Genomic DNA, 57,671 nt, shown 5'->3' with positions numbered 1-57,671 from the left:
ATGAGGGCGGGCACGCGGTACATACCTTCCTTACTGCCGACCTCGAGCTGAATGATTTTAAACATTGCCCATCTGAAGTTGCCGAACTGGCTTCTATGTCGATGGAGCTGATCTCGATGGATAACTGGAACGTATTTTTTGATAACGAAGAAGACCTGAAACGCGCCAAACGTGATCAATTGTTCGATGTATTGAAAACCCTGCCGTGGGTGGCCGTGGTAGATCAGTTTCAGCACTGGATTTATACCAACCCCGACCATACCGATGCCGATCGACGTGCCGCCTGGATGGAAATTTACGAACCATTTGGCGCCGGTTTTGTTGACTGGAGCGACCACCCGGATGCCGAAGCAAACCTGTGGCAAAAGCAACTGCACATTTTTGAAGTGCCATTTTACTATATTGAGTATGGCATGGCCCAGTTAGGCGCTATCGCGGTATGGAAAAACTATAAAGAAAACCCCGAAAAAGGCTTACAGCAATACCTGGATGCCCTGAAACTCGGCTATACCAAAACCATCAAAGAAATTTACGAAACCGCGGGAATTAAGTTTGATTTCAGCGCCGAATATGTAAAAGAACTGGCCGAGTTTGTAAAGGGCGAGATGGACAAGATTGGGTAAAAGAGCTCTTATTAAAACCGTCATTGAGTATCCATCAGGCAAAACCTGAAAAAAATATCATGACGCGCAACTAAATATAGTTAAATCAATGCCCTAAAGTACCGTCATTGCGAGGTACGAAGCAATCCCGAACTATGTGGAATTTAGCATGTAGGGGATTGCTTCGTCCCTCGCAATGACGGACATTTTATACTCACAGTCAATAACTTACAAACGCGTCATTGTAAGACATTGATTATCAAATTCATCTCCCCCAAGATAGAAATCGCATAATTGCGTCTCCTTCATACAAATCATACAACGCCTGAAGTGCAACAGCATCTAAATAACTGTTTATATGCCGGCAGCTTGCTTAATGCTCTAAACATATCTTATTTTTATGCCAATCAATTACTAAACACTTGAAATCAGCTAAATCAATTTGGGGCCGGTTAACGTTCATATGCCTGTTTATTGGCGCTTGCCAAAATATCTCCCCGCTGTACGCACAATCGTTGCCCGTTTGGAATACCGCCACAGGGCAAAATGAACCGGCAGATTGGCTGGTTAAACCTGCACTTGAAAAAGCTGCCATATACCAAAGTACCGACGGTAAGAACATTATTTTATACAATGGCTTACTAAAGCGAAGCTTCCGCATTACGCCCAATGTTGCCTGCTACGATTTTATTAACCTGCAAAACCATCAGCAGTTATTACGTTCGGTAAAACCCGAAGCACGCATCCAGGTAAATGGCAAAAGCTATAACGTTGGCGGCCTGTATGGTCAAAAGGAAAATGCCTACCTGGTTCCCGGTCAGTTGGATGAGCTTAAAGCTGATGACGCTGATTTCAAATTCAGCCATTACCTGGTAAGCCCCATCAAAACTGTCATCAACTGGAAAAGTGATGGTTGGTGGGCCACTAATAAAAAACAGGCTACAGGCAAAACAATCACTTTTGTTTACCAATCGGCACTTCATGATTTAAAAGGCATTGTTGTAAACGTACATTACAGCATTTATGATGGCCTGCCCCTTATCAGTAAATGGGTTAGCATTCAAAACCAATCAACAGGCAGTATTACAGTTGGCCAGGTGGCTAACGAAATACTGGGCATGGTAGAAGAAGAAACCGCCGTAGTTGGCAGTACAACCCAAATGCAGCCGCTGCGTGGTATTTATTTTGAAAGCAATTACGCGTTTAACAACGCCATGCGCTATATTCTTAGCGACCAAACCACGCACTGGAAGGCCGACCCAGCCTATACATCGCAGGTTAACTATGATTATCAAACACCTTGCCTGCTTGAGGTATATCCCGAAAGGGTATTTGGTGTACAGCTAAAGCCTGGCGAAGATTTTACATCAATACAAACCTATGAATTGCTGATGGATAGCTATGACCGCGAGCGGCGCGGCCTGGCCATACGCAAAATGTACCGTACCATTGCACCCTGGGTAACCGCCAACCCCATTTTTATGCACCTGGTAAGCAAAAATGACGATGAGGTACGCGCCGCTATTGATCAATGCGCAGCAACTGGCTACGAGGCCCTGATTATGAGCTTTGGCAGCCAGGTAAACCAGGAAGATACCACCATGCAAAATTTAAACCGGTGGAAAGCGCTCGCCAATTACGCGCATAGTAAAAACATTAAAATTGGCGGCTATTCGTTGTTCAGCTCCCGGCGAATCAGCGACTCGGATGATGTTATCGATCCCAAAACCAACAAACCGGGCGGCGCGCTTTTCGGTAACGCGCCTTGTTATGGCAGTAAATGGGGATTGGGCTATCGCGATAAAATTAAAAAGTTTTATGCCGCAACCGGTTTTGATATTTGGGAAAACGATGGCCCCTACCCTGGCGATGTTTGTGCATCCACCACTCATCCAGGCCATAAAGGTTTAGAAGACAGCCAATGGCAGCAAATGGCTATTCAAAAAGAACTGTACCACTGGCTAAATAACCTTGGTGTTTACATTAATGCCCCTGACTGGTATTTTTTAGATGGTACGAACAAAATTGCCATTGGCTACCGCGAAGTGAATTTTTCGCTTTCGCGCGAGCAGCAGGTGATACTGAACAGGCAAAACATTTTTGATGGCCTTTGGAACGAAATTCCATCAATGGTGTGGGGATTTGTGCCGCTTACCAAATACCAGGGCGGCGGCCCCGAGGCCGTGCTTGAACCACTAAAAGATCATTTAAAGGATTATAAAGCCTTAATGATGCAATATTATGGCGCCGGGGTGCAAGCCTGCTATCGCGGCCCGCGTTTGTATGATAGCCCCGCAACAAAGCAAACCGTAACCGGGGTAATTAATTGGTATAAAAAGTACCGCGACATTCTTAACTCAGATATCATTCATTTAAGGCGTGCCGATGGGCGCGACTGGGATGGCATTATGCATGTAAACCCGCAGCTACCGGTTAAGGGGCTTATTATGTTGTATAATCCGCTTAAACAAAAAATAACGCGGACCATCAAGATACCGCTTTATTACACGGGGCTTACGCAATCGGCAACGTTTTTGGAGCAGGGAAAATCGAAAATCAACGTAAAACTTAACCGCGATTATACCGCCAACTTAACTTTTACAATAGATGCCGAAAGCTATACATGGTATTTGATAGAGTGATAATACCATCGACACAACTGATTATAAAAATCAATTCATAAACTAAACGGAGTTAAGCACAGATTGCATTAACAACAATTATTGTTTCTCGCTTTTGAATTACTCATTAATCACCATTGGCCAACCAATTAAAGAACAAGCAATTACCATTTCATCATTATCGTCAAAAAGCGTGATTACTGATTATTTTTAAAACTGTTTGCTCTTTTTATAGTTAAACAATCTATGAAAAAGACAATTTTAAGTTTAAGCCTCGTCCTGTTTGCGACTTTAGGTTTTAGTCAGATACTTAAACCCGTAAAGATTGATAGTTTGGTTACGGTCTCTTTACCAGCAAACTTTACCAAGAAAGATACATTAGGTCAACAAATTTTCCAGGGTACTGCCGCCCTCGGATTTATAAGCGTAATACGCGTTCAAAACGCTGCCAACAATAAGCCGCTGAATAAAGAGCGGGACCTGAAAAAGGTATTTAATACTTTTGCTGATGGCATCAGGAAACAATCGCGCAACGGCAGTATCATGAACCCGCGCGACACAACCATTGGCAACCTTGAAGCACGGGTATTTACCCTAAGGATTGACAATAGCGGATCGACCGGCGAAGCGCCCCAGTTAAGAAAGTTTATTTTGTTATATACACAGGATGTAACATATACTTTTGAATATTATTACCCCGAAGCCAGAACCGAGCTTGCCAAAGCCGAGCTGAGAGAATTTTCGAACTCGATTAAAGTTGCGCCCGACTTGAAACGTAACGATCAGTATATTTCCAACGCAAAGGGTTTATCAACCCCGGTTAAAATTGGCCTATATGGCGGGCTGCCGCTCATTGTCATTATTGTACTGGTAACCATTCGCCGCAAAAAAAGGCTTGCCGCCGAAGGGTAATTATTTAAAAACTGTTTTAATTAACCCGGTACGCCATTTTTCGGAATGGATAAATTGCTTATTTTCCAGCCAGGTAAGCCACAAAACAGTAACTATTACCCCAATAGCCGAACCACCTATAACATCTTCAAAAAAGTGTTCGGTAAGATACATTCTTGAATAGCCAATTAATATGGCCATGAGTAAGGCTGGGATACCCCAGCCTTTTTTTGTTGCCAGGTAAGCCAGCACCACCGCTGCCGAAAAAGCACTGGTAGTGTGCCCCGAAGGGAAACTATTATACGTTAGTATCTCTACTCCTTTAACTGTATGTACAGGCGCCCATTGGTCTTTAAAATATAAACTGGGCCTTGGGGCATCGGCAAAATATTTAATTACCTGGGCCACAAACCCGGTTAAAAGATAGCTTGATGCCAGCAGCAGGAATTTACGATAGCTAAATAACAAAAAAACCAACGAGAGTGTAACCGCGGTAAGGCCGTCGCCAAGGTCGGTCATGTAGGGTTCAATGTAATCGGCCCAGGGGCTATTCCACCCGTTTACCGCAAAAAAAATCTGTTCGCGGGTATATAGTAGTTTGATAACCAAACAGGCGCACAAAACAATCAGGTAAAGTAAAAAAAATGGCCTTATCCTGTATAAAACATCTTGTACCCCTATCTTCATGATGCAAAGTAAGCATATACTTATCTAATGCAAAAAAATGATTATGTTTGGGAATAGGTTGCACTTATTATTTAAATTAAATGTCGAAAAGCATATTTCGTAAAAAATCGGTCTCGAAAATATTACATGATGTTGAATGCGGTTTCAGCGATAGCGAACATCCCGGCACAGTAAACTCCCAGCTAAAAAAAGAATTAAACGTAAAAGATTTAACCCTGATGGGGATAGCCGCCGTAGTTGGGGCCGGCATTTTTAGCACCATCGGCGAAGCCTCTTTTCACGGAGGGCCGGCTGTTTCCCTGTTATTTATTGTTACCGCCGTTACCTGCGGATTTTCAGCACTATGTTATGCCGAATTTGCATCGCGCATACCGGTAGCGGGCAGCGCCTATACTTACGCCTATGCTTCTTTTGGCGAGCTGATAGCCTGGATAATTGGTTGGGATTTATTAATGGAATATGCCATTGGCAACATTGCTGTAGCTATATCATGGAGCGAATATTTTGTAAACCTGCTTGAAGGCTTTAATATTCATTTACCTAAATATCTTACTATGGATTATGTTTCGGCCCTAAGAGGACACGAAGCTGTAACCAAACAGGGGGCGGTACTTGCAGATATTGCCGATAGGCTGAAAGCCGGGGCAATTGCCTGGGATAATGCGCCCGGCTTAGGTAATTTTAAGCTGATAGCTAATTTGCCGGCCCTGGCTATTGTTTTTATTATTACGTACCTGGTTTATATTGGTATCCGCGAAACAAAAAAGGCAACCAATGCCATGGTTATCTTAAAGATACTGATTGTTATTGCCGTTATTGTAGTGGGCTTTTTTTACGTTACCCCGGCCAACTGGCATCCTTTTATGCCTAATGGCTTTGGCGGCGTTATGAAAGGCGTTTCGGGCGTATTTTTTGCTTACATCGGCTTTGATGCTATTTCGACCACGGCCGAAGAATGCGAAAAACCGCAGCGCGACCTACCCCGCGGTATGATATATTCCCTTATTATTTGTACCGTTTTGTATATCCTGATAGCGCTGGTACTTACAGGTATGGTAAGTTATAAAGACTTACAAGTGGGCGATCCGCTGGCTTTTGTATTTGCTAAAGTTGGCTTGCATAAAGTAAGTTATGTAATATCCATAAGCGCGGTAATTGCAACGGCAAGCGTACTATTAATATTCCAGTTAGGGCAACCCCGTATCTGGATGAGCATGAGCCGCGATGGTTTATTACCAAAAGCGTTTTCCCGTATTCACCCTAAATATCATACTCCTGCTTTTGCTACTGTAATTACAGGTTTTGTGGTGGCAATACCGGCGTTATTCATGAACCTTACCGAGGTTACCGATTTAACCAGTATAGGCACTTTATTTGCCTTTGTACTGGTTTGTGGCGGTGTTTTATTACTACCGCGCGAAGAGGCGGTTAAAGGCAAATTTCATTTACCATACGCCAATGGCAAATACATAGTGCCATTGATAACTATCATTATCCTGGGCTCGATAGTTTACTTTAAACCCGCCCCCCAGGTTGAAATGATGCAGTTTAAGAAACTGAGAGAAAAACCCGCCATTATTGACGCCCTTAATGCAGGTGAAATAAAAGCTGTATACGCCTCTGTTGTTAAACTAAATACCGGCACCCCTACCCTGGCTGACTCCGCCTCGCAAAAAAAGTATTTTAAAGATTTGGAAGAAGATAGATTTAACAGCGCCTTACGGGCAGCACCTATCAGTGAGCTAAAAAAATACCATATTGGTTTTGATGGCTTCCTGTACAACTTCCCTAATTACCTGTTCTTTATTCTCATTATTATTATCGCTGTGTATAGCTTCCTCAAAAACTTCTCGCTGATACCCGTTTTAGGGCTCATGAGCTGCTTTTACCTCATGACCGAACTTGGCTATACCAACTGGCTACGGTTCCTGATATGGCTGGTAATAGGTTTGGTTATTTACTTTACCTACAGCTACAAAAACAGTGTATTAGGTAGGGAGGCTAAAACCGCCTAACCAATAACCTTATGTGGATATGCCCCATTTGTAGCCGCGAATTTGCAAACACCAACCAGGTACACTCCTGTCGCGAACGTAACCTGGGTGATTTTTTGCAGGGTAAATCCGCCCATACGGTTGAATTGTTTGATTACCTGGTAGAAGAACTTTTAGCCATGGCGCCCATCAAAGTTTATCCTACTAAAAGTATGATAGCATTTGGCCTGCACACCAATTTTGCCTACGTTACCCAATTAGGTAAAAACTTTATTGATGTGGTTTTTCCGTTTAATGAAATATATGCCGATAACCTCTGCTTCAGCAAAATAAAAACAGTACCCGGCACTAACCAGCACAATCATTATTTCAGGATGTATTTGAAGGAGGATATTAATGAGGAGGTGAGAAAGTATATGAGAAAAAGCCTCACCCAAACCCTCTCCAAAGGAGAGGGCTTTTGATTTGCAAGGCTGGTTTTGGCAGTCCCGTTCAAATAATAGATTCTGATTTTATGATATAAAATATAATCGGTTCAATTAGTTTCATGAGTAAAAATGATGTAAATATTACCGGCATTAAAAGCAAGTGGCAAGGATTCGAAACTGCCGACCTTATTTTATGGGAGATTCTTAAAGAGAATTCAAAGGCAAACAGGCGGCACCCCACCGAAGCAGAAAACATGATGTGGCAAATTTTAAGGAATAATAAAACCGGCTATAAAATAAGAAGGCAGCACGCCATTGATGGTTATATTGCTGATTTTGTTTGTTTGGGAAAAGGATTGGTCATTGAGGTAGACGGCGGGTATCATCTGTTTACCAAAGAACAGGATGATTTAAGAACTTCTGTTTTAAATGAATTAGGTTTTCACGTTATCCGGTTTACTAACGACCAAGTTTTAAAATATCCTCAAAATGTGTTTCTGAATATCAAAGAAATATTAGATAAACAACCCAACAGAAAAATTTAGCCAGACCTTTTCCTTGGTATTGATTTGGGTTTAAAAGCTTGAATTTTAGAAAAATACGTAGTGCTATTAGAGATATATTACGCGTTTAGTAAGAACCCTCTCCTTTGGAGAGGGCAGGGTGAGGCCTCTTCCCCACAATCCATTTCTGTAACTTCCAGGTAAGATATGCTGAGCCGGCGCCAACTATTGCCCCGCCCAGAACATCGCTTGGGTAGTGCACACCCAGGTACATTCGTGAATAGCCTACAGCGCTGGCAAATGCAAACGATGGTGCTATCACGTACCATTTAGGAATAGCCAAACTTAAGGATGTAGCGGTCGAAAATGCGAAAGCAGTATGTCCCGACGGGAATGACGGGTCTGTTGGGTATTCTTTGGCATAAATCACATCCGGGTGGGTAACAAAAGGCCGCTCGCGGTTAAATATTTTTTTAGCAGCAAAGGTTGCGCTACCTGCAACAATAAACGACGCGGCTGTTTGCAACCCGCTTATTTTAAGGTTATCATCGTGGTTAATATAGCCGGCAACAATTAAACTTATAGGGGCGGCTACGTTTACAATAACAGCTTTATCGCTTATAAATTTCCACTTACTATCGGCACCACTTGGCGGCCCGTTAATAGCTTTAAGCAGGTTAAGATCGGCGCCCTGGGCAAATAAACCAGTTGCAAAAAACAGGGCTAATAAGGTTAATTGTATCTTTTTGTTCACAGGATATTACTTCAGCTTTGTAAATATGTGAAAACAATCTGTAGTAATACTGAATTTATTTACCTCACCCTACCCTACTAAAAGGAGAAAGTTCAAAAAAACAGGCGTTAACTATGCTCCCGACAACGATACTTCGAAAAATCAGCACAAAAAGGTAGTAAACAAAAAAGTCCTCCCGAACAGGGAAGACTTTATTTAACTTTTTCTACTTCAGCAAAAAAAACAGCTTCAAATCGACCCCTCCATTTTGGAAAGGGTGTGACGAGGCCTAATTTACCCTATGAATTTCAATAGCATCAGGTATCGATAGCATTAACGGCACTTTTTCAACCGTAACAAAGCTTAAATCCAAACCAAAGCCACGTTCTTCTGAAAGGCTTAAATGCTTCAGGTAAACATAAAAATCCATGATAAAGCGCTCATAAAATGATAAGCTGTGCGAGCGGGAGAAAATTTTCTCAATCACCACAAACCTAAAATCACCAACAATTTTATGCTTATTTAATGATTTGTAATGGCTGGTGATATCAACTTCACCTTTCTTAACCAGGTCTTCAACCACTTTACGGAACAACAGGTTAATCTGCTGCTCAACCCGGAAGCCCAGTTTAAAATCGATACGGATCAGTTTATTAGGAATCAAAAAGTCAACCTCGTATTCGCGTTTGTAAGGCTCATCCACTACATCAACGTGAACCAGCCAATATACATCGGCCCGTTTTGGTTGCTTCTGTAAAATGGAGTAAACAATTTTCGATTCAATTTCCGAGTTAAAATTAGCGCTGGTTAAGTACACCAGTTGCGATGCATATTTAGGCACGCTTTCGTCGGCGCTCAGCTCGTTAATGATGTTGTAATAATCATCAATTCCAACAAATTTAACATAACGATTCCTGATCTTACGGGCAGTATGCCATGTCCACATCACCGTGAACAAAACAAAACCTATCGAAAGTGTAAACCAGCCTCCATGCAAAAACTTAACCAGGTTACCTGTCAGGAAGGTACCTTCAATAACCAGGTAAATTGCCAAAAATGTATTGATGATGTAGTTTGGTACCTTTTTCCTTTTCAGGAATTTTGATACCAGTATAGTGGTCATCAACATGGCTACGGTGATACTTAAACCATAAGCCGCCTCCATTTTATCCGAATGGCGAAATATTAGCACAACACCCAAACAGCCGGCCCAAAGCAGCCAGTTAACACTTGGCACATATAATTGCCCTTTTTGCTCAGATGGATAATTAATTTTCACTTTTGGCCAAAGGTTAAGCCTTACAGCCTCGGCAATCAGCGTGAACGATCCCGATATCAGCGCCTGGCTGGCAATAATTGCAGCTACGGTAGCGATACCGATACCAAATATCAAAAACCACTCCGGCATTATTTTATAAAAGGGGTTGTTCACGTTAAGGTCCATCACCGATCCGTTACTTTGCAGCAACCAAACCGCCTGGCCAAGGTAGTTTAAAATTAAACACGCTTTAACATAAATCCAGCTGATGCGGATGTTTTGCTTACCGCAGTGCCCCAGGTCAGAGTATAATGCTTCGGCCCCGGTAGTACACAAAAACACAGCACCCAATATAATAAACGCGTTGTGGCTATTTGTTGAACTTAACAATTCGTAAGCATAGTAAGGGTTAAGCGCCCTGACGATGCCTGGCGAATGTACGATGTAGGAGATACCGAGTACGCCCATCATCGTAAACCAGATAAACATAATTGGCCCGAATGCTTTACCTACCAGCGATGTACCAAATTGCTGTATAATAAACAGCCCGGTAATAATGGCTATCACTATTTTAACAGTTGGTAAATTGGGGTAATAGGTTTGCAAACCCTCAATAGCCGACGATATGGTAATGGGCGGCGTAATAATACCATCGGCAAGTAACGCGCAACCACCTACAACGGCAGGTACTATAAGCCATTTGGCTTTACGGCGCACCAACGAGAAAAGCGAAAAAATGCCACCTTCGCCCTTGTTATCGGCGCGCAGCGTTATTACCACATACTTTAGGGTAGTTTGCAGGGTTAACGTCCAAAATATAAGCGAAACTCCGCCTAATATTAATGTTTCTGAAATGTGGTTGGTGCCAACAATGGCTTTGAATACGTATAATGGCGAGGTACCAATATCACCGTAAATTATTCCTAAACTGATGAGCAGACCAGCTGCCGACAGTTTTTGCAGATCTTTATGATTTGACACTATGTGTTAGTTTGAGACGGCAAAAATATTAATTTTTTACATTTCAAAGTCAAATTATCAAGAATTCATGAAGAATTAAGAAGTTTTTTATAAATAATGTAAATTTTATGGCTATTTAATAAACAATAATGAAGTAATTGAAACCCAATGATGTATATTAATATAAATGTTAAAAAATCAAACAAAAAAAAGCGCCAAAAGCTATCTTTTTGAATTCCTTTAATAAATGTATAAAAAACACTATTTCATTCAAACTTAAATTAGGATTAAACGTATAAGGGTTTAGTCAGTCTATACTATAAAACAGTCCTCATTGTTAAATTTTGTTAAAAACATTAACAAAAACGTCAATTTCTTAGGCCGTGAGGGCATTATTTATACTTTTGTACTGAAACTTAATAATGAGGCGAAAAATTACTTACCCTTTTACTTACACATATGCATGGTCCGTATTAATTGCGATAGCAATTTTTATGAATTTTGCATTTGCCAAAGGGATTGCGTCTCCTCAAAAAGCCGATGCCAACAAATTTAAAAGCGATACCGTTTATCACGTAACCAAAACCAAAGGCGGTAAACCTTCTTATTTAAAAAACGGCCTTCACCTGGCATTGCCACCGTTAAAACCTGCGGTAACATCAACGGCGAAAGTAAATGTATCACGGCCTGATGATAAATTGTTAAACGATGTGCAGCTATACCCCAACCCCGTAACCGATCAGCTTAACCTTAAATACACCATAAGCCGCAACACCAATGTTACTGTTAAAATAATGGATGTTTTGGGCAACGATATTACTACCGTATTTAACCAGCGTGTTGAAGGCGGCGACCATAACATAAACTACCAAATTAATAACAAGCTTACCCGGGGCTTTTATTTTGTACGCGTAGTAGCCGGTACCGAATCGGTTATCAAACGGATCTCTGTTTTATAGTCATTAGTCATTGATTCATCGGCGCTTTTATTGTTTTGATTATCGAAACTATTTTTTCACCAACCCGAGAGGCACCAATGACAGCGAAGTGAAATGACCAATAACGCGAAGCACTGAACTCAACCTTTTTTTTTAGCTTTGGCATTTAAGCATATCGTATATATGAAGATTATTGCCATAGGCCGCAACTATGCCGAACATGCCAAAGAGTTAAATAACCCGGTGCCAACTGTCCCGGTTATTTTCATGAAGCCCGACACCGCACTTTTAAAAGATAACAAGCCTTTTTACCATCCCGATTTTTCGGAAGATATCCATCACGAGATTGAACTGGTGTTAAAGGTGAGTAAAGAAGGCAAACACATTGGCGAGAAATTTGCCGCCGGTTATTATGACGAGATAGGCCTGGGAGTTGATTTTACCGCCCGCGATATCCAAGCCCGCCATAAAGAAAAAGGCTTACCATGGGAACTGGCCAAGGCTTTTGATGGCTCGGCGCCAATCAGCAACTTTGTGCCCAAGGCTACTTTTCCTGATATCTATAATATCAATTTCAGGTTGGATATCAACGGCGAAACCCGCCAGCAGGGCAATACCAACATGCTGCTTTTCAGCTTCGAGAGTATCATCGCCTTTGTATCCCGCTATATCACCCTAAAAAAGGGCGACCTGATATTTACCGGCACACCTGCAGGCGTAGGCCGGGTAAAGGTTGGTGACAGGCTGGAAGGATATATCGGGGATGAAAAAATGCTGGATTTTTGGGTGAAGTAGAAAATGCACCTGTTGTTGTGTAGAGACGCATAATTGCGTCTCCGCATGCAAATCACACATGCAAATTAACCAAGCCTGCCATGGAAATCCGCCCCGTCTGGCGGGAAACGCAATTATGCGTCTCTGCGTTAGGAAATAACAACATTATTGAATTAAAACTATTCCGCTATCAAGCATGGTTAAAAAAACAATTATCCTCCTCTCCATAGTATTTTCAGGCATCTACACACACCTGCTGGCGCAAACAGCCACCATACAAAGCACACCATACCCGCAAAATTATTTTCGCTACCCGCTTGATTTACTACCGCATACTACGGCCGGTTCCTTTGGCGAATTACGGCCGGCGCACTTCCATTCCGGGCTCGATTTTAAAACCAACCAGCGTACCGGCTACCCGGTTTACGCGGTAAATGATGGCTATATATCAAGGGTGCGGGTTCAGTTTGGCGGCTTCGGCAGGGCTATTTATATTACGCACCCTAATGGCTATACTACGGTTTACGGTCACCTGCAAGCGTTTACGCCTGCTGTGGCGGCGCTGGTAAAAGCCTACCAGTATGAGCATCAAACCTACGAGGCCGATTTTAAATTAGGCCCAACTCAGGCTGCCGTTTGTAAAAACGATGTGGTTGCCATCTCCGGAAATGCAGGCGCATCTGCCGGCCCGCATGTACACTTCGAGATCAGGGATACACAAACTGAGGAAACCATCAACCCGCAATTGTTCGGGTTAACCATTCCAGACCAGGTGCCCCCTACTATCACCTCTATCGGCATCTATCACCTTAATGGCAACCCCTTTAGCGAAAAAACACCGCGAGAGTTTATGGGTGTTACCGGGGCAGCGGGTAATTATCATTTGACCAAACCACAGGTATTGCATTTAAGCGGTAACGTAGGCTTTGGCATCAATACTACGGATATGAACAGCACATCGGCCAACCACAACGGCATCTACTCGCTGGAGTTGAAGCTGGATGGCCAAACCGTGTACACCTTCGCGGTAGAACGTTTCGCATTCGATCAAACCCATGCCATCAATGCTTATATCGATTATCCATCATACACGCTGGAGCGACGCTGGATGCAAAAATGCTTTATTATGCCGGGCAGTCATATCTCGCTGTACCCGCAATCTGTTAACCGGGGTATTATCACCTTTAATGATAATGCACTGCATGATGTTGAGTACGTTGTTAAAGATGTAGCCGGCAATACATCAACCTTAAAATTAAAAGTGCAGGCAAGCCCGTTTAATGCAACGGCCAACAAAATAGCCGGCACTTTATTTCACTACGATAAAAAGAGCGAGTTTAGTATGGATAAGGTAAAGGTTACCGTGATGCCCGGTAATTTGTATGACGATCTTGATTTTATCTATTCCGTTTCGCCAAAGCCACAGGGTGCCTACTCGTCGTTACACCATATCCATAACCGCCTTACCCCAATACACGAAAATTATGAACTTTGGATAAAGCCCGAAGTTGATTTGGGAAAGTATGCAGATAAGGCCGTTATTGTAAGCACCACCGTGGGCTGCGTTGGCGGCTACTACCAGGATGGCTGGGTAAAAAGCCAGACCAGCACCTTTGGCGATTATTTTATTAAATTGGATACCGTGCCACCGGTGATTCACCCGCTAAATATAAAGGACGGCAGTAATATGAAGGCCGCCCGCACCATCAGTTTCAGGATGAGCGATAACCTTTCGGGCATTAAAACTTACACCGGAACCATTGATAATAAGTGGGTTTTAATGGAATTGGATTATAAAACTAAAATTCTAAGTTATACCTTTGGCGGCGATATTACACAGGGTAAGCATACCTTTAAACTGGTTCTGGTAGATAACAAAAACAACTTTGCAGATTTTACTGCAAATTTTTACAGATAATACCTCAAAAAACTATGTCAACATTAAACGAAGGCGATAAAGCCCCCGACTTTACAGCAAAAGACCAAAACGGAAAAACCGTATCGTTATCTGATTATAAGGGCAAAAACGTAATCCTATATTTCTATCCAAAAGACGATACCCCCGGATGTACTGCAGAATCATGCGATTTCAGGGATAACTACCAATCGTTGCTAAGCAAAGGCTACGAAGTAATTGGCGTAAGCACCGACGACGAAAAATCTCATAAAAAATTTGAAACCAAGTATAGCCTTCCATTTACCCTGATTGCCGATGAAGAAAAATCTATTGTAGAGGCCTACGGCGTATGGGTAGAGAAGAATATGTATGGCAAGCAATATATGGGCACCGCCCGCACTACCTTCATTATTGACGGCGACGGCACTATTAGCCACGTTATCAGCAAGGTAGATACCAAGAACTCATCACAACAAGTGCTCGACTTAGTAAAATAAGTGTTAAAAGAACAATAATTATTTTTACTTTAGCCGTTCAGTTTCCTAAATTAATAATGAAATCAACAATTCAAGACTTAGAAAAAACCGCGTCGCAAATCAGGCGCGACATTGTACGTATGGTACATGGTTGTCAATCGGGCCACCCAGGTGGATCATTAGGTTGCACAGATTTTTTTACCGCCCTTTATTTCGAGGCGATGAACCACGATCCTAAATTCAACATGGATGGTATTGGCGAAGACCTTTTCTTTTTATCAAACGGCCATATTTCGCCGGTGTTTTACAGCACCCTGGCGCACGCAGGCTATTATGATAAAGCAGAACTGGCAACTTTCCGTAAGCTGAATACCCGCTTACAGGGCCACCCCACCACGCATGAGCATTTACCTGGAATACGCATTGCATCCGGCTCATTAGGCCAGGGCTTATCTGTTGCTATTGGCGCTGCTTTGGCTAAGAAACTGAATGGTGATAAATCATTAGTATACACTTTACACGGTGATGGCGAGTTACAGGAAGGCCAAATTTGGGAAGCAGCCATGTTTGCACCGCACAACAAGGTTGATAATTTAATTTCGACTATTGATGTTAACGGCCAGCAAATTGACGGGCCAACCAACCTGGTATTATCATTGGGCGATTTGCATGCCAAATGGGTAGCCTTTGGATGGGATGTTTTGGAGATGAAAGGTAATGATATGGCCGATGTTGTTAAAACATTGGAATTGGCTAAAAGCCGCACAGGCCAGGGCAAACCTATTATGATATTAATGCACACCGAAATGGGTTACGGCGTTGATTTTATGGTTGGCAGCCACAAATGGCACGGTGTTGCCCCTAACGACGAGCAGCTTAAATTGGCATTGGCACAGTTAGAAGAAACTTTGGGCGACTATTAGGCTGTGCATGCTTTTTAGGTTGTACGTGGGACGTTTTACGTTCTACGTTTGCCAGAAAAGCACAAAAAGCCATCAGTTATTGTACCATTTAAATAACACGTAAAACGTACCACGTATAACGTCTCACGTAAAACCCTATCCCAACGGAAATGAAAAAGTATACCTATACAGATAAAAAAGATACCCGCTCGGGCTTTGGCGCCGGGTTGCTGGAAGCCGGCAGAAAAAACGACCAGGTGGTTGCACTTTGCGCCGACCTTATTGGATCGTTAAAAATGAATGATTTTATTAAAGAATTTCCTGAACGCTTTGTACAGGTTGGTATTGCCGAAGCAAATATGATGTGTATTGCCGCAGGTATGACCATTGGTGGTAAAATACCTTTTACAGGTACTTTTGCCAACTTTTCAACTGGCAGGGTTTATGATCAAATTCGCCAGTCAATTGCTTACTCAAACAAAAATGTTAAAGTCTGTGCGTCGCACGCCGGTTTAACTTTGGGTGAGGATGGTGCAACCCACCAGATATTGGAGGATATAGGCATGATGAAAATGCTGCCCGGGATGACCGTAATTAACCCTTGCGATTATAACCAAACCAAAGCGGCTACCATGGCTATTGCCGAATATGAAGGCCCGGTTTATTTGCGTTTTGGTCGCCCGGTTGTTCCTATTTTTACAGATCCTGACCAAAAATTCGAGATCGGTAAAGCGTGGATGGTAAACGAAGGCGCAGATGTTACTATATTTGCCACCGGTCACCTGGTTTGGGAAGCTATTTTAGCAGGCGAAAAACTGGCGGAAGAAGGTATTGATGCCGAGATTATTAACATCCACACCATCAAACCTTTGGATGCCGAAGCCGTATTGAAATCGGTAGCTAAAACAGGTTGCGTGGTAACTGCCGAAGAGCATAACCGCCTTGGTGGTTTGGGCGATAGCATAGCGCAATTGCTGGCTGTTAACAACCCTACCCCGCAGGAATTTGTAGCGGTGAACGATAGCTTTGGCGAAAGCGGCACACCTGAGCAACTGATGACCAAATACGGTTTAGATGCAGAACATATTGTGCTGGCCGTAAAAAAGGTTATCGAAAGAAAAAACAAAAATGCTTAATTAGCATTTAACTATAAAAATTATAAAATGTCGGTGCAGGTAGAAGATTCAGAGATTTTAAGCAAATTCCAGGACGAACGGACGCGTAATGAAGCGTTTAACCTGTTGCTTAAAAAATACCAGCAAAAAATTTACTGGCACGTAAGGCGCATGGTTATTGATCATGACGATGCAGACGACCTTACACAGGATGTTTTTGTAAAAGTTTGGAAAAATCTGCTGGGCTTCAGAAATGACGCACAGCTGTATACCTGGATGTACCGCATAGCATCCAACGAATGCATTACTTTTTTGAATAAGAAAAAACTTAAAAATAATGTTTCGTTGGATGATGTTGCGTATGAACTTGCAGATACGCTTGCAGATTCAAGCTATTTTAATGGCGATGCGGCACAGCGCAAATTGCAGGAGGCATTGCTTACCCTGCCCGAAAAACAAAAGCTTGTATTCAACATGAAATATTATGAGGATATGAAGTATGAAGAAATTTCGGCAGTTTTGGGTACAAGTGTAGGTGCTTTAAAAGCGTCCTTTCACCTGGCTGTCAAGAAGATAGAAGCATATTTAATCTCGAAAGATTGAATTCAGAATTAATTCAGAATTACGTTAAACCTTTTAGCACTTTGTTCATCTATAGTTATGTATGAAAAGCGATATGGACAATAGGGAATGGCTGGATGACTATAAGTCACTAAAGCAGGTTGACGCAAGCAACCCGTTTTTGGTGCCTGCTGGCTATTTCGATGAATTAGCGCAGCACATAACATCACGCATCAGGCTGGAAGAGCTTAAAGGCTCATCCGAAGGGTTTACTATTCCTGAAAATTACTTTGAACAATTAAACAGCAACATACAAAGCCGCATTAATATCCAGGCAGCTTTAGGTACTGAAGAGACCGGTTTTACTACGCCCGAAAATTTTTTTGACGAACAAGCCAGCCAAATCCAAAGCAGGATTGCCATTGAGCAATACGTGAGTAATGACGCTGAAAGCTTTAGCGTTCCCGAAAATTATTTCGAGGAACTGGATAATAACATCCAAAGCAGGGTGGCTATCGAAGAATACTTAGATGGCCAGGATGAAGGTTTTGCGGTCCCTGAAAATTATTTTGACGAGTTAAGCAGCAATATCCAAAGCCGAATAGCGGTAGAGGAGCTAATGAACAATGACGCCGAAATTTTTACGGTACCGGCAAATTATTTTGAGCAGCTAAGCCAAAACATTTTAAATAAAACAGTTAACGAGGTTATAACCGTTGAGTTTGAAGAAACCGACAATGTTATAAGCTTTAAACAGGCTGTTGATAAACGCAGTATTGTGCGCAAGATGCTTGCATCCGGTACATTCAGATATGCTACTGCTGCATGTTTCGCGGTTTTGATAAGTATTACTGTTTTGCTTAAAGGCAATTCTGTACCTGATCATAACCACTCATTTTTACATGAGCAGGTATCATCTGTACCGGTAGATGAAATAAAAAGCTACCTGGAATTGCACAGCGACGCAAGCGACACCCGCACGTTAATAGATGCCAATCAGAAAAGTAATAGTTCCAACGTGGACGAGAATCTGTCGGATTATATAGATGCTAATTAATAAGGAGTTTTAATGGTTAAATTGATCAGGCATATTTTTACGGTACTTTTTTTTGTAGCAGTGGGCTACCAATCGCACGCGCAGGAACAATTGGTACCTGCCGGACGGGTTGCCCCCAATACAAAGCTTAAAAAAGGAACAGGTGCCAAGCTTGAGGCAGCCCGCAACAACTACATTAGCAGGCAGCTTGACCTGAGCGATGCCGAGGGCCGCAAATTTTGGCCGCTATACCGTTCATATCAGCAGGAATTAACAGCTGTACGCATCCTGAAGCGCTTAAACAACTCCAAAGCGGCATCAAACGGTACTGAGCAAATAGATAAAGAAATTTATTACGAAAGCCAGCTGGTGGCCATCCGCAAGCGTTACAGAGACGCCTTTGCTAAAATTCTCCCACCCGAAAAAGTGAGTATGCTTTACAAAAGCGAACAGGAATTTAATGATGAACTTATCAAACGCCTAAGCGAAAGCAGCGAAAGAGCGGGGAATTAGTCATTAGTCATTAGTCATTAGTCATTAGTCATTAGTCATTAGTCATTAGTCATTAGTCATTAGTCATTAGTGGGAAATACTTCTGGCAAAACTTTGTTTTGATTATTTTTCCAAATGTCCTAAGTCTTGAATCTTGACTCTATTCTCTTGACTCTATTCTCCCCTACCTGCGTATAAACTCAAAACTCCCGTCAGGCGCCAGTTTCATGATGGTTGATGGATTGCGGATTTCTTTGCTGTGTTGCTCCAGGTCAACCACATAGTCAACCCCATCGATGATTTCCTGGTCAATTTGCGAAAAATATTGGGGCGAAGGCTTACCGCTGATGTTGGCCGATGTAGATACAAGAGGCTTGCGCAGCCGCTGTATCAATTGTTTGCAAAACTCATGATTGCTTACGCGTATAGCTACGCTCCCATCGGCAGCTATCACAGCAGGCGATAAGTTTTTTGCCCCTGGCATTACCAGCGTTAAGGGGTTTTCGGCATATTCAATCAGGTCATAAGCCAACGGGTTTACTTCCTGTACGTAGCTTTCCAGCTTGTTTTCGGTATCAACCAATATCACCATACTTTTAGCCTCATCGCGCTGTTTAAGGCGAAATATTTTTTTGATGGCTTCGGTATTGGTGGCATCACAACCTATACCCCAAATGGTATCTGTTGGGTACAGGATAATGCCTCCATCTTGTAATACTTTAAATGCGTTGGCAACTTCGTCTCTAAGCATTGTTCAATATATTAGTGTATAGCTGCTGCAATTGCAGCGCCAGTTTATCGTCATTAAAGTTTGCGGCATGTTCAATGCCGCTGGTTGCCATGGTCTGTCTTAAAGCATCATCACCAAGTATCTGGTTCACTTCTTTAGCTAAACCGGCCGCGTCATCAGGGTCAACATATCGGCTGCCGGGCCCGCCGGCTTCTTCCAGGCATGATCCTGTGGCAGCTATAACCGGGGTGCCGGAGTTTAAAGCCTCCAATATCGGAATACCAAAACCTTCGTATCTTGAAGGATATATAAAAACCGACGCTAATTGATAAATGACCGGCAATTCATCAAACGGAATATCTCTTAAAAAAACAACACGGCTGGTTAAATTACCGGCAGCAATGTAGGCGTTTACTTCGTCTGTGTATTTTGTTGGCTTACCAATTACCACTAAAGGGATATCGCCATCAATGTTTTTTAAGGCTATTACCGTTAGCAACAGGTTTTTACGTTCTTCGATCGTGCCTATGCTCAGCAAAAATTTATCGGGCAGGTTGTATTTTAACTTTACCGCGGCTTTTTGATCGGGTGTTTTTGTAACGTCAAATATAACGTCGCAGCCTTGGTAAATTATTTCAATTTTTTGGGGGTTGATGTCTAACAGCTCTACCAAATCGGCCTTGGTTTTTGCGCTTATAGCGATGATTTTATCGGCTACCTTGCAGGCGTATTTTACTTTGGCGAGGTAAATACGATAATTAAACCAGCCAAACTGCTTAGGGTAGCGCATAAAAATAAGATCATGTATCGTGACAACCGACCGTATGCCGCTACCGGCAATGCCCGAGGGTAACTCATGACTAAGGCCATGATACAATTCAATCCCATCGCGCCGCAAATCCTTAACAATTCCTTTGCTACGCCACCAGGAAGTAAAAAATTTGCTGGCAGGCGTTAAAGTAAAAACATTGCCATGATCACCCAAAAACTTAAGTCTTACATTTGGTTTAGCTTTTGGTGTATATAAAAAATAGGCGTTTTCGGGATGGAAATATGCCAGCGTTTTAATAAGCCAGCGGCTGTAGTTTCCGAGGCCCGTATTATTATAAAAGGCCCGCTTGGCATCGTATCCTATTTTCATGTTGTACGTTTTACGTTGTACGTTTTACGTTTACATGCATTTGAAACATGTATAACGTAAAACGTATAACTTACAACTTTTAAACCGCTACGTTATTTTCTCTCAGCGCGTCGTTTAGAGAAGTTTTTTTATCCGTCGACTCCTTACGGGTGCCGATAATGAGCGCGCAAGGCACCTGGTAATCACCGGCAGGGAATTTTTTGGTATATGAACCAGGTATAACTACCGAACGGGCAGGCACACGGCCTTTATATTCAACCGGCGTTGATTGGGTTACATCGATAATTTTGGTTGAGGCAGTTAAAACAACATTAGCACCCAACACGGCCTCATGCTCAACATGCACGCCTTCTACTACGATGGCTCTTGATCCCAGGAAACAGTTATCTTCAATAATAACCGGGGCAGCCTGTAGCGGCTCCAATACGCCGCCAATACCTACACCGCCACTTAGGTGTACGTGCTTGCCAATTTGCGCACATGAACCTACTGTAGCCCATGTATCAACCATGGTACCTTCGTCAACATAAGCGCCAATATTTACGTACGATGGCATCATGATAACACCTTTTGCAAGGTATGCGCCGTAACGGGCAATGCCATGCGGAACTACACGAACACCGTTTGCTTTATAATCGGTTTTTAAATCCATTTTGTCATGAAAAACAAACGGACCAACTTTAATTTCTTTCATGCTGCGGGTAGGGAAATAAAGGATAACCGCCTTCTTTATCCACTCATTCACATGCCAGCGCGTACCAATCATTTCGGCCACACGAATCTCGCCTTTATCCAACCGTTCAACAACGGTTTCAATAGCGGTGATGTATTCGTTATAATTCAGCAGATTCCTGTCTTCCCAGGCATCTTCAATCATTTTTTTAAGATCTTGCATCGGTAAAATTAACTTTTGGCAAATAAAAGGATTTTTAAGGAAAAATACAGGATTAGCTCCAATAACTTATTGCCTTATTGCGTTTGTGCCACGCGACAAAAATATTCAGTCAATTAAAAAATAAACCTTAAGGCAAAATTAAATCAACAATTTTACCAAAGGATAAATGCACTGATTTTTAATGACATAAGTTATATAGTTATGATAAATTAGATTATCATTGTTTTTATAAAACACAAATTTACCAACCTAATCTCCCCCCTGATTATGACTATTATGGCTTTTTTTTGCATTGCTTTGCTGGCAATCTCTTCGTTACTGATTGCCGGGATCGTATTTTTCAGTTTTTTAAAGTGGATCAAAAGAACCTATTATCCAACCTGGAAATTCCCTGATTACATTAGCGTTGGCTATGCAGAATACCTGTACCACAAATTTATAAAAAAAGACCTGGAGGCCTGGCAAAACAACCGGTAGCATTATTAGTTGGATTGCTTAGTTTTGCACGAGTACCGGCTAAAATCATAATCACCGGAACCAGTGTAAATTAATGTCCCATCACCGTAATTTTTGCAAAGATATACTATTTGGCGTTGCTGTTGGCGATGCTTTAGGCGTTCCTGTTGAATTATCGAAAAAAAAATCGACGGATTAGCAGCCAGGTTGGCTAAACTATTGTAGCATAATTGAATAAACAATGGCCGAAAAAGAAAAACTAAGAATTGATAAATACCTGTGGGCTATCCGCGTTTTTAAAACCCGTACCCTGGCATCTGATGCCTGCAAAGCCGGGCGTGTAAAGCTTGACAGCAAAAATATAAAACCTTCATATGAAGTAAAAATTGGCGATACCTACCAGGTATCAAAGGGCCCTGACCGGAAGATTATTAGGGTAACCGGCTTGCTGGAGAACAGGGTTGATGCAAAAAAGGCAGTTGATTATTACCTGGATATAACCCCGGTTGAACAAACCCAGGCTTTCAAATCCATGTTCCAAGCCCCAATACTTAAACGCGACAGAGGCACCGGTCGGCCTACAAAACTCGACCGTAGGGAGATAGACGACTTAAAAGATAATTTTTTCGAGAAAGATGAGGAAGAATAATTTGAAGATGTGAGAATTTGAAGATTTGAAAATGAAAATAAAATACTTTGAAAACCTACTAATAGAGATTAATCAGGCAAGCATTTTCAAATTCTCAAATCTTCAAATTCTCAAATTAAATTAATATTTCGTCTTATTTTCTTCTACCTCCCACAGCTTAAAAGCAGCAATTGCCTCATCGCGTAATAATTGCACAAAGGGTAACTTCCTGTCGGCCATTGGGCTTGCAAGTTCATCATAAATATCATGGTCATCAAAGCCAATTGCTGCGGCATCGGCCTTGGTGTTGGCATAGTAAACTTTATCAATACGGGCCCAGTATATGGCGCCAAGGCACATGGGGCAAGGTTCGCAACTGGTATAAATCTCGCAACCGGAAAGATCATAAGTACCCAACTCCTGGCAGGCCAGGCGGATAACCGATACCTCGGCATGTGCAGTTGGATCGTTTGTAGGAACAACCCTGTTGGCACTACGGGCCAGGATCATGCCATCTTTTGTTATAACGGCGCCAAAAGGGCCACCCATCCCCTGTTTTACATTATACTCGGATAGCTCAATTGCTATCCGCATGAATTTTTCATGTGCCGTGTTTTCCATAGTCCTCTAAATTAAAAAACCTCAGCCGAAGTTGAGGTCCTATTTTAAATTTGAGAATTCTGCAATTTGAAAATTTGAAGATGCTTTTCATTTTCAAATCTTCAAATTCTCAAATTTTCAAATCGATTTTATTTTTTCTCCTTCGCGTAAGCGTCGTTAAGTCTTTTGATCACGTCAGTTGTTACATCTAAAGATGGATCGCCATATAATACGGTTGGGTTTGCTTTTGAGTATAACAACACAAGTTTGTAGCCCTTTTCTTTAGCGTAGGCTTTGGCAAAATCAGCAATTTTATCGTATTGTTTGCTTGCTTCGGTAGCCTGCACGTTTTGAAACTCGGCAGTAGCATTTTGCTGATAGCCTTGTAATTCCTGTTGCTTGCGTTGTAAACGTTGCTCAGTAGCCTGGCGTTGGTCGGCAGGTAAAGTGGCTGCACTTTTTTGATACTCGGCAACTTCACGTTGAAAAGCCTGCCCTTTGTTTTGTAAATCGCCTTGCGAGGCTTTGCCTTTTTCTTCCAGGCGTTTGTTCATATCCTTTGTGTACTCATATTTACTTAGTAAAGTATCTGAGTTGATATAAACAATTGCATCCTTGCCATCACTTACAGTGGTAGCGCCTGAGGCTGGTTTGTCGGCAGTTTTATTTTGGTTACAGGCGGCAATGCTACCTGCAATTAATATCCCGAAGGTGAATTTTGTTAAAGTTGAAACAGTAGTTTTCATTATCTCACGTAAAATTTAAAAAAGTTTGACAAAGATAAACTTTCGTTGCAAGTATCCTAATTAGATGTGCAAATTGCAGATTTCAGATGTGCAGATGATGATCAATTTGAAAATGTTGAGTTTACGATCATCCGATTAATCATCCGCCCCATCTAAATTATTAATCTGCGCATTTGAATATCTGAAATTTGCACATCTGGAAAAACATCTGCACATCTGAAATCTGCACATTTGCACATCTATCCACACCTCGCTTTTTATCCACAATCATTCGTCATTGCCATCAAAAATTCGTACTTTTGAAGGTTGTTGTACTAAATAAATATGAGCGAAGAAAATCAGGACAAATCCAATTATTCAGCAGATAATATACAGGTATTAGAAGGTTTAGAGGCGGTACGTAAGCGCCCGTCCATGTACATTGGTGATACAGGCGTTAAAGGTTTGCACCATTTGGTATATGAGGTTGTTGATAACTCTATCGACGAAGCCCTTGCCGGCCACTGCGACACAATTAAGGTTTTTATATTAAAAGATAACTCGATAAGGGTTGAAGATAATGGTCGCGGTATCCCAACCGCTATGCACACTAAAGAAAAAAAATCAGCTTTAGAGGTGGTAATGACCGTATTACACGCCGGTGGTAAATTTGATAAGGATACTTACAAGGTATCCGGCGGTTTGCACGGTGTGGGTGTTAGTTGCGTTAACGCGCTATCTATCCACCTTACTGCTCTAGTTTACCGCGAAGGCAAAGTGTGGACACAGGAATACTCAGAAGGTAAGCCTTTGTTTGAAGTTAAAACTATTGGCGAAACGGATAAAAGGGGTACTACCATTATATTTAAACCGGATGCTACCATTTTTACCCTTACAACCGAGTATAAATACGATACACTTGCAGGCCGCCTGCGCGAACTATCATTCTTAAATAAAGGCATCCGCCTTAGCTTAACCGACGAGCGTATACCTAACGAGGATGGATCATACCCTACCGAAGAGTTTTACTCTGAAGGTGGCTTACGCGAGTTTGTTAAGTTTTTAGATGGCACACGCCAGTCTATCATTCCCGAGCCTATCTATTTGGATGGTGTAAAGAATGGTATCCCTGTTGAGCTTGCCTTTCAGTATAATGATACCTACTCCGAGAATGTATTCTCGTACGTAAATAACATCAATACCATTGAAGGCGGTACACACGTAGCAGGTTTTCGCCGTGGATTGACCCGGACGCTGAAAGCGTATGCCGATAAATCGGGATTGTTGAAAAACATGAAGATGGAAATTACCGGTGATGACTTCCGCGAGGGATTAACCGCTGTAATTTCTGTTAAAGTACAGGAGCCTCAGTTTGAAGGCCAAACCAAAACCAAATTGGGCAACAACGAGGTGATGGGTGCCGTTGATATGGCAGTAGGCGAAATATTGGGCAACTTCCTGGAAGAAAACCCCAAAGAGGCCAAACTGATTGTAAATAAAGTAATACTTGCCGCTACAGCTCGTGCCGCTGCCCGTAAAGCCCGCGAACTGGTACAGCGCAAGAGCGTAATGACCGGATCTGGCCTGCCGGGTAAATTATCTGATTGTGCCAATAACGATCCATCGCTGTGTGAACTTTACCTTGTAGAGGGCGACTCGGCGGGTGGTACCGCCAAACAAGGCCGCGACCGCGAATACCAGGCTATTTTACCTTTACGTGGTAAAATCCTGAACGTGGAAAAAGCCATGGAGCACAAAATTTACGAAAATGAAGAAATCAAGAACATGTTTACCGGCCTAGGCGTAAGCCGAGGTACACCCGATGATGACAAGGCTTTAAATATCACTAAACTACGTTACCACAAAATCATCATCATGACGGATGCCGACGTGGATGGATCGCACATTACAACGCTGATCCTTACGTTCTTCTTCCGTTACATGAAAGAATTGGTTGAAGCCGGCTATGTTTACATCGCTTCGCCACCATTGTACCAGGTTAAAAAAGGTAAAGAGTTTGAATACTGCTGGAATGATGTACAGCGCGATGCCGCTATACAACGCCTTAAAGGTGCCGGTAAAGAAGATAGCGTACACGTACAACGTTACAAAGGTTTGGGCGAGATGAATGATATCCAGCTTTGGGATACCACCATGAACCCGGCCACACGTACCCTAAAACGCGCCACCATTGAAAACGCAGCAGAGTGCGACCACACCTTCAGCATGCTGATGGGCGATGAAGTAGCACCGCGTCGTGAGTTTATTGAGCGCAATGCTAAGTATGCTAAGATAGATACATAGGAAGATGTGCAGATTTGTAGACTACAGATGTGCAGATACTATTTAAAGATAATGATCAGCCTCGCTTAACGCGGGGCTTTTTTAGTTTAATAACCTGTTTACCATAATCAATCACCGCTCTGTATTTCATCAATATATCGCCGCCTAAAACGCCCAATACCTGTGGATGTCCCATTTGGCCATAGGCTATGTTGATAGTGGATAAATCCAGTACAGCAACTTCAAAATCGTCAACCAATACACTGCCGATTTGCATACCGCTGATTAAAGCGGTGAACGATTGCATAGTATTGGTGCCCAAACCTGTTGACAGCCTGTCACTCTCGGATATAAAAGTTGCCTCACTCGCTTCGGCCAGCATGGTTTGGTCAAAAGCGGTTTTTGATGCACCGGTGTCCAAAACCATAATAAATGCTTTGCCAAACAGGATCACCTCAATTAACGGATGATAGCCATCGTCATGCAGGTCGATGATCTGGAGTGGAATAGATGTCATGGGCAATTATTGAATTACTGATTTATTGATTTACTGATTTATTGAATGTGCAAGTTATAAAATAGCTTTGTTCAGCACCGATAAAAATGGCGCTTTCGCAAACTTGCCTAACTCAATAATTCAGTAAATCAGTAATTCAATAATTAAAACGGATATCCTATTGCCAGGTTAAATACGCTCCTCTGCCAGTCAAGATTCCACTGAGGCTCGCCGGGGCGAACGTATGGTGTACGTAGTGGCACTCCCAAATCGGTACGCAACACCAGCACCGTGATATCAAAACGTAAGCCGAAGCCAACATCAACAGCGATATCATTAATAAATTTCTTACTGAATACCCCCCCCGGCTGCCCTCCGTTTGAATTGAGCAACCAGATGTTACCGGCATCGGCAAATAATGCACCCCTAACTATACTGAATAGTTTTGGGCGGTACTCGATGTTGGCTTCCAGTTTAATATCGCCAGATTCGTCGGGCAGGAAATTACCCTGTGCAACACTTGCTGTTGGGTTAAAATGCCCCGGCCCAATCGACCTGGCCTGGAAACCCCTTAAACTATTGGGGCCACCTATAAAAAACTGCTGGCTGTATGGTAACTGGGTCGAGTTGCCATAAGGCAAACCTACGCCCAGTATAACCCGCGATGCTATGGTACTGTTCGGCCCCGTTTTATGAAAATACCGAATTTCGTTTTCCAGTTTCACAAATTGGTTAAAAGTAGCTCCAAATAGTTTACGCACTTTACCTGCGGTGGTATCGGCACCGGTAACCAGCCCGTACAGATTATTTGACAAGCTTACCTTTCCGTTATAGTACATGGTATTGGTACGGTAGTCGTCTGTAGTATTGGTAAACGTATAGCTATAGCTCGGCCCGAGGATCAATTGCTTATCAATAACATGCTTTAAAGCCGGGTTAGGTAATACACCGGGATGGTTTACGCCCAGCACGCTGTCCTGGTATAGCTTAGATACGCTTAGTGGATTTACAAATTGAAAATTCAGGATATTCAGTTCATGCGTTCGGTGAGCGTTCTCTTTCCAGTTATATCCAAATGTGGCGTTATATGAATTTAGGTTATAAAGCTTTTGCCGGTTAACAATTGTGTAGCCCAGCGTTAAATTCGTATGCGGTATATAGGCATTATCGGCCTTGGGTTCTATCGGGCTTATAAAACGCGGCCACGATAATGTACCTTGAATACCGAACTGGTAAACGTTAAAACCGTTGTTGCCACCGCCTACCTGCACATCAGTACTACCAAAAAGCGTAACGCCCAACGCCTCGGCCCCCATAAAAGCATTCCGGTGTTTCCAACTGAGGTTTACCTGTGTACCTGTATAGTTGGCAGATGTGGTGCGGCCCAGAATTTCAAATTGTAACGATTTGCGCTTATAGGGCGTTAAAAAATAATAAACATCCAGCTTAGGCGAATCGGGGGTTACATCTTCAAACCTGTTTTTCACAAATTTATATGGCCCCAGGTTTACAAACCTGTTTAATGAATTATTATGAACAGTACGGCTGTAAACATCATTAGGGCGTAGCAATACCGTATTGGCAAATGCAAAACTGCTGATGGTTTTTCGGCGTTCCACGATGTTGTACCAGCGGTAATGCTTCGATTTATCCATCATCATCGATGTATCCGTTAACGAATAGTTAGGATAAACATAAATATTACGGATAGTATAAATTTCCTGGGCGCGTTCGGCTATATCGTTTTTAACTTTTACAAAAATATCCACCTGGTGCCCGGCTATCGTACTATCTACCTTCATGATCAAATCTTCGGGTGCAAAAAAGAAAAAGCCTTCTTCCTTTAATTTAGCATCTATACGTATCCGCTCGGTTTTTATCAAATCAAGATTATACTTATCGCCCACCTTTAACAGGCTTTTAGCGGCCGAACCGGCAACTGCGGTATCGATACTTTCGGTTCCTTTGGGGAATACCACTTTCCTGATACGGTACCCAGGCCCTGCCTGTACGGTATAAACTGCTTTGGCTGTTTTACCTTTACTAACCGTATCCCCGGCAACCTGCGCCTGAAAATAGCTTACGTTTTGTAACCTGTTTTGTAGTATTCCGGCATTTTTTTCTACATCAACCGAGCTTATCAACACAGGTGGCTCGCCAAACTTGGTATTTAGCCAATGTGCCAAACCTTTTGTTTTTTTTGTTTTGGTGATGTTATAGATATACAATTTAACCCTCAAACCTAAAATAGAACCGTTTGGATAAGGCCTTAACAACGATGTAAGATCGGTGGTAAGCATGCTTGCCTCTCCCTTTTTTAACGAATCCTTATCTGCAATCTTCACCTCTCCCCCTGTGTATAATTTTTGACCGGGTGCAAGGTATTTGGTATTACTGCAGGCATTCAGCAACACGGCGAGTATCAATAAATATCTTAAATTTTTAATCATGTACTTAGTGTGTAATAGTGCTATCTGCTTTGGCTTTATCTTCGGCGGCTTTATTAGCAGCGTCCTTTTCCTTATCCTTTTCCTTTTCTTTTTGCTCCTGCCTGTATTTACGGCGCATGGCTTTTTCTTCTTCGGTACGCTTCCTGAATATTTCCCGGAAGCGGTTATAATCAACGGTGAGGGTAAATCCTAATCCGGTTTCAATCACCTGCCCTTGTATTACTATAAACTCATCCTTACGGTATGCGCGTAAGCTGTAGCGGCCATCCTTACTTAGTTTATAACCAACAGATACATCTCCGGCTATATTGGTAGCCTTTTGGCCTTGTTGCGCGCCCTCCAGGTTAAAGTTATTGCCAACTGTTACTGTTAGCCTGTCGTTCAGGAACCGTTTAGATAGCCCCACATTCAAGTCCGTTCGGTTTGTGGCCGTACCGGATGAATAGTCCTCGCCGGATGTTAATCCGAAGTTGAGATCGACGCCCTCAATGAGGTTACCGGCCAGTTTATTCAGTTGATCTGACAATAAGCTACTTACACTGCTACGGATGGCGCCTTCAACACCGCCGCCGCCACCCTGGCTTTGCAATGGGTTATCGCCTATAAAATGACCCAATATCAATACACCTAACACCTGTTTGTTTAGTTCATTAGGATCCTGCCTAACCTGGGTAAGGCGTGTATTTACGGTATTGATCACATCCGACGATACGGTATATGTGCTATCGGGCAGTACAATATCAAAGCTGATATCGGGTGTTAAAAGTTGGTTTTTAAGATTAAGATTTACGTTAAATGGAAGCTTTTGCTTATACATGGTTGCATTATCCGAACCGGACAGCTGATTTTCAACCAGGTCAATAGGCGGTACATTGGCTACATAAACGGCAGTCAAATCTATATTGGCACTGGTTGGATCACCTGTCCAAACAATGGTACTGCCTTTTTTAAACAGGAAAGTGCGTTTCACGGTAGCATAAGCCAGGTTATATGATCCGGAATTAACCACATATGTACCTGTTAAATTCGTTTTACCACTTGGGTCGATACCCCCGTTCAGGTTAGCCTCGCCCTTTAAGTGTACCACATCGCCGTTGCGTTCGTCTACCACAATAGTAAAGGCAGCTTCTTTGCTTACCACAATATTTGCCGATAAATCGAGCCCTTTAACATTGGTTTTTTTAAGAGAATCCAATTGCCTGGCCAATAATATCGAATCGAGTTTCGGCTCGTTTTGGTCAATAAACTCTACCACCCCTTTCCTGTCTTCGATGCCGGGGTCATTAGTGGGCAATACAAAAGTCATGTCGGTTTTGTCGTTCACGGTGAGGCTTGCGTCAACCACAGGCTTGTCCATGTTTCCGCGTACTTTTATCCTGGTATCAATATAAAGCTTGCCGTAAAACAGCTTGTTATCGTCTTGCGTAGAATTTACCGCCCTGAAATTTTTGGCGTTAATATCAAGGCCGAACGCATAGTCGGTATAGGTTTTGGTGTACACGCTGCCGGTAACAATTGCCTTGTTCCCGGTAGAATCAACCAGTGTAAAGTCGTTAAAGCGGATGCCCTGGTCATTAAACGTAATACTCTCCTGCGGCATTGTAAAATACGAGTTGAGCATTGATACATTAAACCCAACCTTATTGAAGTTTACATCGCCCCTAATAGAAGGTGCAGTTGTGGTACCGGATATTTTTAACTGGCCCGTAATGTTACCCGATGCGTTGCGGATACTACCAAATGCAAAGCCTTCTATACTTTTCATATTCAGGCTCACGATGTTCAGGTTAAGATCAAACTTGCTTGCGGGATTGGTATAGTAAATACCATCCAGCTTAACCTGGTTGCCTTTGCCGGTAATATCAACTGTTGCTGCATAAGCATCGGCAGTTTGGTTATTTACCTTTAAGGCAATGTTCCCTACGGTATCTCCTTTAAAATTAAAGTCGTTGATGTTGATTGCTGCTGTAAATACCGGTGAAGCCTGGAAATTACTAACCTCTGCATCGCCGTTAATAACCCCGCCTACCTGCAGGCTATCCTGTTTGGCCATTTTGGCAAGTCCTTCTATTTTAAAATTGCTGAACTTAACATCAAGTGGCGCATTAAACTCTTGTGTTTTGCTGTTGATGCTCAATACCTGGTTGCTATTGCTAATGGTAAAGTTATGTGCCAGCACTCCTTTGGGGCCATATTGTAAAAAGTTATCGGCATTAACAGCCCATGGCATATAATCTAATAACAGCCCATCGGGGTTAAAGCTAAACTGATACTCATTTGGTAAAATACTAAACGTGCCGGCTACCCTAAAGCGCTCTTTTTTTGTAGCATCCCTTACTTGTAAACTTACGCCCAGTTTATTGTTTTGCGCGCTACCCGATATGCTGGTATACAACAGATCAACCGATGAACCAACTTTTACCTCATCTACAGATAGATTATAATTAAGCGCATTGTTACCTGTATTTATCTTCAGGCTTCCCTTGTTAACAGTGTTGGTACCGTAAACCACCTTGGGTATCGATGCGTTTACAACCAGTTCGCCACTTTCGCTATTAAAGCTTCCTTTTAACAATACCGGGTCAAGCGTTTTTAAATCGGGCGCAAACTGGGTAAGTAAAGGAGTTTTAACCAGTTTAGCATCAAACACAAATTGCTGCGGCGGATATTTGGCGGCTACGGCGGGTTTAACTTTGCCGGTTTTAACCGTTTTACCTTTCGCATCCTTTTTGGTAATGGCCACCTGCTGCCCGCCCGCAATGGCGGTGTTAAAGTATTTATTAATTACATCCTGCACAGCATCGCCAACCTGGGTAAGCTTGTATTTACCGGCCATATGAGCGCTCATAACCGGTGTTTTTAAACGCAGCGTGCTGCTATCCGCATTAGCTGTCGAGATGAGGCTTATGGTATCTAATCTTATGCGTTGGGTTCCGTTAACCACCAGCAAATCTGTCGCCTTAACATCGGCGTTCAGGTAATCAGGATCGGCGGTTGGCACATCAGCCACTATCTTGCCATGAAACCGCATTTCGCCGGTAGTAAAATTAAGTTTTTTAAGGTTGATGCTGTCAACGGTTAATGTGCCCGAAGCCGAAGGATATTTTTTATTCAGATTGGCTTTGGCATCCAGGCTAAAATCAATATTAGGGTCTTTCATCCGGGCAATAGCCGTGTAAGCGCCATTGTGCGAACTGCCTTTTAAAGCCAGGTTTTTATAGGTATAACCTTTTACGTACGCATTGGCCAGGTTGCCATCAAATTTAATATTGGCTGTTTTGGGGTCAAGGCCATAACCGTCTACATTGGCGGTTAACGTAATTTTACCTACGGTTTGTGGTTGTTTGGTAAGTGCGCCTACATTTAGCTCGTTAACTTTAATATTGGCCTTATAACTTGCCTTTTGCTTGTTTTGTAAGTTTTTTACCGATGCAATAACATCCGCAGCGCCCAGGCTTGATCTGAGGCCCAGCCTGGTGTTAAAAGTATACATCCCACCCTTAAAATTTCCTTTCAGGTTCATATTTTCGGGGATGGTTACGTTTGCCGGGATGCTGCCAGCCGGCGCCAGTTTGGCAATATCGGCGCGGCTGGTGTTAAGGTCATTTATGGTAACATCAAAATAGGCCTTGTTGATATCGGGCAGGCCCTTTAGCTTTGCCGATGCCTTAATGCGGGTGTTGCTTAGGCCGGCAATATCCAGGCTGGGGATATCCAGGTTATTTACCTGCCCCCTTACTTTGCCGTTTATTTTAAATACAGCGCCCGGCGATGATTTAAATGGCTCCATAGCTGCCATTGTGGGCATCAGCAATAACACATCTTTTAAACCCAGGCGACTGCCGTTTAAATCGGCATTAATACCTAACGAGCCAACGTTTTTACTGATAGCAGCGATAGAAGAATAGCGCACCTGAACCGACTTTTGCAGTGTGGTTTGTGGTGTTTCCAATAACAAATCATTCATGTAAGCATTGGTTGGCCCATAAAAGAACGCAGTATGGAATTTATTGATCTTCAATCCGCTTTTTTCGGCGAAGGAAAAGTTATTTATTTTACCAGAAATGGTATCCGATGTATAGGCGATATTTTCCGCTTCAACATTCAGGTCGCGGATATCCATGTGGGCGTAATCCAGGCCTTTGACAATAGCCTTTTGCGCGTTATTATCAAACTTAACATTATTGTTATTTAAGCTGATTTTACCGAGCGTAACAGCCCAGCGCGATGATTGCGGAGCAGCCACAAGGGTATCAAGCTTTTTGGCGGTTTTAACAATGGCTTTTGCAACCGTTTGAGGTTTGGCAAAGCTTAGGGCAGCTTTGGTATCATTCAATTCGATATCTTTAATGCCCACCTTTTGATGTTTAAGGTCTATCTTATCCATATTAACCAACAGCTTGGTTAGGTTAATATTGGCCGTCATTTCGCTGCTTTGATAATCAACCTTTATTTTAGACAGATCTATCTGGCCTAAATTTAAATCCAGGTTCATAGGTTTTACAGCGGTATCTACTTTGGCAGCCTGCGCTATTGATGATCCTGCCGGGGTTTGAATGATACGTGCATTTACACCCGACAAAGTAATTTTAGGTATGGAAAATTTCATTTTATCCATATCAAAATCTTTTATCCTGGTATCAAAATGGCCAAGCAGGAATTTCACATCGTTGCCCGTAGTTACATCCTTGTATTTAACGTTGATCCTATCCAGGTTTACCTTATCGATAGAAAACTTCATAGTAGAGGTTGTGTCGGTAGGTTTCACCTCTTTTTTTTGTTCGCCTGCAAAGGCTTTAATAATATAATCAAAGTTAAAAACACTATCGGCACCCCGGCTTATGTTCGCCGTGATGCCCTGCAGGTTAATTTCATTAACTTCAACCTGGTTGTGCAATAGCTTTAGCATACTGATATCAACCTTCAGTTTTTCGCCGGCTATCAGGGTGTCTTTCTTTTGGTCTTCAAAGTATACATCTTCCAACACCAGCAACTTGGGCAGGCCAAGGCTAATGTGGCCTATTTTAACTTTAGTGTGTATTTTGTTTTGTAAAAAAGTTACCGCCTTGTTTTTAGCAAAATTTTGCACGGCGGGCACCTGTATCAAAATAACTACAAGGATAACCAGTAAAACTACACTCACCAGTATCCAAAGTATTGTTTTGAGGGTTATTCGTAATATTTTTTTCAATTGTATTAATTTTTCAAAGGTGAAGATCGATATGCTTAATATAGTCAAATAATGTGCTAAAGTAACCACCCTCTAAATCTTTCCCGGAAGAGCCGATTCAAAACAAACTTTTTTACCCTTTCCTTTGGAGAGGCCGGGGTGAGGCTCTCTTTTGTTTTTTCAACACTCAACCCCGCGAACTTGTTTTTTAATAACTTTGTATTTCTACAGATTTTGTTGAAACGGATTTACTATGCCAGATTTTTCTCACTTACACGTTCATACCCAGTTCTCGTTACTTGATGGCGCTGCCGACATCTCAAAACTATACAAAAAGGCCGCAGCTGATGGGATGAAAGCTCTTGCAATTACCGATCATGGTAACATGTTTGGCGTATTTAAATTTGTGGCCGAAGCTGGTAAACACAATGTAAAACCCATTGTTGGCTGCGAGTTTTACGTGGTAGAAGACAGGCATAAAAAAACCTTTACAAAGGAAAAGAAAGACATTCGCCGCCACCAGCTGATGCTGGCCAAAAATCCTGAAGGCTATAAAAACCTGGTTAAGCTATGTTCATACGGCTACATGGAAGGCCTGTACAGCAAATGGCCCCGTATTGATAAAGAGCTGATATTAAAGCACCACAAAGGCATTATTGCTACAACCTGCTGCATTGGGGCATCGGTACCCCAGGCCATATTAAGGGATACCCCCGAAGCGGCCGAAGCCGAGTTTAAATGGTGGCTTGATTTGTTTGGCGAAGATTTTTACATCGAACTGCAGCGCCACGATATTCCCGACCAAAATACGGTGAACAAAGTATTGCTGGAGTACGCCAAAAAGTATAATGTGAAAGTAATTTGCTCCAATGATTCACATTATGTAGATCAGCAAGACTCCAACGCTCATGACATTTTGCTTTGCGTGAACACCGGCGATATGCAAAGCACCCCAATTGCTACCGACGAGGAAGGCGGCCGTGGCTATAGGTTTGGTTTCCCTAACGACCAGTTTTATTTTAAAACCCAACAGGAAATGAGCCACCTGTTTAAAGACCTGCCCGAATCATTGGACAATACCAACGAGATTGTGGACAAGGTGGAGGTTTTAAAGCTTAAACGGGATATCCTGTTACCTAATTACGTAATACCCGAGGAGTTTAAAATTCACAATACCGGGGATGCTGATACGCTGAACCAGTGGGAATACCTGAAGCACCTTACCTTTATGGGCGCCAAGGAACGTTACATAGATATATCGCCCGAAACTGAGGAGCGCATTAACTTTGAATTGTTCACCATCAGAACGATGGGCTTTGCCGGTTACTTTTTAATTGTGGCCGACTTTATAAAAGCAGGCCGCGATATGGGTGTATTTATAGGCCCGGGCCGTGGTTCGGCAGCCGGATCGGTGGTAGCCTACTGTACCGGGATCACCAACATCGACCCGATGAAGTACAACCTCCTGTTTGAGAGGTTCCTGAACCCCGACCGTAAATCGATGCCCGATATTGATACGGATTTTGACGATGCCGGCCGCCAAAAGGTTATTGACTACGTGGTAGATAAGTATGGTAAAAACCAGGTGGCACAAATCATCACTTATGGATCGATGGCTGCCCGTACCAGTATTCAGGATGTGGGCCGCGTATTGGATATGCCGCTATCCGAAATGAACTTAATTAAAAAGCTGGTGCCCGATACCCTGGGCATTACCCTTAAAGATGCCATTGAACAGGTACCCGAGCTTAAAGAGATATTAAATGGCAACGACCTGCGCAGCCAGGTATTGCGCGAGGCAGCCAAGCTGGAAGGCTCGGTACGTAATACCGGCGTACACGCGGCGGGCATCATCATTGCCCCTTATGATTTAACTGATATTGTTCCTGTTGCCGTTGCCAAAGACTCCGATCTGCTGGTTACACAATATGATGGCCGTGTAATTGAAGATGCAGGCGTAATTAAGATGGACTTTCTAGGGCTTAAAACCCTTACCATTATTAAAGATGCGCTACGGATGATCAAACAAAATCATGGTGTACACATCGATATAGATTATATCCCGCTTGATGATTTGCAAACTTATGAGCTTTACCAGCGAGGCGATACCAATGGTACTTTCCAGTTTGAAAGTGATGGTATGCAAATGTACCTGCGCGAACTTAAGCCCGATAAGTTTGAGGATTTAATTGCCATGAACGCCCTGTACCGCCCGGGACCGATTGAGTATATACCCAACTTTATTGCCCGTAAACACGGCAGGGAGCCTATCGTGTTCGATTTGCCCGACATGGAGGAATACCTGGGCGAAACCTATGGTATTACCGTGTACCAGGAGCAGGTGATGCTTTTATCGCAAAAGCTGGCAGGCTTTAGTAAAGGCGATGCCGACGTTTTGCGTAAGGCGATGGGTAAAAAACAAATTGAGATTCTGAACAAAATGGAGTCCCAGTTTATGGATGGGGCTGTAGCCAAAGGCCATCCCAAAGATAAACTGACCAAAATATGGACCGACTGGAAGGCTTTTGCGCAGTACGCGTTCAATAAATCGCACTCTACCTGTTACGCTTTTGTGGCCTACCAAACGGCTTATTTAAAGGCGCACTATCCATCCGAGTACATGGCGGCAGTTTTAAACAACCAGAACAACATGGAAAAGATTACCTTTTTTATGGAGGAGTGCCGCAGGATGGGTGTAGAGGTGTTAGGGCCGGATATCAATGAGTCGGACATGGCTTTTGCGGTAAACCGTAAAGGGCAGGTGCGTTTCGGGTTAACCGGTGTTAAAGGAGTGGGCGATAAAGCGGTGGAGAGTATTATTGAAGAACGGATTGCCAAAGGCCCTTACGTATCTGTTTATGATTTTGCACGCCGGTCGAACACCCGCAGTGTAAACCGAAAATCGTACGAGAACCTGGTGTACGGTGGTGCCTTTGATGAGTTTGGCTATAACCGCGCCCAGTTTTTTGCTAAAACAGATGTTGGCGTATTAACAGGTATTGAGCGCCTTACCAAGTATGCCAATGATTACCAGAATGTACAAAGCAGCTCGCAATCATCATTATTCGGCGGCTCAGTAGCATCATATGTGCCTGAACCGGCCATGCCAGAGGCTGAAGAATGGCCGTTGATAGAAAAACTGAAATACGAAAAAACGGTAATTGGTATTTACCTTACCGGCCACCCGCTGGATAACTATAAGGTAGAGCTTGACCGCTTTTGCAACAGCACCATCAGCGATTTGAAACTGATGCAAAAAGCACGCTCGGGCGAAGGTGGCGAAGAGATCATGGGTGCCTTTAACGAGTTACGTAAACGCGGCGAGATCCGCATAGGCGGACTGGTAAGCAGCGTTCAGCATAAAATAACTAAAACCGGTAAGCCCTTTGGCACTTTCGTGTTGGAGGATTACAATGAATCGTACGAATTTGCCTTGTTTGGTGATGATTATGTAAAATTCCGTAACATGATGATGGACGGCTATTTTTTACATATTAAGGGCAGCATCGAAGAAAAATTCCGCCAAAAGGATAACTGGGACCTGCGCATCCTGGTGATGGATTTGCTGTCCGAAATGCGCGATAAGCTCACCAAATCATTAACGGTTTGTATCGACGTGAGCATGCTCAGCAGCAAATTACTTGACGATATACAACACATCATCGACGAGAATAACCAAAAATACCCGGTAAAAAACTGCAAACTGCGCTTCAAGATCAACAACCGCGAAGAGGCCATGCACGTAGAGCTATCATCCAAAAACTTTAAAGTAAACCCAAGCGATGATTTGATTGAGGGCATATTTAACATTACGAATACGCAGCCTTTGTTGGGGTAATGAACAACAACGTGTACAGCAGTGAAGACTAATTGTTAGCATCTGTTCCACCCTTGTTAAAAACTTACAGTCACCACAACGTTAAGTGGATAACTTATATTAATATAATTGTCACATTGTCAGGTGTGGTTTGTGGCAAGCTATTTGAATAGTATATATTTGTATAACAAAATTTAAAAAATAGAAATCATGGCTTTAGAAATAACTGATGCAAACTTTGACGAACTTGTCCTGAAATCAGACAAACCCGTACTACTTGACTTTTGGGCAGAATGGTGTGGCCCTTGTAGAATGGTTGGCCCGGTAGTTGAAGATATTGCAAAAGAATACGAAGGCAGAGCTATTGTTGGTAAAGTTGATGTCGATAACAACCCAGGTATATCTGTAAAATTCGGCATCCGTAATATCCCTGCTTTATTGTTCTTCAAAAATGGCGAAATCGTAGATAAACAAATTGGTGCAGTTCCAAAATCAGTATTAACTGATAAATTAGCTAAGCAATTAGCTTAATCCGTACAGGCATAAATTAAGTTTATCAATAACTTAATCCACCATATTTTACTTTAAAAAGCGTTGCTAATGTTGGCAACGCTTTTTTTATGCCCTATATTAGCCCTATGCCCAAATTAAACGACGATCAGCAAATACGGCAATTAGCCAACCTCGAACTGCTGGCCCGGCAGGTAGTTGAAGGTTTTATAACCGGCCTGCACCAAAGTCCTTTCCACGGCTTTTCGGTGGAGTTTGCCGAGCATCGTTTGTACAACAACGGCGAATCGGTGAAAAACATCGATTGGAAATTGCTGGCCCGTACCGATAAGCTGTTTGTAAAACAATTTGAGGAAGAAACCAACCTGCGTTGCTACCTGCTGCTGGATACCTCGTCATCGATGAACTTTCCTGAAAAAGGGACTACCAAGCTCCAGTTTTCTATATACGCCATTGCATCATTAATGCACTTGTTTAAAAAACAAAGGGACGCGTTTGGGCTGTGTATTTTTTCGGACAAGGTAGATTGGCTGAGTGCGGCAAAATCAACAACAACACACCTGTTTCATTTATACGCCGAACTGGAGAAGGCTTATAATAATCCCAAAACCAATACAGTTACCAATATCACACAGGTATTGCACCATGTAGCTAACGAGATCCACCAGCGTTCGATGGTGATCATTTTTAGCGATATGCTGGAGAATAGCCTTAACCCCGGTAAGGTGCAAGCCTTGTTCGCGGCCGTTCAGCACCTGAAGTTCAGCAAACACGAGGTGATTATCTTTAATGTTAACGATAAACAAAAAGAGGTCGACTTTAACTTTGATAACCGCCCACATCATTTTATCGATATAGAAAGCGGTGCCGAAATAAAGGTGCATCCTGGCAAAGTACGGGATGCCTACAAAGCATCTTTAACCGAATACCGGCATCAACTTGAACTTAAATGTGCCCAATACCATATTGATTTGGTAGACGTGGATATTAATGAAGGTTACCATGATGTGCTAAAAACCTACCTTGCCAAAAGAAATAAAATGGTGTAGTTAAGCAGCTACCTAAATCCAACACACTTTAGTATGAAATACCTAACCTTTTTCGCCATTCTTTTATTGTTTATTGTTCTCCCCAATCGCGTGCTTGCGCAAGGTGATCCTTTTAAACTCAGCGGCGAATATTCAAGCAATTTCGGCCAATTCACTATCGTTGTAACAAATAATAAAATTACCGGGTTGTATGAATATTATGAGCAATACGATGAAAAAGTAAAAGGGTACCTAAGGGAAAATATATTCTTTTTAAAAGGAACCTCGGTAAACGGAAAAGATTTCAGTATCATAAGCACAGATCCTGGTTTTCCTGGTGACATTCAAAAAGGCCGTCTTTCGTTTTTGAACGGCAAACTGAAAATAGTTTTAACCGGGACACCGCCGATGGACGCCGGATTTGACATCGATCATGAATCTGATAAAAGCTACTTCCCTTTTGTAAAGCCAAACAAATACCTTTTATTAACATTCATTAAATCAAAACGGGCGTACTTATACAACCTTAATGGCGATAACTTTACCATAAGGAAAGGCTATCTGGTATCTAACGAATTTGTTAAAGTGGTTGAAAAGAAAGATAATTTCTCTAAAGTTTTGTATCAGCCTGTAACCGACGGAAAAATATATACTTACTGGGTAAGCAATCAGGATTTGCTTGATCCAACTGCCGATAATTGGAATGGTTTCGTAAAATAACCCGCCAAGCTGCATTATTGCCCGCTACATATTGCCAGGGATTATGATGATGTTGCTATACCAAAAGAAATAAAATGGCGTAGCTAATTATCTATTAAATTGGGATTAGGCACGTTAAAGACAAGCGTAACTGTAGTTCCCTCCCCTTTTACCGAATTTATTTGAACCTTGATATCATGAAAACTCGTAATACTTTTAACTATTGCCAGGCCTAAGCCGTAACTTTCCTTTTCGTCGGTGTCCAGCTTTTCGAAACGGTTAAAGGCATTTTCAATTTGCTTTTTGTCCATCCCTGTCCCGGTATCAGAAATGATGATTTTGTAGGTACCCTCTTTAAGCTCATCGCTAATAGTTATCAATCCACCCTCATTATTATACTTAATGGCGTTATTAATCAAATTAAACAATAAAGTGTGCATCAGGGGCCGGTTGCCCGTTATAGTATATATATATTTCAGGTTGTTTGAAAAAGTTAACTGCCGCTCTTCTATCCTGTCTTCCAGTTCTTCCTGAATTTCCATTACTACGGCAGCAATCATTACCATATCTGCTTTATCATACTGGTTGTTTTCAACTTTCGATATCAGCAACAAACTATTAATAATCGACTTTAGCCGGTTAAGCGTTTTTAACGACGCGTGCATCTTGTTTTCGCTCCCCTCGCTTAGTTCCTCTTGCAGTAAAATATTCTCGAGCCTTGAGCTGATGATTGATATGGGGGTAAGCAATTCGTGCGATACATTGGCGATAAATTGCTTTTCGAGGATAAACAGGTTCGATATTTTTTTCATAAGCGAGCTGATGCTATCGTCCAAAAGCTCAAAATCCTGGGTAGTTGTTTTTATTTTTTCGTAATCAAAGTTCATCGGATCGTTCACTTTAATCAGTTTACGATCGATAATCTGATAAAACGGGGCCAGCAGAAATTTGGTAAAAACCAGATCGCTTATCAGTGTTAATACCAGGGCTACCACCAAAACCAAAATAGTGAACTTTTTAATGATGGATTTTAGCTCCTCAACCGATTCTATCGCCACGCCGATATGCAAAATATAGGTATGCCCATTAAAATTCAACCGGTGTGTTAAAATGCGGTAGGTTTGGGTGTATTTATCAAAATCGCGGGTTTCGGTAGTGAATTTAACTTCCTTAGTTACCTCCGGGTTGTATTTTGTTTGGGTAATAGTAATAAACTCTTCCTTCAGAATATTGTAGTCGGTATAGGCCTTTTTATCGCCCAAAATACTACTGATTTCACTGGAAGAAAGGTTTTTAAGCGTTTGCTCCTTATCATTTTCAAGCCTCAGCTCAATGTGATTATAAGAAATTTTTTCTATCGAAAGCAGGATGAGCAAACCCGTAAACAGGATGATAGCTACTTTGGTTAAAGTATTATAAAGGGCCAGCTTTACCTGCAGTTTCATTGTTTAAATGTTAATGCGGTAACCTATGCTGCGTACCGTCTCAAACCAATCAATGGGGATGTATTGCGATAGTTTTTTGCGCAGGTTTTTTACGTGCACATCAACAAAGTTCGAGTCGCTGTTTATTTCCAACACATCGCCCCAAACGTGCTCGGTAAGGTTGGTTCGCGATATTACGCGGTTTTTATTAAGCACCAGGTAGTTAAAAATTTCGAACTCCTTTTTGGTAAGGTTTATCCGCTCGTCATTAAACATCACCGTACGGTTCTGGATATTTACTTTAAGGCCTTTTATGTTAATGTCATTACTCTCCAGCCGGTGTTTACGGCGGGTAATGGCGTGCATACGGGCCAGCAATTCACTCAACGAAAATGGCTTAGCCAGGTAATCATCCGCGCCCTGCTCCAGGCCCGATACCCTGTCGTCAACAGCTCCGCGGGCGGTTAGTATAATAACGGCATCATCGCGTTTATCAAGCCCTTTCAGCATTTTTAACAGGTCGAACCCATCGCCATCGGGCAATCCGAGATCAAGCAGGATAAAATCGTAATTATTAACAAAAATCTTTTCTTCGGCCGATCTTTTGGTTCGCGCATGCTCCACAGTAAATCCTTCGTGACTTAAAAATTCATCAACCTCCAGGGCCAGGCCCTTTTCGTCTTCAACAATCAAAACATTCATAAGTGTGCAAGTTACAAGATTTTAGAGTCAAGAGCCAAGAATCAAGAATCAAGACAAAAAATTTACATTCAGCCCTATCGATGTAAAATTGTTTTAATTCTTAACTCTTGATTCTTTTCTAAAAATAGCTAAATCAATTTCTACTTAACGCTGTTACAAAATAAACGCTACTATTGTATACATATGAGACTTTCCATTGAACGAAAACCAATAAGAGTTAACCCCGATCCTAAACGCGTTATTGCCAGATTTTTTTTTAATGGGAACGATCGTGCAAAAGAAGTAATTGAGCGCGTTATGCAAATAAGCGAGGAGGTAGCTTTCGGCATTGTATCGCCGCTATTGCAGGAATACTCCAAACGGCACCGTAATATAACCCGGGTTTTAAACCGGCATTGCAGTAAATTGAAGCCGCTTTTTTTGGAGTTAAATATCGATTATGATACTTTGACCATTAACCGCAAGCTACTTATAGGATCTTATTTTACCCACGAGTATTCCATTGAATCGGCTGCTTTTTTCAATCCCTCTATCGTGGAAGATCCGGACCAAACCGAACTGCAAGATGGGCAACGCCGAGTGATCATCAGTTTCAGGGCTGTGGGCGAGGGACATATTTCATCCATTACTTTTCGTCGTGGTTTAATCGATAAAGACAACAACATCACCATTTTGCCTGCCGGTAACTACATTGACGAAGCCGAAATTGTCAGGAACGCTGTATACAATAAAAAGCTGTTTTTTGATAAAGCCGCTATTACACAGATCAATATAGATGTCCTACACGAACTGGAATCCAAGCTGGATCATCATTTTGAATACGCCAACCTGCGCCGTATTATTATCGATTCGCAAAAATTGCAGGAAAGCGATATGAAGAAACTGGAGTACGACAAAGTACTGTGGCTAGCCGACTCGTACTACGAAATAGTTTTTTCGCTGGATACCGATATCTCCGACAGGGTAATATTCCCTATATCTGAGTATGAGCGCAAAGGTATTGAGGATGCCCGTTTTGTACAATTCAGGAACGATGACGATACTTCTGTTTATTATGCTACATACACCGCATATGATGGTGCACTTATAATGCCCAAACTATTGCAAACCACCGATTTTTATAATTTTAAAATAATGCCATTATACGGCGCCGGCGCCCAAAATAAAAACCTGGCGTTGTTTCCGCGCAAGGTGAATGGCAAGTTTGTAATGATTTCGCGTATTGATGGCTGTAATAATTACATCATGTACGCTGATAAGATTAACATATGGGAAAAGCCAATTATGTTGCAGCAACCCCGCTTTAGCTGGGAATTTGTACAAATAGGTAACTGCGGATCGCCGATTGAAACCAAAGATGGCTGGCTGATGATAACCCACGGTGTAGGCCCTATGCGCCGCTATGTACTGGGAGCCAGCTTACTAAAACTGGATGACCCGGCCATTGAAATAGGCCGACTGCGTGAACCTTTGCTTATCCCCAACAGCGATGAACGCGAAGGCTATGTCCCTAACGTACTATATTCGTGCGGGGCAATAGTTCACAACGAAAAGCTGATTATCCCCTATGGCGTATCCGACTCATCAACTGCGTTTGCAGAAGTTAGCTTACAGGAGTTATTGGATAAATTGAAGAGCGATCAGAGCGAATAAAGCGGCCTTTGTCATTGGCTTAAATAATGTCACATTACATGTTCGCAGGAAAGGCCGGACGCTAATCGGCTGACGAAAAGATAACCGCTGAGTTCTTTAAGGAGTTTTTTGATTAGCAACAAATACCTATCGCCAGCTGGCGCTGATTGTTTTAAGCGTAAACTTTTCAAAAATCCTGACAGCAATTTCTTTATGATCGCCCTTTTCTGATTTACGTACGTAATTAGTTAAACTCAGGAGCTTTAGCTGCGATGTATTATTGTTACCGCTGATGTTCAGGTTGGCATACATCGTTTTTAAAACTATGGTATCCGCATCTTTTACGCGCTCGTAATCAATAAGCATAGCTAAAGTATCTTTTTTGTTTTTTATTAAAGATGAACTGTAGTAGAAAATACTGCTCTTACGGTCAAAATCAACTCTCGCGGTGTCTTTGTAAAGCGCGCCATAACTGCGCTTATTATTATCCTTAACGTATTGGTTAAACTCGTGAACATACTCCAGTTGCAGGGCATTAATCCTGGAAACCAATTCACGTTTAGAAAAATCGAAAGTGTAAACTTTATTGATATCATTAAACCTGGTATAGGCCCCCGGAGGCATGGTGGTAGCTATAAAGGATATTAAAGAACACACTATTAACATATTAAAAATTACAGGTTTGAAGTAATATACCACTGGCTTGTTAAACTGATAAAAAGATACAGGCAAAATGAGCAGTGCTATATAATCGGTATAATCAATTGTGCGATGTACGGGGATACCTGCACCATTTAATGCATCGATAACAGGCTGCACTAAAGACGATTTCCAAACCACAAAAAACAGGAACGTAAAAAAATAACCCAGCTTTATTGTCCGCGGAAATAAAGCGCTCAACAAAAACGGGAACGCAAACAAACCAGCAAAATCAGAAAGCTTACCGGTTAAGCCGTTATGAAACGTTTGTTTAAGATACCAATCGTTTACAATCAGTAACAAAACCGCGGCTATAAATACCGGGTTACCTAATTTATGTTTTGCCATTGCCGAAGGTTAATTAACAGCAAGTTATGAAATAATTAATTCAGGAGTTTGCTAACTTACAAGTTTATGAAACCCTGTAAGTCCCGTTACACCATCGCGCCGACATTTTATAACAAGCATGTTAAAACTGAATAAAATGACGCAAAAATAGTCCTGCGTTTCATTTTTTTCGGCATGTAATAAACGACAACCCGTCCTAAATAATAAGCGTATTATTAGGCGTAGTATCCCTGCTTTCTGTTGCTCATATGCAAAAATGGCCGCTGCAATTTAATTCAGCAGATTATTAAAAAGTTTTACAAAAAAAAAAGGAATCTGGCATATCCATTGATATAAACAATTTAGTATATTTAACTAACACAGTGAACGTTACAAATTATTATATGATAAAAAACTTATAAAGCCATGGACCATTTCAGAGAAATAAAAAACAGCTTAACCTGGCACAATGAGGGCAAATTTGAAGTTGAGCTGATCAACGGTATTATTACCAAACTTAATTTTTGTGAGCCGGGCAAAGGCCCCGAAGATGTAGGCAAGAGCCTTACATCAACCAACTATAAATACTTACAGTCGGTTTATTCGTGCCTTGGCGATCTGTTCACTTTTATTGAGGAAGAAAATAAAAGGTTAGGCTACAGCTATGCCCGTGCAAGCGAGGTTTTACCACAACAGCAGCCCGAAGTTACTGAAAACACTTACCCGCTGCTTGGCGAAACCAAAATAAGGCCGTTAAATGATTACGCCAATCAGCCGGAATCAGGCAATTCTTCCCAGGCAAATGAATTGATAAGGGATGCGGGCTGATAGCATTCCGGCAAAAAGCTGATTACCTTTTTGGTGTTGTGTGATACATAAAGTACCGCATCGGTTTCCCTTTGTGTTTTTCCTTTGTTACCTGTCAAGTATCTTCTGGTATAGCCCCAAATAATCCGCTACCATTTTATCCCTCGAAAATTGCGAGCCAGCCCAGTTACAGCAGTCTATTCTATTAATCCCGGCTAATCTACCCACTGCTTCAACAGCCTCATCAACGTCATTAACTAAAAACCCGGTTTGGGCATCTTTAATCAGTTCCGGCATCGATCCCCTGTTAAATGCTATTACGGGCGTTCCGCAAAGCATGGCCTCGGCTACACTCATGCCAAAGGGCTCATTAAAGCTAATGGGGTGCAGCAGGGCGGCGGCGTTGCCCAGCAAATCTTTACGCTTATCGGGGCCGGCATGGCCAATGTATTGTATTTGGTCAGATAAATAAGGCTCAACCCTTTCACGGTAGTAATTCCCGTCCTGAATAATACCTGCAATTAACAGCTTACGTCTGCTTTTTTGGGCTATCGCAATGGCTTCGGCAGTTCCTTTATCGGGATGGATGCGGCCGAAATACAGCAGGTAATCTTCAGGCTGTTCGTAAAACTCAAAATCGCGGGTATCCAAACCGTTGTAAACCGTAGCCAGGTAATCCAGATCGGCGCTGCGATCCGAATTACTGATGGATACATAATACCCTATATCGTTATACTTTTTATAAACCGGGATAATTTTCTGCGACGAAAAGCCATGTATCGTAGTGATAACAGGCGTTTTAATTAGCCCGGAATAAGTGAGCGGCAAAAAATCGAAATTATTATGGATAATATCAAACTCGCCCGCTTTCTCCATCAGGTTGCTAATGTGCAGGCATTCTAACACTTTGGCGTCCTGGCTTCGGTCTTCCTCGTACCCGGTTGCACAAATAGCATCCAGTTTTCCGGCAGTTACCGAATCGCTGGTGGCAAACAGCGTTACATCAATACCCAACTTCACCAATCCCTCGGCAATGTTAGATGCAATTTGTTCCCACGGGCCGTAATGCCTTGGCGGTGTACGCCAGGCTACGGGGGCTAAAACGGCTACCTTCATTTAGCAGATCTCGAGTTTCTGGCCGTATTTATTGTACTCATACTCCAGTTCAAAGGCTTTTAATACCGTTAAATGCGATATCAGGTACGCCAGCGTGCTTTCGGCTCCCTGGTTACGGTTAATACCGCCGGGCAGCAAGCCGTCGCAGCAGCCCTTGGTTTCATGGTCGTAAAGCGGGGCACGCAAGGTATTTTCGCCCAGGAACCACTTATAGCTTAAAAACATTTTCTCTACATATTGCGGCACCCTGAAAATCTGGTAAGCCTGGAAATGCATCAGCACCATAGCCATGGTTTCAATAGCCTGCTGATCGAACGTTGGAAAAGTACCGCCGCGATAATACCAGCCATCATTACCCACGGGGCTTAAGTAACCGTTTGATAAAGTCAGCTTATCTAAAAACGCCATCGATGCCAGTGCAATCCGTTTGGCATCCTCATTCCCGGTTATCTCGCAGGAGTGTAATAAAGCCAGCGGTAGTATCGCGTTATCGTAGGTCATTTTCTCTTCAAACCATTGCCAATCTTCTGATTGCGTTTTTTCAAAAGCATCAATAAGGGGTTGGGTTAAATCGTTTAGTATTTTAATCATCCCATCATCTGTAGGTATGGCCTGCAGGTAAAGGCTTATCCCGATAATGGTGTTGCCTATTCCTCTCAAATGTTTCAAACTTGAAAAATGCGGTACCGATTTATGAAAAATCTCTAAAGCAAACTCACGGTATGAGTTACTGGCAGCGCAGCCTATCAAATGCCCTAACGACCATATGGTACGGCCAAATGAATCCTCCGATCCAACTTCATCCAGGTAGCGCCTGTCAAAACTCAAAAAGTTACGGAAGTTACCATCATCTGTTTGCATATAGTGAATATAGCTGAGGTAAATAGGCAGCAATTCAAAGGCCTCCTTGCTCCCGCTGCGCTGGTAAGCCATCAAGGCCATGATAAGCGCACGGGCGTTATCATCAAGGCAGTAACCCTCTTTTAAGTTAGGGATACCGTATTTGGCGTGTTGTACAATACCAGTATCATCGGTCAGCCTCAAAACATGCGTAAGGCTGAACTTTGGTAATATTTCGGGGTCAACAATGCTGTTTTTCAATATCTTATCACTAAAATCAAAACGGGCTGTTGCCTCCTGGGCCACCTTTATAAATTCGGCCCCAATTACCGGCCAGCGCAGGTGCAGGCCATATTGGTAGGCATTCTCTTTCAATTCCTGTAAAACCCTGTCCTGGTCAAGCAGCTCAATTACGGTATCGGCAAGTGCATCAGAATTTTTAAAGTCGAATAGCCTGCCCCGGCCATCGGCCAGCAACTCGGTAGCGTGCCAGTAAGGTGTAGATACTACGGCAGCACCGGCACCAACGGCATAAGATAAGGTGCCACTGGTAATTTGAGCCTCGTTAAGGTACGGTGTTACATAAATATCGCAGGCGGTAAGATAATCTACCAGTTCTTCTTCAGATACAAATTTATTGATGAACGATAGATTTTTAGATACGCCCAGTTGCGCAGCAAGCGATTTCAGGTGATCGCGATACTCCTCTCCTGAATTTTTTATAACGCCGGGATGGGTGTTACCCAGTACCACGTACATTACATCGGGATGATTTTCGACAATTTTTGGTAAAGCCCTAACCACGGTTTCCAGCCCTTTATTACGGCTGATTAGCCCGAAAGTGAGCATTACCCTGTGATTTTTAAAAGAGCTAAGCGCTTTAACCGGGTTTTCTTCCGGTGCTTCTACATCTGGCACGCCATGTTCTATAATCTGGATCTTATCCGCAGGAATCTCATAAATAGTAGTTAAAAACTCCACAGCACGCTGGCTCATTACGATGATCTTTGACGATTGTTCGGCAATCTCGCGGATAATGATGCGCTGCACATAGCTGGGGTCTTTTAATATGGTATGCAATATCGATATCAGCGGTTTTTCCAGCCGGTTTATCAACGGTAATATATAAATACCGCTCTCGCCGCCGTAAATGCCAAATTCATGCTCCATAATGCAAACATCCGCCGCACTGGTGTTGATATAGTTGGCAGCACGGATATAGTCTTTTTGATGGTTTTGACGGATAACGTATTTCACCTCCTCCGGGTATTCGTATTCGTGCACGTCTTCAGAATCGTTAAGCGCTACCACGAAGCCCCCCTGAAGTAATGACTTCCTGTCGGGATAGTTAGCGCTGATGGCGTGCATTAAATTGTGATTAAATGTGGCTAAGCCGCACTCGCGGGGAGGATAGGTTGATATATAGGCGATTTTCATAATTCGATAGCGTGTTAAAACTTGTAGTTGTGCGCATAAACAGCAATAGCAAGCCGGCTGTTTAAATCTGTGACCATAAAAAAGTGCATTAGTGTTCTTATTTCCCTGAATAAAGGCCTTAACGGCATCTTTTTATCTGATTATACCATAAATGCATAAACCATACCAGTTTAATTCAAACAAAATATTATGAGGTATTATTTAATATTCGTTACATAAAAGTTACCAAAAGGTTGTATAGGAATCTGCTTATTAAATTTAATTATAAGCCAGCCGCTTGTTTACCGTGCCTGAAAAGATGTGGTAGACAATCAGGCACTTTTCATTATAAATTAATACAACCTAACATGCACCTTACACACACCAGGCTATAACCAAACCCACCCCTCACAGCATACCTTTGGCATACCTTTCACACCCTTTTGGCGCACCTTTGTGGCCAAACAAACAACTGACAACTAACTTATTATGTAATTTAAAAGAGAAAACCTGTTTACAAAAAAATGTAAAAAAGCGAATATGATAATCAGGGAGACTTAGTAACAAGAAGAACATCTTCTCTGCTTCCCAACTGTGCAGAACCTCTACTACAAACATACTGAAAAATTGGGAGGGATAATAATTTATAGCGCCGCCCATGCCCTTTTACTGCATCATCTATTATAATGGTCTATAGCCTCGATGATCACCGCGCAGGCCTTTTCTATCTCCCGGGGTTGGATAATGAGCGGTGGCGCCAGGCGCATGGAGTTGCTGCAATGTAAAAACCAATCGGTTATTACACCGTTTTCAATACAGCGGTCTATTATTTTCTTATTCAAGTCAAAGTTTTCCAGCTCAACGGCCAGCATCAGGCCTTTGCCGCGCACCGCTTTAATAGCCGGGTGTACCAGTAGTTGACGGAACAAGGCTTCCTTTTGGGCTACCCCAGGTATAAGGTTGTCATTAATCAATACCTGCAATGCCGCTAAGCCCGCCGCGCAGCATACCGGGTGGCCCCCAAACGTGGTGATGTGGCCAAGTATAGGGTTATCCTTTAACGCACCCATAATTTGGGTTGACGCAATAAACGCACCTATCGGCATACCGCCGCCCAGCGCTTTGGCCAGCAACAAAATATCGGGCACTATACCAAAGTGCTCAAAAGCAAACAACTTTCCGGTACGGCCAAATGCCGCCTGGATTTCATCCAAAATTAATAACGCCCCCGTTTCATCACAACGTTTACGCAAGGCTTGCATATAGGCGCTATCCGGCACCCGCACACCGGCCTCGCCCTGCACGGTTTCTATAATAACGCATGCGGTTTGGTCTGTTATCAATTGCAGGTCATCGGTATTGTTAAAATTGATGAAACCTACCCCGGGCAATAACGGGCGATAGGCTTGCTTAAATTCCTCGTTACCCATTACGCTTAAAGCGCCATGGGTGCTGCCATGGTATGAGTTGTGGCAGGCGATGATCTGTTGCCTGCCGCTAAATCGTTTAGCTAACTTCAACGCGCCCTCCACCGCCTCGGTACCCGAATTGGTAAAATAAACCGATTGTAAATTATCCGGTAACAACGATACCAGTTTCTGTGCAAACATTACCTGCGGTGTTTGCACAAACTCGCCGTAAACCATCAGGTGCATGTATTTATCAACCTGCTGTTTAATGGCCTCCTTTACATAAGCGTTGCCATGCCCAAGGCTGCTTACCCCAATACCCGATATCAGATCAATAAATGCCTTGCCCGATGAATCGTACATATAAATGCCCTCGGCGCGCTCAAACTCCAGCAATAAAGGAAAGTTGGTAGTTTGCGCGTTATTAGCCAAAAAAAGCTGACGGAGAGTAGGCATGTGAAAGTTGTATATTATGAGTTGTAAGTTGTATGTATGGCAACAGCGCAAAGATAATGTTAATGCCGCAAAATGATCATTTTCAAAAATCAGGAATTATGCGTTTTCAAATTGTGCTGAGGTTAAACAAGCATAAATATTTTGATGCACCTGAATTGCGCGAAGCAGCAGTTTAGTGTTAACCATGATAAAATATAAGATATTGATTATAAAGCATTTATAAATATTTTATCTAAAATGTGTTAAGTTATGTTAACCATGTTTCGATCCGTTTGCCCTACAGCTTTTAACGTTTAAAATTTAGAGTTTGAATTTTAGCATTACCTTTGTGTTTACTTAACGGTTATCTAAAAATAACAAACACCGTCATTGCGAGGTAGGATAAATTATTCGGATGGCCGATAAGAATTTTATTACACTATGAAAGATCACCTGCGGCATCCTGTATTTTCTGTTATCTCAAAACTTGCCGCGCAGCATAGTGTACAGGTGTATGCCATTGGTGGCTTTGTACGCGATATTTTTTTGAACCGCCCGTCAAAAGATATCGATATTGTAATTATTGGTAACGGGATTGAATTTGCCGAGGCTGTGGGCGTTAAGCTGAAGGTAAAAGTTGCTGTTTATAAAAATTTTGGCACTGCATCGCTCAAATACCAGGACCTGGAAGTTGAGTTTGTGGGCGCCCGCAAAGAATCGTACCGCCGCGACTCGCGCAAGCCTATTGTTGAAAACGGTACGCTGGAAGACGATCAAAAACGCCGCGACCTTACCATCAATGCGCTGGCCATATCCCTAAATCCGGAAACTTTTGGCGAATTGCTTGACCCATTTGGCGGCATTATCGATTTGCAAAACAAACTAATCCGCACACCGCTAAACCCGGTGGAAACTTTTTCTGACGACCCTTTGCGTATGATGCGTGCCATCAGGTTTGCATCGCAGCTTAATTTCAGGATAGACGACGAGGCTGTTACTGCTATAAAAAACAATGTAGATAGAATCGCCATTATATCGCAGGAGCGTATAACCGACGAACTGAATAAGATCATACTATCCAAAGTACCTTCCATTGGTTTCAATTATTTGTTTGACACCGGCTTGCTGAATAAAATATTCCCGCTGATGGCAGGGCTTTACGGGGTTGATTATATCGACGGCAAAGGCCACAAGGATAATTTTTACCATACCCTGCAGGTGCTTGATAACATTTGCGAGACCACTACTGATCTTTGGCTGCGCTGGGCCGCTATTTTGCACGATATTGCCAAGCCCGCCACCAAACGCTTTGAAGCCGGCCACGGCTGGACATTTCATGGCCATGAAGACCGCGGCGCGCGTATGGTTCCTAAAATATTTGCCCAGTTAAAGCTGCCGCTTAACGAAAAAATGAAACAGGTGCAAAAGCTGGTGCAGCTGCATTTAAGGCCCATTGTACTCTCGCAATCTATCGTGACAGATTCGGCAGTGCGGCGCTTGCTTTTCGAGGCGGGAGATGATATTGAAGGACTAATGTTGTTGTGTAAAGCAGACATTACCACAAAAAACGAATACAAGGTTAAAAAATACCGTAACAATTTTGAGCTTGTTCAACAAAAATTAAAAGATGTTGAAGAGCGCGACAGTATCAGAAACTGGCAGCCGCCGGTTACCGGGCTGGATATTATGGAACTTTTTGGTATAAAAGAAGGCCGCGAGGTAGGAATTATCAAAAATCAGATCCGCGAAGCCATACTGGAAGGCGAAATTCCGAACGAACGGGAAGCTGCCATCAACTACACAATTGCCAAAGGTTTAGAAATTGGCTTAAAAGTTGTGGCAAGCTGAAATTGAATTAAAACACTATTTTTGTCCCCATTAAAAATTTACTAACAAAATGGCACTATACAGGTTCAGGGTTACTTTCGAAGATTATGATGATGTGATGCGTGAAATTGATGTAAAATCGAATCAAACATTCGAAGATTTACACCGCGCGATACACCAGTCAACCGGTTATAATCCCGAATTCCCATCGTCTTTTTATATCAGTAACGATCAGTGGATGAAAGGCGAAGAAATTACCTATTTGCCAAATCAAAAAAGAAAAGATCGTGGTATTTCGCTCATGACCAATGTAAAGCTCCTGAGCTTTATTGACGATCCGCATCAAAAATTTTATTATACGTTCAACTTCGATCGCCCTTTTGATTTTCATGTCGAGCTGATGAAAATTATTCTTGACGAAACACCGGGCACTACCTACCCCGCAGTTATAAAATCAGTAGGTGAAGCGCCAAAACAATTTGGCAATGTATTTACACCCGCCGCAACAGCTGCCGCCCCTGATGAAGACTTTGACTTTTTGAATGAAATGGCCTATAACCCCGAAGATGCCGAAGATTTTTCGGAAGTAACCGATATTGACGCCGACCTTCCTGAAGAAAAAGCAGCTGAGGACGAAGAAGAAGATGAATTTGGTAACGAATTTGCCGATGATGAAGGCTTCGATGATGATGACAAACCACATCGTGGTGGTGGTGATGATTATTAAAGGGCTATCTCAGCGCCATCATTGCGAGGCTTTACCAGGTAAAGCCTAAAAAAGATAACGTATTGGCTTCAGATGCTCACAACAACTATGTCATTGCGAGCGAAGCGTGGCAATCGCGCCGCGCTCATGGCGAATTTGTATAGTTTGCGATTGCTTCGTTCCTCGCAATGACATATTTTATTTAAACATGCCTCATTTACCTACCAAAACCCTCCTAGTAATTGCCGGCCCTACAGCCATTGGCAAAACAGCCGCGGCTATTGAGGTGGCCAAACATTTTAATACGGTGGTGGTATCGGCCGATTCGAGGCAGTTTTTCAGGGAAATGAGCATTGGTACGGCTAAACCCAGCGCCGAGGAGTTGGCCCAGGTAAGACACTATTTTATTGATTCCCATTCTATAACCGAGCCCTTTTCGGTAGGTGATTTTGAGAGGGAATGCCTGTTATTACTCGACGAGCTTTTTAAAAAGCACGACTATGTCGTTTTGGCAGGTGGCTCGGGCCTGTACATCAAAGCTATTTGCGAAGGCTTTGATGATTTACCAACGGCCGATCCGGCTATCCGCGAACGATTGAACCTTGAGCTGGAAGAGAAAGGGTTAACTTATTTGCAGGAAAAATTAAAACTGGCCGATTCGCTTTACTATAACCAGGTTGACCTGGGCAACCCGCAACGCATCATTAGGGCGCTGGAGGTCTTTGAAAGCACCGGCAATCCTATATCATCTTATCGGCAGGCAACGGTTAATAAGCGTCCGTTTGAAATTATAAAACTGGCCCTTAACATGCCGCGCGAATTATTGTACCGCCGCATTAATGACAGGGTTGATATCATGTTACAACAAGGCTTATTAGCCGAGGTAGCGTCATTACTCCCCCATCGCCAGTTAAACGCGCTGAACACAGTAGGTTACTCCGAAATTTTCGACTATATGGATGGTGCCATTACGCTTGATAAAGCGGTTGAAATGATAAAACAAAACACCCGCCGGTTTGCCAAAAGGCAACTCACCTGGTTCCGTAAGGATCAACAGTTTATTTGGTTTGATGCCGGAGCACCGGATTTAATCGAAAAAATGATTGAAGTGGTTGAAAAGACATCTTAAAAATTCAATCAGTTACTTCGCTGTTGTACAACCCGGTCAAAATCCATTTAATACCCTCAACATTAGTATAAAATTGCTAATATTGCAGTTTAAATGCTAAGTACTACAATTTAGGTGGATTTAGCGGGTTTTTAAATTAGCATGCACAAATATTATCTTACCCATCTGCAGGAATTAGAATCGGAAGCCATTTACGTAATAAGGGAAGTGGTTGCCCAGTTTGATCGCCCTGCAATACTGTTTTCGGGCGGTAAAGACTCCATTGTTGTTACTCACCTGGCCCAAAAGGCTTTTTGGCCTGCCAAAATACCTATGCCGCTTATCCATATTGATACCGGGCATAATTTCCCCGAGACTATGGAATTCAGGGACCAGCTGGTTGAAAAACTGGGTGTACAATTAATTGTAGGCTCGGTTCAGGACGCTATCAACAAAGGCCGCGCGGTTGAAGAAAGCGGCATTAACGCCAGCCGGAACGAGTTACAAATTGTATCGTTATTAGATACCATCGAACATCATAAAATTGATGCTGCCATTGGCGGCGCCCGCCGCGATGAGGAAAAAGCACGTTCAAAAGAGCGCTTTTTTTCGCACCGCGATGAGTTTGGCCAGTGGGACCCAAAAAATCAACGACCTGAACTTTGGAATATTTTTAACGGCCGCAAGCGTATGGGCGAACATTTCAGGGTATTCCCGATCAGTAACTGGACGGAAATGGACATTTGGAATTACATCCTGCAGGAAAACATTGCTATCCCTTCACTTTACTTTGCACATAACCGTAACGCCGTTTACCGCGATGGTACATGGTTGCCGGCATCGGAATTTTTATCATTGCGCGATGGCGAATTTGTAGAGAATAAACTGATGCGTTTCCGTACCCTGGGCGATATTACCATTACCGGTGGAATCGAATCCGACGCAGATACGCTGGAGAAAATTGTAGCCGAGGTATCGGCCACGCGCAGCACCGAGCGAGGCAACCGCAGCGACGACAAACGCTCTGATACATCAATGGAAGACAGGAAAAAACAAGGTTATTTTTAAATTGAATTAAACAGGCTTTTTGGCCAACAATATACTACGCCAACCTGGCAACAGGCCACACGTACCTCATTATTATGGAACTATTACGTTTTACAACAGCCGGCAGTGTAGATGATGGGAAAAGTACCCTCATAGGGCGGTTACTATACGACTCCAAATCTATTTTTGAAGACCAGATGGAGGCCGTAAAACAATCGAGCGAAAGGAAAGGCTTGCAGCACATCGATCTTTCGCTGCTTACCGATGGCCTGCGATCTGAAAGGGAACAAGGTATCACCATTGATGTTGCCTACCGTTATTTTGCTACGCCTAAACGTAAATTTATTATTGCCGATACCCCCGGCCATATTCAATACACCCGTAACATGGTTACCGGGGCCTCAACAGCTAATTTGGCCCTTGTACTTATAGATGCCCGTAAAGGTGTTGTTGAACAAACCTGCCGGCACTCTTTTATCGCGTCGTTATTAAAAATTCCTCATATCATCGTCTGCATCAACAAAATGGATCTGGTTGATTACTCGGAGGAAGTATTTAATAATGTAGTTGAGCAATACAAAGCCTTCGCCGCTAAGATAGATGTTAATGATATCCGTTTTGTGCCCATCAGTGCGCTTGAGGGCGACAATGTGGTTAACGATTCTTTTAACATGCCGTGGTACAAAGGCGAAAGTTTGCTGCACACGTTAGAAACGATTCATATTGCAAGTGATGAAAACCATGCTGATGCACGTTTTCCGGTACAAACCGTGATTCGCCCGCATGCTGCCGAGTATCATGACTACCGCGGCTATGCAGGCCGTATTGCCGGTGGCATATTTAAACCTGGTGATAAAATAACGGTATTGCCTTCGGGATTAACATCGGCTATTAAATCAATCGATACGTTTTCGGGGCAGGTTGAAGAAGCTTTCGCGCCAATGTCGGTATCTATTACCCTGGAGGATGACATTGATGTAAGCCGTGGCGATATGATTGTTAAAGACGAAAGCGAACCATTTGTAAGCCAGGATCTGGAGGTGATGCTTTGCTGGATGGGCACCCGTGGCCCACGTCCGGGCGCCAAATATCACCTTAAAAATACTACCCGCGAGGTGATGGCTATTATAAAAGAAGTTTATTATAAGCTTGACATTAACACCATGGAAAAGCTTGAAAATGCCGGAGATATTAAAATGAACGAGATGGCCCGTGTACGCCTGCGTACCACCCAGCCACTTGTTTTTGACGAATACCGCAAAAACCGTATTACCGGCTCATTAATTTTGGTTGACGAAGCCACCAATGAAACCGTAGCCGCCGGAACGCTGGCCCCCCCCGCCCTGTAATTGCGGATGTGCAGGTTGCGGATGTGCAAATGTGCAGATCCCAGATATGCAGATTTTAAAAGATAAATATCTGAACTAATAGATGAGGCTGTATCATAAATCATGATCAGCCTCTTTTTTATTATTAATGGTTTATTGCTATAAAATCAATTAGTTATCTATGGTTTTATTTGTTTTAACAATCTGATTTTCATATATTTAAAGTATAGATATATGAGATATGGCAATCAGACAACCTGTTTTCAAACACTATGATCAGCAGCAAATATTAGCTATTCCGCCAACCCTGGAGGAGCTAATCCCGCAATCCCATCCGGTTAGAGTTGTCAAT

46 protein-coding genes (1 of these 46 running past the window's edge) are annotated in these 57,671 nt (G+C 42.6%); 29 read left to right on the top strand and 17 right to left on the bottom strand.

All coding sequences use genetic code 11. The features are described 5' to 3' along the window. The 3 genes from AC1DV1_RS04040 to AC1DV1_RS04030 form a co-directional block, all read left to right on the top strand. Positions 1 to 623 carry the 3' end of a M3 family oligoendopeptidase gene (locus tag AC1DV1_RS04040; protein ID WP_477355621.1) on the top strand. The gene continues 1,081 nt to the left of window position 1, outside the view, so 623 of the gene's 1,704 nt are visible here — the last part of the coding sequence; its start codon lies off the left edge, out of view; it ends in the stop codon at positions 621 to 623. 401 nt (positions 624 to 1,024) lie between these two features. After that, on the top strand, positions 1,025 to 3,244 hold the full coding sequence (locus tag AC1DV1_RS04035) for an alpha-galactosidase (RefSeq protein ID WP_477355618.1): 2,220 nt from the start codon (positions 1,025 to 1,027) through the stop codon (positions 3,242 to 3,244). A gap of 225 nt (positions 3,245 to 3,469) precedes the next feature. Beyond that, positions 3,470 to 4,135 carry a hypothetical protein gene (locus AC1DV1_RS04030; RefSeq protein WP_477355615.1) on the top strand — a complete coding sequence of 222 codons (666 nt, stop codon included), beginning with the start codon at positions 3,470 to 3,472 and terminating at the stop codon, positions 4,133 to 4,135. Here AC1DV1_RS04030 and AC1DV1_RS04025 read toward each other — a convergent pair whose 3' ends face one another. Further along, positions 4,136 to 4,801, bottom strand: a complete 666-nt coding sequence (locus AC1DV1_RS04025) for a phosphatase PAP2 family protein (protein WP_147056496.1) — start codon at positions 4,799 to 4,801, stop codon at positions 4,136 to 4,138. It lies immediately after the preceding gene. A gap of 80 nt (positions 4,802 to 4,881) precedes the next feature. On the opposite strand from AC1DV1_RS04025, the gene AC1DV1_RS04020 reads away from it, so the two are divergent. The 3 genes from AC1DV1_RS04020 to AC1DV1_RS04010 all read left to right on the top strand — a co-directional run bounded on the left by AC1DV1_RS04020 (position 4,882) and on the right by AC1DV1_RS04010 (position 7,768). After that, positions 4,882 to 6,816: an amino acid permease gene (locus AC1DV1_RS04020; RefSeq protein WP_477355612.1), complete on the top strand. Its 1,935-nt coding sequence runs from the start codon at positions 4,882 to 4,884 to the stop codon at positions 6,814 to 6,816. An 11-nt stretch (positions 6,817 to 6,827) separates the two neighbouring features. Next, the gene (locus tag AC1DV1_RS04015) at positions 6,828 to 7,259 is read left to right on the top strand and encodes a DUF5655 domain-containing protein (protein ID WP_477355609.1); all 432 of its coding nucleotides are present in this window, start codon (positions 6,828 to 6,830) and stop codon (positions 7,257 to 7,259) included. Positions 7,260 to 7,342: 83 nt separating this feature from the next. Further along, a complete protein-coding gene (locus AC1DV1_RS04010; RefSeq protein ID WP_477355606.1) occupies positions 7,343 to 7,768 on the top strand; it encodes an endonuclease domain-containing protein in 426 nt (141 codons plus the stop codon). An 85-nt stretch (positions 7,769 to 7,853) separates the two neighbouring features. Here the strand turns inward: AC1DV1_RS04010 and AC1DV1_RS04005 are convergent, their stop codons facing one another. Continuing rightward, positions 7,854 to 8,480, bottom strand: a complete 627-nt coding sequence (locus tag AC1DV1_RS04005; protein WP_477355602.1) for a phosphatase PAP2 family protein — start codon at positions 8,478 to 8,480, stop codon at positions 7,854 to 7,856. A 268-nt stretch (positions 8,481 to 8,748) separates the two neighbouring features. Beyond that, a complete protein-coding gene (locus AC1DV1_RS04000) occupies positions 8,749 to 10,698 on the bottom strand; it encodes a KUP/HAK/KT family potassium transporter (RefSeq protein WP_477355599.1) in 1,950 nt (649 codons plus the stop codon). 473 nt (positions 10,699 to 11,171) lie between these two features. On the opposite strand from AC1DV1_RS04000, the gene AC1DV1_RS03995 reads away from it, so the two are divergent. From AC1DV1_RS03995 to AC1DV1_RS03955, 9 genes are all read left to right on the top strand, one after another. Beyond that, positions 11,172 to 11,636, top strand: coding sequence for a T9SS type A sorting domain-containing protein (locus AC1DV1_RS03995; protein ID WP_477355596.1), 465 nt, complete (start codon positions 11,172 to 11,174; stop codon positions 11,634 to 11,636). Positions 11,637 to 11,798: 162 nt separating this feature from the next. Beyond that, complete coding sequence (locus AC1DV1_RS03990) at positions 11,799 to 12,410, top strand: fumarylacetoacetate hydrolase family protein (protein ID WP_477355593.1); 612 nt, start codon at positions 11,799 to 11,801, stop codon at positions 12,408 to 12,410. Positions 12,411 to 12,585: 175 nt separating this feature from the next. Continuing rightward, the gene (locus AC1DV1_RS03985; protein WP_477355590.1) at positions 12,586 to 14,307 is read left to right on the top strand and encodes a M23 family metallopeptidase; all 1,722 of its coding nucleotides are present in this window, start codon (positions 12,586 to 12,588) and stop codon (positions 14,305 to 14,307) included. Between the two features lie 14 nt (positions 14,308 to 14,321). Next, complete coding sequence (gene bcp / locus AC1DV1_RS03980; protein ID WP_477355587.1) at positions 14,322 to 14,783, top strand: thioredoxin-dependent thiol peroxidase; 462 nt, start codon at positions 14,322 to 14,324, stop codon at positions 14,781 to 14,783. A gap of 56 nt (positions 14,784 to 14,839) precedes the next feature. Then, entirely contained in the window at positions 14,840 to 15,685 is an 846-nt protein-coding gene (locus AC1DV1_RS03975) for a transketolase (RefSeq protein WP_477355584.1), read from the top strand. A gap of 149 nt (positions 15,686 to 15,834) precedes the next feature. Next, the gene (locus tag AC1DV1_RS03970) at positions 15,835 to 16,800 is read left to right on the top strand and encodes a transketolase family protein (protein ID WP_477355581.1); all 966 of its coding nucleotides are present in this window, start codon (positions 15,835 to 15,837) and stop codon (positions 16,798 to 16,800) included. Positions 16,801 to 16,827: 27 nt separating this feature from the next. Next, complete coding sequence (locus tag AC1DV1_RS03965) at positions 16,828 to 17,382, top strand: RNA polymerase sigma factor (protein ID WP_147056474.1); 555 nt, start codon at positions 16,828 to 16,830, stop codon at positions 17,380 to 17,382. A 61-nt stretch (positions 17,383 to 17,443) separates the two neighbouring features. Continuing rightward, a complete protein-coding gene (locus AC1DV1_RS03960; protein ID WP_477355578.1) occupies positions 17,444 to 18,397 on the top strand; it encodes a hypothetical protein in 954 nt (317 codons plus the stop codon). Between the two features lie 12 nt (positions 18,398 to 18,409). After that, the gene (locus AC1DV1_RS03955) at positions 18,410 to 18,889 is read left to right on the top strand and encodes a hypothetical protein (RefSeq protein WP_477355575.1); all 480 of its coding nucleotides are present in this window, start codon (positions 18,410 to 18,412) and stop codon (positions 18,887 to 18,889) included. Positions 18,890 to 19,052: 163 nt separating this feature from the next. On the opposite strand, the gene AC1DV1_RS03950 is transcribed toward AC1DV1_RS03955, so the two are convergent. The 3 genes from AC1DV1_RS03950 to AC1DV1_RS03940 all read right to left on the bottom strand — a co-directional run bounded on the left by AC1DV1_RS03950 (position 19,053) and on the right by AC1DV1_RS03940 (position 21,634). Beyond that, positions 19,053 to 19,619, bottom strand: coding sequence for an L-threonylcarbamoyladenylate synthase (locus AC1DV1_RS03950; RefSeq protein ID WP_147056466.1), 567 nt, complete (start codon positions 19,617 to 19,619; stop codon positions 19,053 to 19,055). Further along, positions 19,612 to 20,739 carry a glycosyltransferase family 4 protein gene (locus tag AC1DV1_RS03945; protein ID WP_477355572.1) on the bottom strand — a complete coding sequence of 376 codons (1,128 nt, stop codon included), beginning with the start codon at positions 20,737 to 20,739 and terminating at the stop codon, positions 19,612 to 19,614. Before AC1DV1_RS03945 ends, AC1DV1_RS03950 begins: the two co-directional genes overlap by 8 nt. 79 nt (positions 20,740 to 20,818) lie before the next feature. Then, complete coding sequence (locus AC1DV1_RS03940; RefSeq protein WP_090651304.1) at positions 20,819 to 21,634, bottom strand: 2,3,4,5-tetrahydropyridine-2,6-dicarboxylate N-succinyltransferase; 816 nt, start codon at positions 21,632 to 21,634, stop codon at positions 20,819 to 20,821. 276 nt (positions 21,635 to 21,910) lie between these two features. Between AC1DV1_RS03940 and AC1DV1_RS03935 the strand changes: the two genes are divergently transcribed. Then, positions 21,911 to 22,111 (top strand): hypothetical protein, encoded by a 201-nt coding sequence (locus tag AC1DV1_RS03935; RefSeq protein WP_477355569.1) that lies wholly within the window; start codon positions 21,911 to 21,913, stop codon positions 22,109 to 22,111. A gap of 220 nt (positions 22,112 to 22,331) precedes the next feature. Then, positions 22,332 to 22,739: an RNA-binding S4 domain-containing protein gene (locus tag AC1DV1_RS03930; RefSeq protein ID WP_477355566.1), complete on the top strand. Its 408-nt coding sequence runs from the start codon at positions 22,332 to 22,334 to the stop codon at positions 22,737 to 22,739. A 120-nt stretch (positions 22,740 to 22,859) separates the two neighbouring features. On the opposite strand, the gene AC1DV1_RS03925 is transcribed toward AC1DV1_RS03930, so the two are convergent. Both AC1DV1_RS03925 and AC1DV1_RS03920 read right to left on the bottom strand, forming a co-directional pair. Then, on the bottom strand, positions 22,860 to 23,339 hold the full coding sequence (locus tag AC1DV1_RS03925) for a nucleoside deaminase (protein ID WP_477355563.1): 480 nt from the start codon (positions 23,337 to 23,339) through the stop codon (positions 22,860 to 22,862). A gap of 128 nt (positions 23,340 to 23,467) precedes the next feature. Beyond that, entirely contained in the window at positions 23,468 to 24,064 is a 597-nt protein-coding gene (locus tag AC1DV1_RS03920) for an OmpH/Skp family outer membrane protein (protein WP_477355560.1), read from the bottom strand. 324 nt (positions 24,065 to 24,388) lie between these two features. Between AC1DV1_RS03920 and gyrB the strand changes: the two genes are divergently transcribed. After that, positions 24,389 to 26,347, top strand: a complete 1,959-nt coding sequence (gene gyrB / locus AC1DV1_RS03915; protein WP_477355557.1) for a DNA topoisomerase (ATP-hydrolyzing) subunit B — start codon at positions 24,389 to 24,391, stop codon at positions 26,345 to 26,347. Positions 26,348 to 26,402: 55 nt separating this feature from the next. Here gyrB and AC1DV1_RS03910 read toward each other — a convergent pair whose 3' ends face one another. From AC1DV1_RS03910 to AC1DV1_RS03900, 3 genes are all read right to left on the bottom strand, one after another. Beyond that, the gene (locus AC1DV1_RS03910) at positions 26,403 to 26,843 is read right to left on the bottom strand and encodes an aspartyl protease family protein (protein WP_477355552.1); all 441 of its coding nucleotides are present in this window, start codon (positions 26,841 to 26,843) and stop codon (positions 26,403 to 26,405) included. Positions 26,844 to 26,986: 143 nt separating this feature from the next. Beyond that, complete coding sequence (tamL, locus tag AC1DV1_RS03905; protein ID WP_477355548.1) at positions 26,987 to 29,272, bottom strand: translocation and assembly module lipoprotein TamL; 2,286 nt, start codon at positions 29,270 to 29,272, stop codon at positions 26,987 to 26,989. Between the two features lie 4 nt (positions 29,273 to 29,276). Continuing rightward, a complete protein-coding gene (locus tag AC1DV1_RS03900; protein WP_477355545.1) occupies positions 29,277 to 34,463 on the bottom strand; it encodes a translocation/assembly module TamB domain-containing protein in 5,187 nt (1,728 codons plus the stop codon). Positions 34,464 to 34,695: 232 nt separating this feature from the next. Here AC1DV1_RS03900 and dnaE point away from each other — a divergent pair, with 232 nt between their 5' ends. The 4 genes from dnaE to AC1DV1_RS03880 all read left to right on the top strand — a co-directional run bounded on the left by dnaE (position 34,696) and on the right by AC1DV1_RS03880 (position 40,517). Next, positions 34,696 to 38,280, top strand: coding sequence for a DNA polymerase III subunit alpha (gene dnaE / locus AC1DV1_RS03895; RefSeq protein ID WP_477355542.1), 3,585 nt, complete (start codon positions 34,696 to 34,698; stop codon positions 38,278 to 38,280). 189 nt (positions 38,281 to 38,469) lie between these two features. Beyond that, positions 38,470 to 38,790, top strand: a complete 321-nt coding sequence (gene trxA / locus AC1DV1_RS03890; RefSeq protein WP_147056439.1) for a thioredoxin — start codon at positions 38,470 to 38,472, stop codon at positions 38,788 to 38,790. 107 nt (positions 38,791 to 38,897) lie between these two features. Continuing rightward, a complete protein-coding gene (locus AC1DV1_RS03885) occupies positions 38,898 to 39,818 on the top strand; it encodes a DUF58 domain-containing protein (RefSeq protein ID WP_477355539.1) in 921 nt (306 codons plus the stop codon). Positions 39,819 to 39,851: 33 nt separating this feature from the next. After that, positions 39,852 to 40,517, top strand: coding sequence for a hypothetical protein (locus tag AC1DV1_RS03880; protein ID WP_477355536.1), 666 nt, complete (start codon positions 39,852 to 39,854; stop codon positions 40,515 to 40,517). An 83-nt stretch (positions 40,518 to 40,600) separates the two neighbouring features. On the opposite strand, the gene AC1DV1_RS03875 is transcribed toward AC1DV1_RS03880, so the two are convergent. Both AC1DV1_RS03875 and AC1DV1_RS03870 read right to left on the bottom strand, forming a co-directional pair. Next, entirely contained in the window at positions 40,601 to 41,941 is a 1,341-nt protein-coding gene (locus AC1DV1_RS03875) for a sensor histidine kinase (protein WP_477355533.1), read from the bottom strand. Positions 41,942 to 41,944: 3 nt separating this feature from the next. Then, positions 41,945 to 42,622, bottom strand: coding sequence for a response regulator transcription factor (locus tag AC1DV1_RS03870; protein ID WP_477355530.1), 678 nt, complete (start codon positions 42,620 to 42,622; stop codon positions 41,945 to 41,947). Between the two features lie 183 nt (positions 42,623 to 42,805). Between AC1DV1_RS03870 and AC1DV1_RS03865 the strand changes: the two genes are divergently transcribed. Further along, positions 42,806 to 44,275: a glycoside hydrolase family 130 protein gene (locus tag AC1DV1_RS03865; RefSeq protein WP_477355527.1), complete on the top strand. Its 1,470-nt coding sequence runs from the start codon at positions 42,806 to 42,808 to the stop codon at positions 44,273 to 44,275. A 126-nt stretch (positions 44,276 to 44,401) separates the two neighbouring features. Here the strand turns inward: AC1DV1_RS03865 and AC1DV1_RS03860 are convergent, their stop codons facing one another. Beyond that, entirely contained in the window at positions 44,402 to 45,301 is a 900-nt protein-coding gene (locus AC1DV1_RS03860; protein ID WP_477355524.1) for a hypothetical protein, read from the bottom strand. 405 nt (positions 45,302 to 45,706) lie between these two features. Here AC1DV1_RS03860 and AC1DV1_RS03855 point away from each other — a divergent pair, with 405 nt between their 5' ends. After that, positions 45,707 to 46,108, top strand: coding sequence for a hypothetical protein (locus AC1DV1_RS03855; protein WP_477355518.1), 402 nt, complete (start codon positions 45,707 to 45,709; stop codon positions 46,106 to 46,108). An 87-nt stretch (positions 46,109 to 46,195) separates the two neighbouring features. Here AC1DV1_RS03855 and AC1DV1_RS03850 read toward each other — a convergent pair whose 3' ends face one another. The 3 genes from AC1DV1_RS03850 to AC1DV1_RS03840 all read right to left on the bottom strand — a co-directional run bounded on the left by AC1DV1_RS03850 (position 46,196) and on the right by AC1DV1_RS03840 (position 51,324). Then, entirely contained in the window at positions 46,196 to 47,203 is a 1,008-nt protein-coding gene (locus AC1DV1_RS03850; protein WP_477355515.1) for a glycosyltransferase family 4 protein, read from the bottom strand. Further along, positions 47,204 to 49,480: a glycosyltransferase family 4 protein gene (locus tag AC1DV1_RS03845; protein WP_477355512.1), complete on the bottom strand. Its 2,277-nt coding sequence runs from the start codon at positions 49,478 to 49,480 to the stop codon at positions 47,204 to 47,206. A gap of 653 nt (positions 49,481 to 50,133) precedes the next feature. Next, the gene (locus AC1DV1_RS03840; protein ID WP_477355509.1) at positions 50,134 to 51,324 is read right to left on the bottom strand and encodes an aspartate aminotransferase family protein; all 1,191 of its coding nucleotides are present in this window, start codon (positions 51,322 to 51,324) and stop codon (positions 50,134 to 50,136) included. Positions 51,325 to 51,744: 420 nt separating this feature from the next. Here AC1DV1_RS03840 and AC1DV1_RS03835 point away from each other — a divergent pair, with 420 nt between their 5' ends. The 5 genes from AC1DV1_RS03835 to cysN all read left to right on the top strand — a co-directional run bounded on the left by AC1DV1_RS03835 (position 51,745) and on the right by cysN (position 57,340). Continuing rightward, positions 51,745 to 53,151, top strand: a complete 1,407-nt coding sequence (locus AC1DV1_RS03835; protein WP_477355506.1) for a CCA tRNA nucleotidyltransferase — start codon at positions 51,745 to 51,747, stop codon at positions 53,149 to 53,151. Positions 53,152 to 53,200: 49 nt separating this feature from the next. Beyond that, positions 53,201 to 53,857, top strand: coding sequence for an IS1096 element passenger TnpR family protein (locus AC1DV1_RS03830; RefSeq protein ID WP_477355500.1), 657 nt, complete (start codon positions 53,201 to 53,203; stop codon positions 53,855 to 53,857). Between the two features lie 187 nt (positions 53,858 to 54,044). Next, on the top strand, positions 54,045 to 54,965 hold the full coding sequence (gene miaA / locus AC1DV1_RS03825) for a tRNA (adenosine(37)-N6)-dimethylallyltransferase MiaA (protein ID WP_477355493.1): 921 nt from the start codon (positions 54,045 to 54,047) through the stop codon (positions 54,963 to 54,965). 141 nt (positions 54,966 to 55,106) lie between these two features. Further along, positions 55,107 to 56,012: a sulfate adenylyltransferase subunit CysD gene (gene cysD / locus AC1DV1_RS03820; RefSeq protein ID WP_477355490.1), complete on the top strand. Its 906-nt coding sequence runs from the start codon at positions 55,107 to 55,109 to the stop codon at positions 56,010 to 56,012. Between the two features lie 74 nt (positions 56,013 to 56,086). Continuing rightward, complete coding sequence (gene cysN / locus AC1DV1_RS03815) at positions 56,087 to 57,340, top strand: sulfate adenylyltransferase subunit CysN (RefSeq protein WP_477355487.1); 1,254 nt, start codon at positions 56,087 to 56,089, stop codon at positions 57,338 to 57,340. Positions 57,341 to 57,671: the final 331 nt, after the last annotated feature.

It is taken from the genome of Mucilaginibacter sp. P4_D1 (assembly GCF_056401935.1).
Note: the sequence above shows the minus strand (reverse complement) of the source record. Positions and strands in the feature narration are given on the sequence as shown.

Bases quoted from the DNA above. Each gene is read 5' to 3' on its own strand.
- AC1DV1_RS04030 (WP_477355615.1), top strand. From the start codon at position 3,470: ATGAAAAAGACAATTTTAAGTTTAAGCCTCGTCCTGTTTGCGACTTTA.
- AC1DV1_RS04025 (WP_147056496.1), bottom strand. From the start codon at position 4,801: ATGAAGATAGGGGTACAAGATGTTTTATACAGGATAAGGCCATTTTTT.
- AC1DV1_RS04020 (WP_477355612.1), top strand. From the start codon at position 4,882: ATGTCGAAAAGCATATTTCGTAAAAAATCGGTCTCGAAAATATTACAT.
- AC1DV1_RS04015 (WP_477355609.1), top strand. From the start codon at position 6,828: ATGTGGATATGCCCCATTTGTAGCCGCGAATTTGCAAACACCAACCAG.
- AC1DV1_RS04010 (WP_477355606.1), top strand. From the start codon at position 7,343: ATGAGTAAAAATGATGTAAATATTACCGGCATTAAAAGCAAGTGGCAA.
- AC1DV1_RS03995 (WP_477355596.1), top strand. From the start codon at position 11,172: ATGAATTTTGCATTTGCCAAAGGGATTGCGTCTCCTCAAAAAGCCGAT.
- AC1DV1_RS03990 (WP_477355593.1), top strand. From the start codon at position 11,799: ATGAAGATTATTGCCATAGGCCGCAACTATGCCGAACATGCCAAAGAG.
- AC1DV1_RS03985 (WP_477355590.1), top strand. From the start codon at position 12,586: ATGGTTAAAAAAACAATTATCCTCCTCTCCATAGTATTTTCAGGCATC.
- bcp (WP_477355587.1), top strand. From the start codon at position 14,322: ATGTCAACATTAAACGAAGGCGATAAAGCCCCCGACTTTACAGCAAAA.
- AC1DV1_RS03975 (WP_477355584.1), top strand. From the start codon at position 14,840: ATGAAATCAACAATTCAAGACTTAGAAAAAACCGCGTCGCAAATCAGG.
- AC1DV1_RS03970 (WP_477355581.1), top strand. From the start codon at position 15,835: ATGAAAAAGTATACCTATACAGATAAAAAAGATACCCGCTCGGGCTTT.
- AC1DV1_RS03965 (WP_147056474.1), top strand. From the start codon at position 16,828: ATGTCGGTGCAGGTAGAAGATTCAGAGATTTTAAGCAAATTCCAGGAC.
- AC1DV1_RS03960 (WP_477355578.1), top strand. From the start codon at position 17,444: ATGAAAAGCGATATGGACAATAGGGAATGGCTGGATGACTATAAGTCA.
- AC1DV1_RS03955 (WP_477355575.1), top strand. From the start codon at position 18,410: ATGGTTAAATTGATCAGGCATATTTTTACGGTACTTTTTTTTGTAGCA.
- AC1DV1_RS03950 (WP_147056466.1), bottom strand. From the start codon at position 19,619: ATGCTTAGAGACGAAGTTGCCAACGCATTTAAAGTATTACAAGATGGA.
- AC1DV1_RS03945 (WP_477355572.1), bottom strand. From the start codon at position 20,739: ATGAAAATAGGATACGATGCCAAGCGGGCCTTTTATAATAATACGGGC.
- AC1DV1_RS03940 (WP_090651304.1), bottom strand. From the start codon at position 21,634: ATGCAAGATCTTAAAAAAATGATTGAAGATGCCTGGGAAGACAGGAAT.
- AC1DV1_RS03935 (WP_477355569.1), top strand. From the start codon at position 21,911: ATGGCTTTTTTTTGCATTGCTTTGCTGGCAATCTCTTCGTTACTGATT.
- AC1DV1_RS03930 (WP_477355566.1), top strand. From the start codon at position 22,332: ATGGCCGAAAAAGAAAAACTAAGAATTGATAAATACCTGTGGGCTATC.
- AC1DV1_RS03925 (WP_477355563.1), bottom strand. From the start codon at position 23,339: ATGGAAAACACGGCACATGAAAAATTCATGCGGATAGCAATTGAGCTA.
- AC1DV1_RS03920 (WP_477355560.1), bottom strand. From the start codon at position 24,064: ATGAAAACTACTGTTTCAACTTTAACAAAATTCACCTTCGGGATATTA.
- gyrB (WP_477355557.1), top strand. From the start codon at position 24,389: ATGAGCGAAGAAAATCAGGACAAATCCAATTATTCAGCAGATAATATA.
- AC1DV1_RS03910 (WP_477355552.1), bottom strand. From the start codon at position 26,843: ATGACATCTATTCCACTCCAGATCATCGACCTGCATGACGATGGCTAT.
- tamL (WP_477355548.1), bottom strand. From the start codon at position 29,272: ATGATTAAAAATTTAAGATATTTATTGATACTCGCCGTGTTGCTGAAT.
- dnaE (WP_477355542.1), top strand. From the start codon at position 34,696: ATGCCAGATTTTTCTCACTTACACGTTCATACCCAGTTCTCGTTACTT.
- trxA (WP_147056439.1), top strand. From the start codon at position 38,470: ATGGCTTTAGAAATAACTGATGCAAACTTTGACGAACTTGTCCTGAAA.
- AC1DV1_RS03885 (WP_477355539.1), top strand. From the start codon at position 38,898: ATGCCCAAATTAAACGACGATCAGCAAATACGGCAATTAGCCAACCTC.
- AC1DV1_RS03880 (WP_477355536.1), top strand. From the start codon at position 39,852: ATGAAATACCTAACCTTTTTCGCCATTCTTTTATTGTTTATTGTTCTC.
- AC1DV1_RS03875 (WP_477355533.1), bottom strand. From the start codon at position 41,941: ATGAAACTGCAGGTAAAGCTGGCCCTTTATAATACTTTAACCAAAGTA.
- AC1DV1_RS03870 (WP_477355530.1), bottom strand. From the start codon at position 42,622: ATGAATGTTTTGATTGTTGAAGACGAAAAGGGCCTGGCCCTGGAGGTT.
- AC1DV1_RS03865 (WP_477355527.1), top strand. From the start codon at position 42,806: ATGAGACTTTCCATTGAACGAAAACCAATAAGAGTTAACCCCGATCCT.
- AC1DV1_RS03860 (WP_477355524.1), bottom strand. From the start codon at position 45,301: ATGGCAAAACATAAATTAGGTAACCCGGTATTTATAGCCGCGGTTTTG.
- AC1DV1_RS03855 (WP_477355518.1), top strand. From the start codon at position 45,707: ATGGACCATTTCAGAGAAATAAAAAACAGCTTAACCTGGCACAATGAG.
- AC1DV1_RS03850 (WP_477355515.1), bottom strand. From the start codon at position 47,203: ATGAAGGTAGCCGTTTTAGCCCCCGTAGCCTGGCGTACACCGCCAAGG.
- AC1DV1_RS03845 (WP_477355512.1), bottom strand. From the start codon at position 49,480: ATGAAAATCGCCTATATATCAACCTATCCTCCCCGCGAGTGCGGCTTA.
- AC1DV1_RS03840 (WP_477355509.1), bottom strand. From the start codon at position 51,324: ATGCCTACTCTCCGTCAGCTTTTTTTGGCTAATAACGCGCAAACTACC.
- AC1DV1_RS03835 (WP_477355506.1), top strand. From the start codon at position 51,745: ATGAAAGATCACCTGCGGCATCCTGTATTTTCTGTTATCTCAAAACTT.
- AC1DV1_RS03830 (WP_477355500.1), top strand. From the start codon at position 53,201: ATGGCACTATACAGGTTCAGGGTTACTTTCGAAGATTATGATGATGTG.
- miaA (WP_477355493.1), top strand. From the start codon at position 54,045: ATGCCTCATTTACCTACCAAAACCCTCCTAGTAATTGCCGGCCCTACA.
- cysD (WP_477355490.1), top strand. From the start codon at position 55,107: ATGCACAAATATTATCTTACCCATCTGCAGGAATTAGAATCGGAAGCC.
- cysN (WP_477355487.1), top strand. From the start codon at position 56,087: ATGGAACTATTACGTTTTACAACAGCCGGCAGTGTAGATGATGGGAAA.